This window comes from Parasphingomonas halimpatiens (genome assembly GCF_036663795.1).
Taxonomy (GTDB): Bacteria; Pseudomonadota; Alphaproteobacteria; order Sphingomonadales; family Sphingomonadaceae; genus Sphingomonas.
Window position 1 is genome coordinate 172,628 of sequence record NZ_JAXOJP010000002.1, and the last position, 56,662, is coordinate 229,289.

56 protein-coding genes (2 of these 56 cut by a window edge) are annotated in these 56,662 nt (G+C 64.6%); 18 read left to right on the forward strand and 38 right to left on the reverse strand.

Translation table 11 applies throughout. From position 1 onward, the window contains the following. The 3 genes in view from U1839_RS03245 to U1839_RS03255 are tightly spaced (each overlapping or abutting the next) and all read left to right on the forward strand, a layout consistent with a single transcriptional unit that may run on beyond the window. Nucleotides 1-542: the final stretch of a CaiB/BaiF CoA transferase family protein gene (locus U1839_RS03245; RefSeq protein ID WP_332802238.1), read on the forward strand. The gene continues 625 nt to the left of window position 1, outside the view; 542 of the gene's 1,167 nt are visible here — the last part of the coding sequence; the start codon falls outside the window, past its left edge; it ends in the stop codon at nt 540-542. Further along, entirely contained in the window at nt 535-1,407 is an 873-nt protein-coding gene (locus U1839_RS03250) for an SDR family NAD(P)-dependent oxidoreductase (RefSeq protein WP_332802239.1), read from the forward strand. The genes U1839_RS03245 and U1839_RS03250 overlap by 8 nt, the downstream gene beginning before the upstream one ends. After that, nucleotides 1,407-1,952, forward strand: coding sequence for a nuclear transport factor 2 family protein (locus U1839_RS03255; protein WP_332802240.1), 546 nt, complete (start codon nt 1,407-1,409; stop codon nt 1,950-1,952). The genes U1839_RS03250 and U1839_RS03255 overlap by 1 nt, the downstream gene beginning before the upstream one ends. A gap of 13 nt (nt 1,953-1,965) precedes the next feature. Here U1839_RS03255 and U1839_RS03260 read toward each other — a convergent pair whose 3' ends face one another. Continuing rightward, a complete protein-coding gene (locus U1839_RS03260) occupies nt 1,966-2,490 on the reverse strand; it encodes a nuclear transport factor 2 family protein (RefSeq protein WP_332802241.1) in 525 nt (174 codons plus the stop codon). A gap of 168 nt (nt 2,491-2,658) precedes the next feature. On the opposite strand from U1839_RS03260, the gene U1839_RS03265 reads away from it, so the two are divergent. Then, nucleotides 2,659-4,056 carry an aromatic ring-hydroxylating oxygenase subunit alpha gene (locus tag U1839_RS03265; RefSeq protein ID WP_332802242.1) on the forward strand — a complete coding sequence of 466 codons (1,398 nt, stop codon included), beginning with the start codon at nt 2,659-2,661 and terminating at the stop codon, nt 4,054-4,056. A gap of 259 nt (nt 4,057-4,315) precedes the next feature. Next, nucleotides 4,316-5,671 (forward strand): methyl-accepting chemotaxis protein, encoded by a 1,356-nt coding sequence (locus U1839_RS03270; protein ID WP_332802243.1) that lies wholly within the window; start codon nt 4,316-4,318, stop codon nt 5,669-5,671. A gap of 33 nt (nt 5,672-5,704) precedes the next feature. Here U1839_RS03270 and U1839_RS03275 read toward each other — a convergent pair whose 3' ends face one another. Further along, nucleotides 5,705-6,619 (reverse strand): acyl-CoA dehydrogenase family protein, encoded by a 915-nt coding sequence (locus U1839_RS03275; protein WP_332802244.1) that lies wholly within the window; start codon nt 6,617-6,619, stop codon nt 5,705-5,707. Further along, the gene (locus U1839_RS03280; RefSeq protein WP_332802245.1) at nt 6,619-7,764 is read right to left on the reverse strand and encodes an acyl-CoA dehydrogenase family protein; all 1,146 of its coding nucleotides are present in this window, start codon (nt 7,762-7,764) and stop codon (nt 6,619-6,621) included. Before U1839_RS03280 ends, U1839_RS03275 begins: the two co-directional genes overlap by 1 nt. Before the next feature lie 135 nt (nt 7,765-7,899). On the opposite strand from U1839_RS03280, the gene U1839_RS03285 reads away from it, so the two are divergent. Genes U1839_RS03285 through U1839_RS03300 form a run of 4 tightly spaced genes read left to right on the forward strand, consistent with a single transcriptional unit; the run spans nt 7,900 to nt 12,599 of the window. Further along, nucleotides 7,900-8,214 (forward strand): Rieske (2Fe-2S) protein, encoded by a 315-nt coding sequence (locus U1839_RS03285; RefSeq protein ID WP_332802246.1) that lies wholly within the window; start codon nt 7,900-7,902, stop codon nt 8,212-8,214. Nucleotides 8,215-8,271: 57 nt separating this feature from the next. After that, nucleotides 8,272-9,495 carry an acyl-CoA dehydrogenase family protein gene (locus U1839_RS03290; RefSeq protein ID WP_332802247.1) on the forward strand — a complete coding sequence of 408 codons (1,224 nt, stop codon included), beginning with the start codon at nt 8,272-8,274 and terminating at the stop codon, nt 9,493-9,495. Then, nucleotides 9,492-10,457, forward strand: coding sequence for an acyl-CoA dehydrogenase family protein (locus tag U1839_RS03295; RefSeq protein ID WP_332802248.1), 966 nt, complete (start codon nt 9,492-9,494; stop codon nt 10,455-10,457). Before U1839_RS03290 ends, U1839_RS03295 begins: the two co-directional genes overlap by 4 nt. A 21-nt stretch (nt 10,458-10,478) precedes the next feature. Next, nucleotides 10,479-12,599, forward strand: a complete 2,121-nt coding sequence (locus U1839_RS03300; protein WP_332802249.1) for a hypothetical protein — start codon at nt 10,479-10,481, stop codon at nt 12,597-12,599. Between the two features lie 55 nt (nt 12,600-12,654). Here U1839_RS03300 and U1839_RS03305 read toward each other — a convergent pair whose 3' ends face one another. The 4 genes from U1839_RS03305 to U1839_RS03320 form a co-directional block, all read right to left on the reverse strand. Next, the gene (locus U1839_RS03305) at nt 12,655-13,635 is read right to left on the reverse strand and encodes an alpha-ketoacid dehydrogenase subunit beta (protein WP_332802359.1); all 981 of its coding nucleotides are present in this window, start codon (nt 13,633-13,635) and stop codon (nt 12,655-12,657) included. Between the two features lie 5 nt (nt 13,636-13,640). Next, nucleotides 13,641-14,636: a thiamine pyrophosphate-dependent dehydrogenase E1 component subunit alpha gene (locus U1839_RS03310; RefSeq protein WP_332802250.1), complete on the reverse strand. Its 996-nt coding sequence runs from the start codon at nt 14,634-14,636 to the stop codon at nt 13,641-13,643. A 204-nt stretch (nt 14,637-14,840) separates the two neighbouring features. After that, a complete protein-coding gene (locus U1839_RS03315) occupies nt 14,841-15,287 on the reverse strand; it encodes a PaaI family thioesterase (protein WP_332802251.1) in 447 nt (148 codons plus the stop codon). Then, nucleotides 15,284-16,954 (reverse strand): FAD-dependent oxidoreductase, encoded by a 1,671-nt coding sequence (locus U1839_RS03320; protein WP_332802252.1) that lies wholly within the window; start codon nt 16,952-16,954, stop codon nt 15,284-15,286. Before U1839_RS03320 ends, U1839_RS03315 begins: the two co-directional genes overlap by 4 nt. Before the next feature lie 124 nt (nt 16,955-17,078). On the opposite strand from U1839_RS03320, the gene U1839_RS03325 reads away from it, so the two are divergent. Then, nucleotides 17,079-17,873 carry an enoyl-CoA hydratase/isomerase family protein gene (locus U1839_RS03325; RefSeq protein ID WP_332802253.1) on the forward strand — a complete coding sequence of 265 codons (795 nt, stop codon included), beginning with the start codon at nt 17,079-17,081 and terminating at the stop codon, nt 17,871-17,873. On the opposite strand, the gene U1839_RS03330 is transcribed toward U1839_RS03325, so the two are convergent. The 8 genes from U1839_RS03330 to U1839_RS03365 all read right to left on the reverse strand — a co-directional run bounded on the left by U1839_RS03330 (nt 17,860) and on the right by U1839_RS03365 (nt 25,658). Continuing rightward, nucleotides 17,860-18,801, reverse strand: a complete 942-nt coding sequence (locus U1839_RS03330; RefSeq protein WP_332802254.1) for an alpha/beta hydrolase — start codon at nt 18,799-18,801, stop codon at nt 17,860-17,862. The two genes, U1839_RS03325 and U1839_RS03330, sit on opposite strands and share 14 nt — an antisense overlap. A gap of 12 nt (nt 18,802-18,813) precedes the next feature. Beyond that, the gene (locus U1839_RS03335; protein WP_332802255.1) at nt 18,814-19,917 is read right to left on the reverse strand and encodes a Gfo/Idh/MocA family protein; all 1,104 of its coding nucleotides are present in this window, start codon (nt 19,915-19,917) and stop codon (nt 18,814-18,816) included. Nucleotides 19,918-19,921: 4 nt separating this feature from the next. After that, nucleotides 19,922-20,152 (reverse strand): biotin/lipoyl-containing protein, encoded by a 231-nt coding sequence (locus tag U1839_RS03340; RefSeq protein WP_332802256.1) that lies wholly within the window; start codon nt 20,150-20,152, stop codon nt 19,922-19,924. Nucleotides 20,153-20,266: 114 nt separating this feature from the next. Beyond that, complete coding sequence (locus U1839_RS03345) at nt 20,267-20,923, reverse strand: carboxymuconolactone decarboxylase family protein (RefSeq protein ID WP_332802257.1); 657 nt, start codon at nt 20,921-20,923, stop codon at nt 20,267-20,269. A 35-nt stretch (nt 20,924-20,958) separates the two neighbouring features. After that, nucleotides 20,959-21,786: an acid phosphatase gene (locus U1839_RS03350; RefSeq protein WP_332802258.1), complete on the reverse strand. Its 828-nt coding sequence runs from the start codon at nt 21,784-21,786 to the stop codon at nt 20,959-20,961. Between the two features lie 16 nt (nt 21,787-21,802). After that, complete coding sequence (locus tag U1839_RS03355; protein ID WP_332802259.1) at nt 21,803-23,140, reverse strand: spinster family MFS transporter; 1,338 nt, start codon at nt 23,138-23,140, stop codon at nt 21,803-21,805. A gap of 59 nt (nt 23,141-23,199) precedes the next feature. Then, entirely contained in the window at nt 23,200-23,955 is a 756-nt protein-coding gene (locus U1839_RS03360) for an SDR family oxidoreductase (RefSeq protein WP_332802260.1), read from the reverse strand. Between the two features lie 32 nt (nt 23,956-23,987). Next, nucleotides 23,988-25,658, reverse strand: a complete 1,671-nt coding sequence (locus U1839_RS03365) for an MFS transporter (protein ID WP_332802261.1) — start codon at nt 25,656-25,658, stop codon at nt 23,988-23,990. A gap of 184 nt (nt 25,659-25,842) precedes the next feature. On the opposite strand from U1839_RS03365, the gene U1839_RS03370 reads away from it, so the two are divergent. Then, nucleotides 25,843-27,099, forward strand: a complete 1,257-nt coding sequence (locus tag U1839_RS03370) for an acetyl-CoA C-acetyltransferase (protein ID WP_332802262.1) — start codon at nt 25,843-25,845, stop codon at nt 27,097-27,099. Nucleotides 27,100-27,172: 73 nt separating this feature from the next. Beyond that, nucleotides 27,173-27,571: a MarR family winged helix-turn-helix transcriptional regulator gene (locus U1839_RS03375; RefSeq protein ID WP_332802263.1), complete on the forward strand. Its 399-nt coding sequence runs from the start codon at nt 27,173-27,175 to the stop codon at nt 27,569-27,571. Between the two features lie 57 nt (nt 27,572-27,628). On the opposite strand, the gene U1839_RS03380 is transcribed toward U1839_RS03375, so the two are convergent. After that, nucleotides 27,629-28,417, reverse strand: a complete 789-nt coding sequence (locus U1839_RS03380) for an SDR family oxidoreductase (protein WP_332802264.1) — start codon at nt 28,415-28,417, stop codon at nt 27,629-27,631. A gap of 207 nt (nt 28,418-28,624) precedes the next feature. On the opposite strand from U1839_RS03380, the gene U1839_RS03385 reads away from it, so the two are divergent. Continuing rightward, on the forward strand, nt 28,625-29,851 hold the full coding sequence (locus tag U1839_RS03385; protein ID WP_332802265.1) for a CaiB/BaiF CoA transferase family protein: 1,227 nt from the start codon (nt 28,625-28,627) through the stop codon (nt 29,849-29,851). Between the two features lie 371 nt (nt 29,852-30,222). Next, on the forward strand, nt 30,223-31,137 hold the full coding sequence (locus U1839_RS03390; RefSeq protein ID WP_332802266.1) for a helix-turn-helix domain-containing protein: 915 nt from the start codon (nt 30,223-30,225) through the stop codon (nt 31,135-31,137). Between the two features lie 56 nt (nt 31,138-31,193). Here the strand turns inward: U1839_RS03390 and U1839_RS03395 are convergent, their stop codons facing one another. Genes U1839_RS03395 through U1839_RS03410 form a run of 4 tightly spaced genes read right to left on the reverse strand, consistent with a single transcriptional unit; the run spans nt 31,194 to nt 34,644 of the window. Then, nucleotides 31,194-31,898 (reverse strand): DUF2889 domain-containing protein, encoded by a 705-nt coding sequence (locus U1839_RS03395; RefSeq protein ID WP_332802267.1) that lies wholly within the window; start codon nt 31,896-31,898, stop codon nt 31,194-31,196. Nucleotides 31,899-31,903: 5 nt separating this feature from the next. Next, on the reverse strand, nt 31,904-33,031 hold the full coding sequence (locus tag U1839_RS03400; RefSeq protein ID WP_332802360.1) for a thiolase family protein: 1,128 nt from the start codon (nt 33,029-33,031) through the stop codon (nt 31,904-31,906). A 26-nt stretch (nt 33,032-33,057) separates the two neighbouring features. Then, complete coding sequence (locus tag U1839_RS03405) at nt 33,058-33,462, reverse strand: Zn-ribbon domain-containing OB-fold protein (protein ID WP_332802268.1); 405 nt, start codon at nt 33,460-33,462, stop codon at nt 33,058-33,060. Nucleotides 33,463-33,465: 3 nt separating this feature from the next. Further along, complete coding sequence (locus tag U1839_RS03410) at nt 33,466-34,644, reverse strand: cytochrome P450 (RefSeq protein ID WP_332802269.1); 1,179 nt, start codon at nt 34,642-34,644, stop codon at nt 33,466-33,468. 266 nt (nt 34,645-34,910) lie between these two features. On the opposite strand from U1839_RS03410, the gene U1839_RS03415 reads away from it, so the two are divergent. Genes U1839_RS03415 through U1839_RS03430 form a run of 4 tightly spaced genes read left to right on the forward strand, consistent with a single transcriptional unit; the run spans nt 34,911 to nt 39,024 of the window. Then, on the forward strand, nt 34,911-35,141 hold the full coding sequence (locus tag U1839_RS03415) for a ferredoxin (RefSeq protein WP_332802270.1): 231 nt from the start codon (nt 34,911-34,913) through the stop codon (nt 35,139-35,141). Between the two features lie 23 nt (nt 35,142-35,164). Beyond that, nucleotides 35,165-35,995 carry a coniferyl-alcohol dehydrogenase gene (locus U1839_RS03420; protein ID WP_332802271.1) on the forward strand — a complete coding sequence of 277 codons (831 nt, stop codon included), beginning with the start codon at nt 35,165-35,167 and terminating at the stop codon, nt 35,993-35,995. Nucleotides 35,996-36,005: 10 nt separating this feature from the next. Beyond that, a complete protein-coding gene (locus tag U1839_RS03425; RefSeq protein ID WP_332802272.1) occupies nt 36,006-38,207 on the forward strand; it encodes an acyl-CoA dehydrogenase family protein in 2,202 nt (733 codons plus the stop codon). A gap of 10 nt (nt 38,208-38,217) precedes the next feature. Further along, complete coding sequence (locus U1839_RS03430) at nt 38,218-39,024, forward strand: enoyl-CoA hydratase/isomerase family protein (protein ID WP_332802273.1); 807 nt, start codon at nt 38,218-38,220, stop codon at nt 39,022-39,024. 9 nt (nt 39,025-39,033) lie between these two features. Here U1839_RS03430 and U1839_RS03435 read toward each other — a convergent pair whose 3' ends face one another. From U1839_RS03435 to U1839_RS03520, 18 genes are all read right to left on the reverse strand, one after another. After that, on the reverse strand, nt 39,034-39,768 hold the full coding sequence (locus tag U1839_RS03435) for a TetR/AcrR family transcriptional regulator (RefSeq protein WP_443030560.1): 735 nt from the start codon (nt 39,766-39,768) through the stop codon (nt 39,034-39,036). A gap of 13 nt (nt 39,769-39,781) precedes the next feature. Then, the gene (locus tag U1839_RS03440) at nt 39,782-41,251 is read right to left on the reverse strand and encodes an aldehyde dehydrogenase family protein (protein WP_332802275.1); all 1,470 of its coding nucleotides are present in this window, start codon (nt 41,249-41,251) and stop codon (nt 39,782-39,784) included. Between the two features lie 33 nt (nt 41,252-41,284). Further along, complete coding sequence (locus U1839_RS03445; protein WP_332802276.1) at nt 41,285-42,022, reverse strand: SDR family oxidoreductase; 738 nt, start codon at nt 42,020-42,022, stop codon at nt 41,285-41,287. Nucleotides 42,023-42,117: 95 nt separating this feature from the next. Further along, a complete protein-coding gene (locus U1839_RS03450; protein ID WP_332802277.1) occupies nt 42,118-42,900 on the reverse strand; it encodes a hypothetical protein in 783 nt (260 codons plus the stop codon). A gap of 16 nt (nt 42,901-42,916) precedes the next feature. Next, a complete protein-coding gene (locus U1839_RS03455; RefSeq protein WP_332802278.1) occupies nt 42,917-43,333 on the reverse strand; it encodes a nuclear transport factor 2 family protein in 417 nt (138 codons plus the stop codon). Next, nucleotides 43,330-44,088: an SDR family NAD(P)-dependent oxidoreductase gene (locus U1839_RS03460; protein ID WP_332802279.1), complete on the reverse strand. Its 759-nt coding sequence runs from the start codon at nt 44,086-44,088 to the stop codon at nt 43,330-43,332. Before U1839_RS03460 ends, U1839_RS03455 begins: the two co-directional genes overlap by 4 nt. Next, nucleotides 44,088-45,260 carry an FAS1-like dehydratase domain-containing protein gene (locus tag U1839_RS03465; RefSeq protein WP_332802280.1) on the reverse strand — a complete coding sequence of 391 codons (1,173 nt, stop codon included), beginning with the start codon at nt 45,258-45,260 and terminating at the stop codon, nt 44,088-44,090. Before U1839_RS03465 ends, U1839_RS03460 begins: the two co-directional genes overlap by 1 nt. A 98-nt stretch (nt 45,261-45,358) precedes the next feature. Beyond that, nucleotides 45,359-45,769, reverse strand: a complete 411-nt coding sequence (locus U1839_RS03470; RefSeq protein ID WP_332802281.1) for a nuclear transport factor 2 family protein — start codon at nt 45,767-45,769, stop codon at nt 45,359-45,361. Beyond that, nucleotides 45,766-47,430 carry a class I adenylate-forming enzyme family protein gene (locus U1839_RS03475; protein WP_332802282.1) on the reverse strand — a complete coding sequence of 555 codons (1,665 nt, stop codon included), beginning with the start codon at nt 47,428-47,430 and terminating at the stop codon, nt 45,766-45,768. Before U1839_RS03475 ends, U1839_RS03470 begins: the two co-directional genes overlap by 4 nt. 13 nt (nt 47,431-47,443) lie before the next feature. Next, nucleotides 47,444-48,427 carry an acrylyl-CoA reductase (NADPH) gene (gene acuI, locus U1839_RS03480; protein ID WP_332802283.1) on the reverse strand — a complete coding sequence of 328 codons (984 nt, stop codon included), beginning with the start codon at nt 48,425-48,427 and terminating at the stop codon, nt 47,444-47,446. A 99-nt stretch (nt 48,428-48,526) separates the two neighbouring features. Beyond that, entirely contained in the window at nt 48,527-49,216 is a 690-nt protein-coding gene (locus tag U1839_RS03485) for a TetR/AcrR family transcriptional regulator (protein WP_332802284.1), read from the reverse strand. A gap of 357 nt (nt 49,217-49,573) precedes the next feature. After that, complete coding sequence (locus tag U1839_RS03490; RefSeq protein ID WP_332802285.1) at nt 49,574-52,297, reverse strand: TonB-dependent receptor domain-containing protein; 2,724 nt, start codon at nt 52,295-52,297, stop codon at nt 49,574-49,576. A 466-nt stretch (nt 52,298-52,763) separates the two neighbouring features. Beyond that, complete coding sequence (locus tag U1839_RS03495) at nt 52,764-53,141, reverse strand: VOC family protein (protein ID WP_332802286.1); 378 nt, start codon at nt 53,139-53,141, stop codon at nt 52,764-52,766. Then, nucleotides 53,141-53,971 (reverse strand): sugar phosphate isomerase/epimerase family protein, encoded by an 831-nt coding sequence (locus tag U1839_RS03500; RefSeq protein ID WP_332802287.1) that lies wholly within the window; start codon nt 53,969-53,971, stop codon nt 53,141-53,143. Before U1839_RS03500 ends, U1839_RS03495 begins: the two co-directional genes overlap by 1 nt. Continuing rightward, complete coding sequence (locus tag U1839_RS03505; RefSeq protein ID WP_332802288.1) at nt 53,971-55,005, reverse strand: zinc-binding dehydrogenase; 1,035 nt, start codon at nt 55,003-55,005, stop codon at nt 53,971-53,973. Before U1839_RS03505 ends, U1839_RS03500 begins: the two co-directional genes overlap by 1 nt. A gap of 1 nt (nt 55,006) precedes the next feature. Next, nucleotides 55,007-55,519, reverse strand: a complete 513-nt coding sequence (locus U1839_RS03510; protein WP_332802289.1) for a nuclear transport factor 2 family protein — start codon at nt 55,517-55,519, stop codon at nt 55,007-55,009. After that, nucleotides 55,506-56,309 (reverse strand): SDR family NAD(P)-dependent oxidoreductase, encoded by an 804-nt coding sequence (locus tag U1839_RS03515; protein WP_332802290.1) that lies wholly within the window; start codon nt 56,307-56,309, stop codon nt 55,506-55,508. Before U1839_RS03515 ends, U1839_RS03510 begins: the two co-directional genes overlap by 14 nt. After that, nucleotides 56,306-56,662, reverse strand: the 3' portion of a protein-coding gene (locus U1839_RS03520; RefSeq protein WP_332802291.1) for a VOC family protein. It continues 111 nt past the right edge of the window; the window shows 357 of its 468 coding nt (coding positions 112-468); the start codon falls outside the window, past its right edge — the gene reads right to left on this strand; it ends in the stop codon at nt 56,306-56,308. Before U1839_RS03520 ends, U1839_RS03515 begins: the two co-directional genes overlap by 4 nt.

Consider the following 56,662-nt stretch of genomic DNA (forward strand, 5'->3'; position numbering starts at 1 on the left):
CCTCGTTCATGCTGGTCGAACATGCCAATGGCGCGATGTTCGAGCCGAAACTCGGCCCCGCCATCTATCCGCGCGTGGTCGCGCCCGGCCGGCGGCCATACAAGACCAGCGACGGCTACATTTCGGCGCTGGTTTACAATGACCGGCACTGGAACGCCTTCGTCGATGCGGTGAAACCCACCTGGGCCGGCCCCGACATGGCGACGCTGGCGCAGCGCGCGAAGCAGATCGACCGGATGTACGGCCTGCTGGGCGAAACGTTCCTCTCGCGGACGACGCAGCAATGGCTGGACCTGTTGCGCGCGATCGGCGTGCCGGCGGCCCCGCTACGAACTCCCGACGAATTGTTCGACAATGAACATCTGAACGCAGTCGGCTTTTTCGAGACGGTCGACAGCGCACAAGGTCCGGTGCGATTTCCCGGCATTCCGGCGACCTTCTCCAAAACGCCAGGCAGGATCGCCGGCCCCGCACCGCTGCTCGGCGCGGATACCGACGCGATACTGGCAGAACTTTCGACGGGAGCACGACAGGATGGGTGAACTTACCGGCAAGGTCGCGGTCGTTACCGGCGCCAGTCGCGGGATCGGCAAGGGAGTCGCCATCGCTCTCGCGGAGGCCGGCGCGACGGTCTACGTCACCGGCCGCACAGTGAGCGCGGGCGCGCACCCGCTGCCCGGCACGGTTGGCGAAACGGCGGCGGAATGCGACCGGCGCGGCGGCAAGGGAATTGCCGTACAGGTTGATCATGCCGAGGATCATCAGGTCGCCGCCTTGTTCGAACAGGTCGCCCGCGAACAGGGCCGGCTCGACATCCTCGTCAACAACGCCTTCGCCCTGCCCGAGGACCTTACCGAGCCCGGCAGCTTCTGGGAGAAGCCGTTGTCCAACTGGGAAATGGTCGATGTCGGCGTGCGATCGAACTTCGTCGCGGCATGGCATGCAGCGAAGATCATGACGCCGCAGAAATCGGGCCTGATCGTCGTCATCTCGGGCTATGTCGGCGTCACCTACACCTATGGCGTCGTGTTCGGCACCTGCAAGGCGGCGGTCGATCGCATGGCGCGCGACATGGCGATCGAGCTTTTGCCTCACAATGTCGGTTCGATCTCGCTGTGGCAGGGCCTGACCTTCACCGAGCGCGCCGAACGCAACATCGCCAACAATCCGGCGATGAAGGCGAGCATCGTGACCAACCCGCTGATCGGCTGCTCGCCCGAATTTCCCGGTCGCGTGATCGCCGCGTTGGCGAGCGACGAGACGATGATGCGGCATTCGGGCGGCACCTTCATCACCGCCGAACTGGCGCAGCAATATGGCGTCACCGATATCGACGGTAAGATCATCCCGTCGCTGCGCGAACAGCGCGGTTCGCCGATCTGGCGTCCCATTCAGGAGACCGTGTGATGACCGCCAATAATGCCCGCCTCGGCGAATTGCTCGATCGCCAGGATATTCTCGACGCGCTCACCCGCTTCGCCCGCGGCATGGACCGGTTCGATCGCGACGCCTTCCTGTCCGCCTTCCACCCCGACGCCGAGATCGCCGCCGGCCCGTTCGTCGGCCAGCCCGCAGCGCTCTACGACTGGGCCCGCGAACTGCACGACCATGGCCAGTCAGCGACGCATCATGTGCTGCTTAACCACAGCTGCGATCTCGACGGCGACACCGCGCACACCGAGACCTATTATCTTTTCGCCGCGCGCAATCGCGACGACAGCAACTGGCTCGCAGGCGGGCGCTATATCGACCGCTTCGAGCGCCGCGATGGCCAATGGAAGGTCGCTGTGCGCAGCACGGTGATCGAATATTCGGGCCTGCTGCCGACCATGCCGATCCCGTTCGGCGACATAGCCGGCATCGACCTCAACGGCATTGCCACGCGGGACGAATCCGATCTGTCCTATCGCCGCCCTCTAACCAATTTGCGGCCACCCAACGTTCCGAGTTGATTGGCCGCCGGCCTCAGCCGAAGAATATCTCGCTCATGTCACCATGCGCGGCGCCGACCGGCTTGCCGCGAAGGAACGGCATGCCCAACAGCCCCTGCGACCAGTCGACCGACACGCCGAGATCGCGCGTCCAGTCATAGACCATCGTGCGCTTGGCGATGCGCCAACTACCGTCGCGCTGCTCCATCTGGTCGAGGTAGCGCCCGACCAGGATCACATCATGCTCGGCCTCGCCGACGTCGATGCGGTGATAGGCGGTGACGTGGGTTTCCACCGTCGCCGACGCCCCGCGCAGCTGGATCAGGCTCTGCCCCAGCGTATGCAGCGTGACCGGAATACTGTCTGCGCCGGGCACGACCCATGCCAGATACTCGTCGAACGATCCGACGAAGATGCCGAAATTGACCCCCGCATCCGGCCAGAAGCAGTTGGTGATGATCGCCGCGTCACGCCGATCCTCGCCACGGGCGAGTGCAACGATGCAATGACGGATGTGGTGATGGGCGACGATCTCGGCCATCGCGTCGGTATCGGTCATCGGGATGCTCCTCGCCCTGCTGCGGAGCAACGATAGGGGCGGGGCGGGCCGATCTCCAATCGGGTTCGGCGTATCGGTGCGGCGATATCGCGGGGGCGTTCGACTGTTCGCTTGTCTGAGTCGGCGGGGCACTTATCATCCGCGCAAAGCTGAAACGAGAGGTGCGCGATGGGTATCATGGACACGGAGCGACCCGTTCCGTTCGCAGTCGAGAATCCCGAGCGGATCTCGACCCCGCGTTATTTCGATGCGGAATTCTACGCGCTGGAGACCGAACGGCTCTGGCCGCACGTCTGGCAGATGGCGTGCCGGCTGGAACAGATCGCCGAGATTGGCGATTGGGTGGAATATACCAATCTGGGCAGGTCGGTGATCGTCGTGCGCACGAAGGACGGCGTGAAGGCGTTTCACAATGCCTGCCGCCATCGCGGCGTGCCGTTCGTCAACGAAGGCGGCCATGGCAATTGCAACACGCCGGGATTCATCTGCCCCTTCCATGGCTGGCGTTGGAACATCGAGGGAAAGAACACCTTCGTCTATGGTCGGCACATGTTCAGCGAGGATCAGCTCGATCCCGCCGACCTTGCGCTCAGGGCCTGTCGGGTCGAGACTTGGGGCGGTTGCGCGTTCATCAACCTCGATGACGACGCGCCGTCCTTTCGCGATACGATCGGCCCGGTCGCCGACCGGCTCGAAGCGCATGGCGTCGGCAATCTGCGCGCCGAATGGTGGTACCAAACGGTGCTGCCAGCCAACTGGAAGGTCGCGATGGAAGCCTTCATGGAGGGCTATCACGTGATGCGTACGCATCCTCAGCTGCAACAGGCCGCACCGATGCTCTACAATGCGATGTACGGCATGGACACCGGCGGGATCGGCGTCCCGATCAATCCGAACCTCAGCGTGCGCGACAATATCAAGGCGCAGATCAAGCATCTCGGGCTGCTCAGCGAAGGCATGTCGGGGATGGTCCACGAAAAGGAAGTCGAGATCGCGCGGCAACTCGCCGATGTCGAGCTGCCCGAGGATCCGCAACAGGCGGTGATGATGTGGTACGGCATCCTCAACCACCAGATCACCGAGCAATTGCGCGCGCGCGGCGAAAACGTGCCGGACCTCAACGCCGTCGCGGTCTCAGATCCGGTCAACGCGGTCGAATTCCTGTTCCCCAACACGTTCCTGCTGCCGATGTTCTCCAGCGTCTCCGCCTACCGCATTCGCCCGCTCGGCCCGGAAAGCTGCATGTTCGAATTATGGTCGCTGACGCACGTCGCGGAAGGAGCCGCGCACGAAACGGTGATGGAACCGAAGGTCCTCCCCTATGACAGCCAGGATTTTCCCCCGATCCCGCGCCAGGATTATGCCAACATCCCGATCCAGCAAAAAGGACTGCACGCCGTAGGCTTCGATTTCATGCGCCTGTCGAAGGATATCGAGGGGCTGATCAGCAACTATAACCGGATCATCGACGGCCATCTGAAGGGTGTCGCGCCCGAGAAACTGGCGGCCGCGACGAACCTGCTCGGCGGCAATTTCGACGGCAAGATCCTCGACCTCGGCTTCTGACGGAGCCGGGGCGCGGGCAAGGCCTGCGTTATTCCCGGTCGGCCCACCCGTTAGCTGATGTGGCTCGCACGCGAAGGCAAATCTGCCAGGTAGCGCGACTATGCCTCGCGGGGCGCGGCTCCGCGCATGCAGCCCCACAACGAAAGGGGAATCGCCTGGGCGATGTTCCACTGTCGTTCCGCGCAGGAAGTCAGTGCGGCGTTGCAGGGGGGAACATTGCGTGAAAGAAAATAAGAAAATAGTCGGAGAGTGAGCTGCTATGGCTGATACTTCGCTTCAGCTCGTTGTGGGCATGCCGCGAGAAGAGGTGGATATCCGCCTCAAGATTTACGATCGCGGTGGCGCATTCTCCCGCAATCTGATCGAGCTTTGGCAGCACGCTGGTCCGATCATCATCGAAAGCATGCGCGATTTCATCGCGACAGTGCCGCAACGCATGAACCAGGATCCGATCCAGCAACCGGAGCAGAACGACCGGATGATCGCCGATGCGCTGGAGCACGCCCGCCGCAAGTTCAGCAGCGCGCTCTCGCCGCAATGGATCGACGCGATCTGCCAACGCGCGCGCATGATTTCAGAACATGGTGTTTCGGTCGCAATGATCGTCGCTGGCACCAACGAGATATCACGCCGCGTCACCAAGCGGATCGCGGTCACGCTCGACCTTCCCGATGAGGACATTTCACGACTGTGCGATACAGTGCGGGAGGCTTCATCATACGAGATCGAAATATTGCTGTGGCAGATCGGAGAATTACGGCGTCAGGTAGCCGCGCTCGATCGCACGTCCCGCGCTGAGAACTTTCAACAGCTTGTTTCACGATCGGTCGAGCACGCTCTGGCCAATGCGCAATTGCTGTCCGAGGAGACCGATCAGACGATCAAGGGCTCGCAAGTGATGCTGGGTGACGTCGCGGAGGTTGCCAACGCTGCGCAACAATCCGCAAATGCAATGCGCGATGCAGCCCAAATCGCCGCCGGGCTCAGCGAAACGATCGATACCGTCGCATCCCGAATGGTAATCGTGCTCGCCATAGAGCAGCGGGCAAGTGTCGATGCCGATGCCGCCCGCACGGCCGCCGATGATCTTTCCCGTGAAATCGGCGCTATCGCCTCGGTACTGGACATGATCCGCAACATCGCAGGGCAAACCAACCTGCTGGCGCTCAATGCCACGATCGAGGCCGCCCGTGCCGGAGACGCCGGGCGCGGGTTCGCGATCGTGGCACAGGAAGTTAAGTCGCTTGCAGGGCAGACCGCGCACGCCACCGATCAGATCGCAGCGCGCATCGCAGCCATCCAGAATGCTAATAAAAACTCAGCGGCGAAAAATGAAGACGGGCGGATCACGATGGTCGAGGCGCGCGAGGCGATCCATGAAATGATGGACATGATGAAGTCGCAGGTCGAGCGGGTAACCTCAATCGCCGCCGCAATCGACGAGACGGCGACCGCGGCGCACAGCGTGAGCGACCTGGCGAGTCACGTGAACGAGCGCACCCACAAGGTCACAGACAATCTGGCACGGCTGAGCGAAATCTTCACGCAGGTCGCAACGGATCTGGAACGTCTTAAGACCAGTACGGACGACTTCATCGAAACCATAGGCGCATGAAGAAATAGCCGACGCGCGGGAACAGCTACCCCACTACCAGACCGCGTCCGCTGCGGCAGCACCCTGCACTCCGCGTCCGCCCAACTCGCCGATCAGCGCCTTGAGGCGATAGGTCCACAGGTGCAGCGGATGCTCCAATGTCATCCCCATCGCGCCCAGAAATTGGTGGAAGTCATAGACGCAGGCCCGCGCACTTTCTTGCGCATGCAACAAGGCTAGCGCGGCATCGCCCGCTTCAAGCGTGGCAGCTGCCTTCATCGCCAACCAATAGGTACCGTTCGTGCGTACCTGAGCTTCGGATAGCCGGTGACGCAGCGCCTGGAACGTCGCGAGCGGGCGACCGAACTGATGGCGGTCGGTCACGTAGCTCGTCACACTTTGCAGCGCCGCGGCGAGCAAGCCCGCCGCCTCTGCCGCAATCGCAATTCGCCAGCGTGTCTTTACCTCGCCTGCAGACAGGTCATGCGGTGCCATGACTACCGTCGTGGGATCGACCAGCAACGTCGCCATCGGATAGGCGAAAAGAGTTTCCTCTTTGCGTACCTGATCCGCGCTGGCGACGAAGCTGGACACGGAATCCCTACCCACCACGACCACCGTCGCGCCTGGTTTCAAAAAGCGTATCGGACGCGTCGTGCCAAGCGCTTCGACGAGGCAGAGCGGCCGTGGCATCTCCGCCGCGAACAGCGGGCGCACGAGCGCGCTTACTGCCGCCTCGGTCGCAAAGGGCAATCGCGCCAGTCGCTCGACCACCAAAGCGGCGGTGAGCGCCCCCAGATCGGGATCGAACGCGACATCGAGAAATCCGCCATCGGCAAGCTCCCGATCCAGCGTATCGCTGACCAGCGCGAGGCCGGTGTCGTGCAGCGGCGGGCTTGCATATGGCTTGGCGAGCGATTCAACCGCGTCAAGGATCGCGATCTGGTCGGATGTTAGCGAGAGATCCATCAGCGCGGCTCCCGTGGCAAACAGAGCACATCGCTGGCGATAATGTTCAGCTGAATCTCCGCCGCGCCTGCCGCGATCCCCGCGACGATCCCACGCTGATGATGCATCTTCAGATAGGGATGCGCGTAGGCAAGCGCTTCAGGCAGATATTCGACGACGAACTCCGCCACGCGCCGCTCGGCCATCACTGTTGCGAAGCGCGCCGAGGCGGATTCCGGGCCGATCGCTTCACCGTGCGCGCGTTTGCTGACGATCGCATAGCTTGCCATCCGCGCGGCCTCACACAACGCAAGACACTGCGCTGCCTCAATCTTCACACCCTCGCCAACAAACTCGTCCCGCCCTTTCAGCACCGCCACCGCCCGATCGAGCGCGGCCCGCGCCAGCGCGTAGCGCGGGATGCCGAGCCGTTCGTTGGTCAGCGAATAGGCGATGATCGACCATGCCTCGCCTTCCTCGCCCAGCCGCGCGGTTATCGGCACGACCATGTCGTCGAAGAACACCTCATGGATATCGCCCTCGCCGATCAGTGAGGGGATTTGCCGAACGGTGATGCCCGGCGTGTCCATCGGCACGAGCAGGATCGAGATGCCGCGCTTGCGGTCGTCGCTGGTGCGGCACACCAGGAAACAGGTGTCGGCAAGGCCGGCGTAGCTGGTCCAGATCTTCTGCCCGGTGACACGATAATTGTCGCCGTGGAGCACGGCCCGCGTGCGCAGCGACGCAAGGTCCGACCCTGCTCCCGGCTCCGAAAACCCTTGGCACCACAGCGCCCGCCCTTCGACGATCGGCGGCAGATATTGTTCGCGTTGCGCGGGCGAGCCATAGCGGATCAGCGTCGGGCCAATCCAGTTGACGTTCATATATTGCCCGCCGCGCGGCTCGCCGGCGACCCACATTTCCTCGGCGAGGATCGTCTGGTGCCACGGATCAAGCCCGTCGCCGCCAATCTCTTTGGGCCAGTGCGGCGTCAGCATCCCTTCGCGTGCGAGCGTGCCGCAGAAATCGCGCGCATATTCGGTCAGCGCCGGCGATGCCGGGCCATGCTGCGAGAAGCGCTCCCAATCGTCGGGCAAGGTCGCGGCGAGAAAGGCGCGCAGCTTTTCGCGGAAGGCGACTTCCTCGTCGGTCCATTCAAAATGCATGCGGCTGCTCGTATCCCTGCGACGGAGCGTAACGGCTAATCCACAATACAGGGGGCGAACAGGCCGCCCCGCAAAAGAACGCCGTGGTGATATGCTGCGCGTATCCGCGCGGGTGAAATCGCGGCACAATGGTTCATGGCCGAACGCATCTTCACACCCGTCGCCGCCGTCGCCGATGTCGCGCCCGACACCACCCGAACCGTGACGGTCGGCAACCGATCGATCATGATCGTCCATCATGCGGGGCGGCTGTTCGCGGTCGAGAATCGTTGTTCGCACGCGGAGCAGCCACTCGAATGCGGCCGCGTCCGCTATGGCTGGATCGCCTGCCCCGCCCATGGTGCGAAGTTCGATCTCGCAACCGGCGAGGCGCTCAGCCAGCCGGCGACCGATCCGATCGCCACATTCGAAGTGCGCATCGTCGGCGAGACGATCGAAATCGCCGTGTAAGCCACGCATCGCCGCGCCGATATGTGGCGGCACGCCTTGCGGGCCGCGCCCGAAATAATGCCTAGCTTCGGGATCGTTTGGAGGCCGGGATTGACCGACGCGCTTGAAACATTTCGGCAGGAGGTGCGCACCTGGCTCGATGCCTCGGTGCCGAGGGATTGGCGCGCCGTCTGTGCGACGCATGCCGGCTTCCTCGCCGTGCAGCGCAGCTGGTTCGCCACGCTCGCCGCGGGCGGCTATGCGGTGCCGCATTGGCCGGCGCAGTGGCCCGGCGGTGGGCGCAGCCTCGCCGAGCAGAAGGTAATCTACGAGGAGCTTGCCCGCGCCGATACGCCGCGCCTGCTGCTGTCGTTCATGTCGACCTATCACGCCGCCAGCACGCTGTTCGAATGGGGCAGCGCCGAGCAGCAGGCGCGCTATATCCCGCGCATCCTCGAGGGCGAAATCTGGTGCCAGGGCTTCTCCGAGCCCAATGCCGGCTCCGATCTCGCCAACGTCCGCACCCGTGCCGAGCGGCGCGGCGACGTCTATGTCGTCAACGGGCAGAAGCTGTGGTCGACGATGGGCCAGTTCGCCGACCAGTGCCTGTTGCTGGTACGCACCAGCAACGAAGGTGCGAAGCAGGCCGGGCTGACCTATCTGCTGCTCGACCTCAAGACGAAGGGCGTCACCGCGCGCCCGATCCACCAGATCCACGGCGACGAGGAATTTGCCGAGCTGTTTCTCGACGATGTCGAGGTGCCGGTCGGCAACAGGCTCGGCGACGAGGGCCAGGGCTGGGCCGTCGCGCAATCGACCTTGTCCTCCGAACGCGGGCTGACGCTGCTCGAATTGGGCGCGCGGATGCGCGGGGCCTTGTGGCGCATCGCCGGCCTGATCCGCGCCAACGGACGAGACGGCGATGTCGGCCTGCTGCGCGATGTCGGCCGGCTGGCGACCAGGATCGACGCGACCTGCGCGCTGGCGGACCAATTCCTCGCCAACCGCATCGCCGGTGAAGAGCGTGTCGGCGACGCTTCACTGGTCAAGCTGTCTTACTCGCGAACGCTGCGCGAGTTCACCGCGCTCGGGCTGCGGATCGGTGGCCTGGAGGCGCAATTTCATGAGCCGATCATCTTCGGCGGCGGCATGGAAACGGGCAACTGGATGGCCGATTTCATGAACAGCTATGCCTGGACGATCGCCGGCGGCAGCGACGAGGTACAGCGCAACATCATCTCCGAGCGCCTGCTCGGCATGCCGCGTGAGCCGAAAAGCTGGGTAACGGAGGCGCGGCCATGACGATGACCCGCGCCGAGCTTCAGGGTGCCGCGCGCCGGGCCTTTGGCGAGGGCGGTCTTACCCCCGACGCCGAGAAGAGCTGGAGCCTGATCGCCGAGATGGGCTGGCTGATGATGGCCGTGCCCGAGGCGCAGGGCGGCCTGGGACTCGGGCGCGAGGCGATGGGGGTCATCCATACCGAATTGGGCCGCGCCCTCGTCCCCGGCCCGGCGGTCGCGCAGATGCTGGTGATCGAAGCGCTGAGCGCCGTCAGCGACAGCCCCGGGTGCGACGACCTGCTCGCCCGCGCGATGGGCGGCGAGATCATGACCGCATCGCTGTCGCCGGGGGGCAACCTCGGCTGCGTGCCCGACGCCGATCGTGCCAGCCATGTTCTGGTCTTGGCAGCGGATAGCGTTGCGCTCGTGCCACTTGACGGCGCGACCGTCACCCCGCGCGACACATGGGACAAGACGCGGCGCCTGTTCGATGTCGAAATTACCGGAGACGGCGTGACGCTGGCGACCGGCGATGCCGCAGTGGCGCTGGGCCGACGGATCCAAACACTCCTGCTATTCGCGCTGGCAGGTGACTCGCTTGGCGGCGCCGATGCCATCCTCGAACTCACCGTCGACTATCTCAAGACGCGTCGCCAGTTCGATCGTCCGCTCGCATTGTTCCAGGCGCTCAAGCACCGCGTCGCCGATATGAAGACCTGGCTGTCGGCGGCGGAAGCGCTGTTCTGGAACCGCGCGCTCGATACCGATGCGACGCTCGACGAGATCGGCGCACTGAAGGCGCATGCGACGAGCGTCTATCGCGCGATCGCCGAGGACGCGGTCCAGCTCCACGGCGGCATCGGCCTGACCATGGAACATCAGTGCCACCTCTTCCTGAAGCGCGCGACACTCAACGCGGTGCTGGGTGGCGACGCTGACTATTGGGAAGAACAAGCGGGACGGCAGCTGCTTCAGGCTGGCTGAACCCGGATCAGGAGAGCGTCGATGAGAATTCTGACGATGGCATGTTGCCTGGCCACGACCGCGCTTGTCGCGACGATGCCGTCCATGGCCCAGCAACAACCGGCAGCCGCACCGGGCGCCGAGGACGCCATGTTCCGCGAGCCCTATATCGATGTCGACGAATGGCGCGATGCCCCGGTGCGCCACCGCTATGTCCATGGCGGCTTCAAGGGCACCGATACACGCTTCTCCTTCTATTTCCCCGACAAGGCGCGCTATCGCGGCGACTTCTTCCAGCACTTTACACCCGTGCCCGATGATGAGAATCTCGCACAGAAAATGCCCATGGGCGAAGAGAACCAGATCGGATTTTCGATCGCCTCAGGTGCCTATTTCGTCGAAACCAATGGCGGCGGACGCGACCTGGTCGGCAAGCCGGGCAGCGCGGTCGATTTCACTATTGCCGCCTATCGCGCCAATGCCGCGGCGGCGCGCTATTCGCGTGTCGTCGCGCTGGCGATGTACGGCGGCAAGCGTCCTTTTGGCTATGCCTATGGCGGCAGCGGCGGCGCCTTCCGCACGATCGGCTCGATTGAGAATACGCAAGGCGTGTGGGATGGCGTCGTGCCCTACGTCCTCGGCTCGCCGATGGCGCCGCCCAACATGTTCACGGTGCGGCTGCGTGCGATGCGCATCCTCAACGACAAATTCCCGCAGATCCTCGACGCGGTCGAGCCGGGCGGCAGCGGCGATCCCTATGCGGGGCTCAGCGCCGAGCAGGCATCGGTGCTGCGCGAAGTGACCAAGATGGGTTTCCCGACGCCGTCATGGTTCGGATATCGGACGATGGGCATCCACGGCTTTGCCGCGCTCTATGGCGGGATGCTGCAGGCGGATCCCAAATATTTCACCGATTTCTGGACCAAGCCCGGCTATCTCGGCTTCGACGATCCCAAGTCGTTCGACGGCTATCGAATGCAGCATGATGCCGCCGTCACGGCGCCGATCACCGCGCTGGAAGCCGCGCGGCTCAAGCTCGACACGCGGGTCACCAACGGCACCGCCAATGTCGACAACGCGTTCGAAGCGCTGAACGGCGCGGCCGGGCAACGTGTGGTCGCTTTCCGCCTCTCCAGTGTGCCGCCCAAGGTCTTCTTCCTCGGCGGCGACCTGATCGTGAATTCCGGCGCGGCCTCGGACCAGCGGCTGACCGTCGCGCGGATCGTCGGCGACGTGGTCGTGCTCGGCGTGGTCGATGACGCGGTGGCGGCCAGGATCAAGGCCGGTGACGGCGTGCGGGTCGACAATTCCAACTTCCTCGCCGCCGAGACCTATCACTGGCACCAGGTACCGCCGGCCGATGCGGGCTATCCCGAATGGAACCAGTTCCGCGGGAGCGACGGCAAGCCGCTCTACCCGCAGCGCGCCTTCCTGCTCGGGCCGCTATTCACCGCGGCAACCACGGGCAGACCGTTCGGCCAGCCGCCGATGATCGGCAAGTTCAAGGGCAAGATGATCCTGGTCGAGAACCTGTGGGATCGCGAGGCGATGCCATGGCAGGGCGATTGGTACCGTCGTCGTGTCGAGGCAAATCTGGGCGCCGCTACCGATGCGAACTTCCGCATCTGGTACACCGACCACGCGCTTCACGGCGACAGCGCCCGGCAGGAAGATCCGACCCGCACCGTCAGCTATCTCGGCGTGCTGCAACAGGCGTTGCGTGATCTGTCACTATGGGTGGAAAAGGGCGTCGCACCGCCGGCGAGCACGGCCTACAAAATCGACAATGGCCAGGTCATCGTCCCCGCCACCGCCGCAGCGCGCAGGGGCATCCAGCCGGTTGTGACCGTCATGGCCAACGGCCATGCCAGGGCGGTGGCCAAGCCAGGCCAGTCGGTGACCTTCACCGCGATCATCGCCGCACCGCCGGGCACGGGCCGGATCGTCTCGGCGGAATGGGATTTCGACGGTCGCGGCACGTTCCCGGTGAAAGCGCAGCTCGCGGCGCCCAAGGTCCGCCTGACGCTGACCCAAAGCTATCGCTTTACCAAGGCCGACACCTATTTCCCGGCCCTGCGCGTCGCCTCGCAACGAAGCGGCGATGTCAAAACGCCTTACGCCCGCATCCAGAATCTGGGACGCGTACGGGTCGTCGTACGATGAGACGCGATAGCTGATGTTCGGGAGAGGCGAGCGCGCTCGCCTCTCCCCCGTCCCTTCACCCCATCAACGCCTTGACCGTCGCCACGACCGTTTCGGGCGACACGAGGAACGCGTCCTCGAGCGGCTTGGAGAAGGGCACCGGCGAATACGGCCCGCCGAGCCGGCGCACCGGCGCCTTCAACTGGCCGAACAGTTCCTCGTTGATGGTCGCGGCGATTTCGGCACCTGGTCCGAAATTGCGCACCGCTTCATGTGCGATCACCACCCGGCCGGTCTTGGCGGCCGAGGCGAGCACGGTTTCCCTGTCCCAGGGCGAGATCGTGCGAAGGTCGATCAGCTCGGCCGAGATGCCCGCCTCGGCGATACCCGCCAGCGCCATCTGGCAACGCAGCATCATCGTCGAATAGCTGATGATCGTGACGTCGGTGCCTTCCTGCACGACGCGCGCCTTGCCCAGCGGGATCGGCCCCTGGTCGACCGCGACCTCGCCCGGCACGAACAGCGTGCCGCCGGTCTCGACGAACAGGCACGGGTCGGGATCCTGGATGCACGACAACAGCAGGCCCTTGTAGTCCGCCGGGTTCGAAGGGCACACGACCTTGATGCCCGCAGCATGGGCGAACCAGCCTTCGAGATGGTCGGCGTGTTGGCCCGCGGTCTGCCAGCCGGCGCCGGTCAAGGTGCGGATCACCATCGGCACGCTGGTCTGCCCGCCCGACATGAAGCGCAACTTGGCGGCATGGTTGAAGATCATGTCCATCGCGACGGTGGTGAAGTTCATCAGCATGATCTCGGCGACCGGCTTGTAGCCGTTGATCGCCGCGCCGATCGCCGCACCGATGATCGCCTGTTCCGAGATCGGCGTCGTGCAGACGCGGTGATCGCCGAATTTTGTCGAAAGCCCACGCATCGTGCCGGTCACGCCGCCGCCTTCGCGGTCGGCGATGTCTTCGCCCAGCACGAGCACCTTGGGATCGGCTTCCATCGCCTCGAACATCGCGGCGTTGATGGCCTGCAGGCCGTTCATTTTGACCATCTCGCTCACGCGGGGATCTCCTCGGCAAAGATGTCGCGACGCAGTTCGTCGGCCGACGGATAGGGGCTGGCCATGCCGAATTCCTGGGCGTCCAGAATCTCGGCCTCGATATCGGCCTGCAGCTTGGCGAGCTGCTCCTCGCTCGCATGGCCCTGTTCGATCAGCCTGGCGCGGAATTTGGGCAGCGGATCGTCCGCCATCGCCGCGGCCTTTTCTTCCTTGGTCATGTAGAAATCGTCGTCGCCAAGGACATGGCCCATGAACCGGTAGGTGATGCATTCGAGCAGGGTCGGCCCCTCCCCGTCGCGCGCGCGCGTGATGGCCGTATGTGCCGCGGCGTACATCGCCTCGGGGTCGTTGCCATCGACGGTATAGCCCGGCATGCCGTAACCGGCCGCGCGCTTGGATATCTGGTCGACCGAGGTCGCGTTCTCATAGCGGGTGTGCTCGGCGAAGCCGTTATTGGCGCAGACGAAGACCACCGGCAGCTTCCACACCGAGGCCAGGTTCAGGCTCTCATGGAACGCGCCGATGTTCGACGCGCCGTCGCCGAAATAGGCGATCGCTACGCGCTTGCTGCCGTCGAGCTTTGCCGCCCAGGCCAAGCCGTTGGCGATCGGCATGGACGAACCGACCACGCCGGTCGTCACCATCACGCCGCTCTCGGGATGGGTCAGGTGCATCGGGCCGCCCTTGCCCTTGCAGGTGCCGTCGACCCGGCCGGCGATCTCGGCCCATAACGGGCGCAGCGGCATATCCTTGGCGACCATGTCCTGGATGCCGCGGTAGATCGTGCAGATCTGGTCGTCCTTTTGGAGCAATGCCGAAATCGCCGACGGGATCACTTCCTGACCGCGCGCCGAATAATAGGGCATGGTCAACCGCCCGAGGCGGACGGCCTTGCGGATCGCATCGTCGTTGCGCTCGATCCGGAGCATCCGCCGATAGATATCAACCAGCGTGTCGGCGCTCGGCACCGGACTGTTGCTGAGGTCTGCCATGGGTTTCCCGCCTCGAAAATGAATACCCCGATCTCTTCGGTCGGGGCCGATGCGAGGTCAACCACGCCCCGGCGATATGTGCCGGGCGGGCGCTCGGCACGCGCTTCCCAGGCTCGAAAACGCCGCTGTTGGCGCCTCCACCCGACCCAATCCGCTACTGACAAAATTACCCCGTCGCACCCTGTATAATTATGTCAGGGGTCGTCAGCGGATCGCGGCCAGCTTCTCCGGCCCGAGCAGCTTCCAGATGCCATCCGCCGCGGCAACGGTACGGTCGCCTGTCATGATCAACCCGCGCATGAAAACGACTTGCGACGTGCGGCGCACGAGCTCGGGCCGGCAGGTGAGGAAGCTTCCGATCGGCGCGGTGGCGGCGAACTGCATCTGGAGCTGCAGCGTCACGCAGTCCCGGGTGTCGGCGGCGTCGACCACGCCCATGCCGAGCGCGATGTCGGCAAAGGTGGTCAATACGCCACCATGAATCGTCCCGACATAGCCGTTGCCATGCCGCTCTTGCCCCAGTAGCCCGACGATGCGCTGGCCGCTCTCGTGGCGCACCCAGTAAGGCCCCGCGGCCTCGTGGAAATGGGTGCCCGACAGCAATGTCCAACCGTCCGCTTCAAGCTGCGCGGCATCGAACCCGGTAGTCATAGCTGGTTATCAAGCCCCGCCGCGTGCTTGGCGGCAACGTAGCCGAAGGTCAGCGAGGGACCGATGCTCGCCCCGGCACCCGGATACACGCCGCCCATCACCGACGCGGTCGACACGCCCGTCGCGTAGAGCCCCGCGATCGGCGCGCCATGGGCGTTCACGACCCGGCCGTGGACGTCGGTGACCACGCCGCCATAGGTGCTGACATCGCCTGGCACGACCGGGACCGCATAGAAGGGGCCCCTCTCGATCGTGCCCAGGGCCCGGATCGGCGCGTGATAAGGGTCACCCAGCCACTGGTCATAGACGCGCTCGCCGCGATGAAAATCTTCGTCGCGACCGTTGCGGACAAAGCCGTTCCAACGCTCGACCGTCGCCTTCAAGGTCGCCGCGTCGACGCCGATACTCGCCGCCAGAGCCTCGATCGTATCACCGCTGTGGAGATACCCCGCGTCCCAGCCTTGCGGTACCTTCTTGTCGATCCATTTGCCGGCGACCTGATACTGTTCGACATATTGCCGATCGAGGATCGCCCAGCTGGGAACGGCGGGAACCGACTTGTTCCGCTCCAGCATGGTCTGGCAATAAAGTTCGTAGGAACCGCCCTCGTTCATGTAGCGCACGCCCGATCGATCGACGAGGATCGCATGGGGCTTACCGGTCAGGCTCTGCGCCGGCGGGCTGATATAGGCGTCCTCCCAACCGGGCGACAGCGTGGTCTGATATCCGACCATCTGGTCCATCTGCGCGAGCACTCCGCCGACCCGCGCCATCTCCTGGAACAGGTCGCCCGTGTCGCCCTCGTTGGTCTGCGACCATGCCGCCTGCGTACCCGGCATATATTCGTCACGCATCGCCTGATTTTGCGCAAAACCACCGGCGTTGACGAGCACGCCCAGCTTCGCGCCGATCCGCCGCGGAGCGCCGTCGATCATCGCGATCACGCCCGACACCGCGCCGTCCTCCACCACCAGCTCCGACACCGGTGCCTCGGTGCGGAACTCGACCCCGGCAGCGACCGCCACCTTGAGCATGCGCCCCTGCAATGCCGCGCCGGCGGTGACGAAATGCTTGCCGGTCAGCCGCGTCCAGATCGTCTTGAAGATGAGGTTGCGTTGCACCTTCTTGAGGGCCGGATCCTTGCGGACATAAGCAAGCTTCATCCCGTCATCGAGCCGCACGGGCACTTCGAGGAATCCCTTGCGCAGCTTCTTCGCCCACGGTCCGAGCTCCTTCTTGTCGAAAGGCTTGGCCACGACGGTCCGGCTGGTCTTGCAGCCGCCCGGAAGCTCGTCATAATAATCCGGCCAGAATTTCGACCCGCGTTCCAGCTCGACACCCTGGTCGACGAGAAAATCGATCATGCGATACGCCTGATTGGCGTAGGCCAGTCGCTTTTCGTGCCCCGAGCCAGGCAGATCGGCGCACGCCGCATCGAGATAGGTGATGCCCGCCTCGACGCTGTCCTGCTCGCCATCGGCCTTGAGGAAGCGATTGTTGGGGACCCAGATGACGCCGCCGGACTTGGCCGTCGTACCGCCGATGAACGCCGATTTCTCGAGGATCAGAACCGACTTTCCCGCTTTGCGCATGACCAGGGCCGAGGCCATCGATCCTGCCCCGCTGCCGACCACCACCCAGTCAAACGTCTCGTCGAACGCGCTCATCAAATCTCTCCTCGGCGCGAAATAGACCTGCGGTGTGGGCGTCGTACAAGAGCTATCGCCGGGGCGGCGTTCTCATATCGCCCCCGCGTGGTATGCGCTTTCCAAGCACAAGGAGACGCTCCCGATGGACCTGCCCGAGTTCAAGACCATTCTGCTCGAACGCCGTGGTCGCCTGCTGGCAGTGACGCTGAACCGCCCCGAGGCGCTGAATGCGGTGAACCTGGACCTGCATGATGAACTGCCCGGCGCGCTCGCCTTCGCGGGTGCCGATGCGGGGTCGGACGTGGTGCTGCTGACCGGCAGCGGCAAGGCGTTTTCGGCCGGCGGCGACATCGCGCATATGGAGCATAACGCCGCCAACCCGCAGCTGTTCGACCATGAGGCGCGGCAGGCCAAGCGCATCGTCTTCGCGTTGCTCGATATCGAAAAGCCGGTGGTGTGCCGCATGAACGGCCATGCCATCGGGCTCGGTGCCAGTATCGCACTGCTGTGCGACGTGATCTTCGCGTCGGAAGGCGCGAAGATCGGTGATCCCCATGTCGGCATCGGCCTGGTCGCGGGCGATGGCGGTGCGGTCATCTGGGCGCAGCGCATCGGGCTGACCCGCGCGAAGGAATATCTGCTGACCGGCGATCCGCTGACCGCACGACAGGCCGCGGATATCGGCCTGATCAACCATTGCCTGCCCGCCGACCAGCTCGACGATGCGGTCGATGCCTTTTGCCATCGCCTGCTTGACGGCGCGACCAATGCGATCCGCTGGACCAAGGTCCTGACCAACATGGAGCTGAAGCGCATTGCCGGCGCGGTGATGGAGGCGGGGATCGCCTATGAATCGCTCAGCGTGCGCAGCGCCGACCACCGCGAGGGCATTGCGGCGTTGAAGGAGCGGCGCAAGCCGAGCTTCACCGGGCGCTGAGCATCGCCTTCGCAAGGCCGAGAAAAGCATCGACATCCGCCTGTGCGGACGGGATCGCGCGGCGGTAGCCGGCAAAGCCGTGGATCGTACCGACCGCTTCGTGGAACACCGTCGGCACTCCGGAAAGCGCGGTCGCGGACGCATAGGCCCGGCCTTCGTCACGCAACGGATCGAGCGCCGCCGTGACGACCACCGTCGGCGGCATGCCGTGCTGATCGGCGAGCAGCGGCGAGTTGCGCTGGTGGCTCTTGTCGGCGGCATAATGCTGGTCGAACAACGCCATGTCGGCACCATCCAGCCCATAGCCGACCGAAAAGGCGGTGCCCGAGGGATAGGTGCGGCTATGGTCCACCGCCGGATAGATCGCCAGTTGCAGGATCACCGGCAGCGCCGCCGGCGCGTCGCGCAGCGCCAGCGCGGTGACGATCGCCAGATTGCCGCCCGCGCTATCGCCGCACAGGATCAGGCCGGTAAAGTCGCGCGCGAACGCGGCGCCGTTTTCCGCGATCCAGCGCGCCGCCGCCTCCCCGTCATCGGGCGCCGCTGGCCAGGGGTTTTCAGGCGCGAGACGATATTCGACCGACACCACGGGCAGGTCGAGTTGCCGCGCAATCTCCGCCGCCAGTCCGGCGTGTGAATCGATGCTCCCCGCGGCATAGCCACCGCCGTGATAGAAGATGACGACGGGCCCCGCATGACGCTCGGCCCGCGGATCGAACAGCCGCAGTGCGATATCGCCGCCCGGCCCGGGCATCACGAGGTCACGAATCTCGCCCAGATCGCCGACCGGCTTGTCCGCCGACATTTCCGGCGTCATCTTCAGACCCCGGATCGAGGCGAGGAATTCGGCAGTGAAGGCGGGCCGTGGATTGGCCGCCATCATGTCGAGAAAGGCGCGAACGTCGGGCCGGACATAGGGTTCGGTCATGGCAGAAGCTCCTCAGATAATCTGGGCGATAGTGATCCAGCGGCGCTCGGCACTCGACTGGCGGATCGCCTCCTGAATGCGCTCGACCTCGAGCGCGCGGGCGAAATCGGGCGACGGTGGTGGGCCACCGTGGATCGCCTCCACCATGCGCTGCATCGACAGCGCCATGGGAAAGCTCGGTTGGGGATCGCTCTGCCAGTCCAGCGCAATGCCGGGCGCGTGGTTGAATTCGTCGGCAACCGCGATCGGCGCGAGACCGCCGCCGAGCTGCCCGCCATGCAGCGTGCAATCGCGCGACGTCGGGAAGGTCGGCGACGCGGCGACCAGCCGCCCCTTGTCGCCGAACACATCGATCGACCAGCCGTCGTGCAGCGTCATGCTCCAGCTGATCTGCATCTGCAGCGTCAGCCCGTTTTCAAAGCGCAGGATGACATTGGCGAAGTCGGTCGTCGCGGGGTTGAGGCGGTCGCCATCCTCGAACACCCATTCGCGCAGTATCTGGCTGTCGTCCGCGACGAGTTCGGCCACCGGACCGAACAGGTGCAGCAGCATGTAGAGCGCATGGCTGCCATTGTTGCGCACGGCGTTCACGCCCTGCCCGGCCTGGCCGAACCAGTTATAGGGGAAGCTTTTCGACGGGCGGTTGAACAGCGAAATGTTGAAATGGCAGGTGCCGCCGAGCGGACGCCCGAGATAGCCTTGCTCGACCATCGCACTCATCTGACGATGCGCAGGAATCCACTGCGAGAAGGCATCGACCACGCCAACGCTGCCGGCCGCGCGCCACGCCGCGTCGATCTCCAGCGCGCCCTGCCAGTCGGGGGCGTGCGGGCTGGCATTGTAGACATGCTTGCCATGAGCCAGGGCCGCCAGCACCATCGCCTTGCGCAGCGACGGGCGCGTGCCGCAATCGACGATGTCGATCTCCGGGTCCGCGCACATCGCGGCGGCATCCCAGAACGGTCGCGCGATGCCCAGCCGGTCGGCCGCAGCGCGGGCCGTGTCCTCATGCGCGGTGCAGATCGCGGTCACTTCGACGCCGGGGATGGCACGCCAGGCGGGCAAATGCGCGAACGCGCCCCAGCCCGCGCTGATGATCCCGACGCGCAACGTCATGTCGCTATTCGATGCGACCGAGCACGGTCCCGACTTCGTAGGTCTCGCCGACTTCCGCGATGATCCGCAGCGTACCGGATGCCGGCGCTTCGACCTCGTTGGTCGATTTGTCCGCCTCAAGTAGGTACAGCGGATCGCCTTCGCTCACTTCCGCGCCATCGGCGACGAGCCATTCGGCGATCTGGGCCTCGGTCATCGAAAAGCCGAGCTTGGGAAGCAGGATGTCGGTAGCCATGATCTCTTGTCCTCGACTGGCGCGGATGGTTCAGCCCGATGCGTAGCGCCCGCGCCGGGCCGGACAATCGGGAAAAGCGGATGGCGCCGCCCGATATCGTCGGCACGATACCCCTCAATAGCCGCGTGTGTCGGTCCAGTTCTCTGCTTCGCCCGGCTTGTAGGACTTGCCCGGGATATTGCCTGATCTGGTCCTCAGGTCGAAGCCGATCCGGTCCGCCCCGCCCTCGATCTCGACACCGAAAGACGAAAGCGCCCAGCTGGTCATGACATAATGTCCGATCGAGAAGACCAGATCCATCAGCTGCTGTTTGTTCAGAAAGCCGCTGAGCGCATTCCATGTCGCGTCGCTGAGCGTGCCGTTGTCGATCAATTCGCTGACGGAGCCTAGGATGATGGTATCCTCGGCGGTCCACTCGCCGCCTTCGGGAAAGGTGCGGATGGCAGCGATCTGTTCGAGCGTCAGGCCGGCATTGAGACCGTAGCCGACATGGTTGTGCCATTCATAGGCCGACTTCACGAGCCAGGCCACGCGCAGGATGATCAGCTCCAGCTGGTGCGTCGACAGCGTGTTCGACATCAACAGATGCTTGCCCCAGACGTTGAATGCCTTTCCCAGGTCCGGGTGGTTGCCCATGACCATGATGACGTTGGTCTTGGACCCTTCCTCCCACGAATTGGGCTCGCCCCAGAAGGCGAAGACTTCGCGCGCGTCGTCCGTCCATTCGGCGCGCGGCAAAGGATGGATACGTGGTACAATGTCATCACTCATGGTGGCGTGAACTCCAGTAAGACTTTCGAGCGGGTTTAGCGGACGAGAGCAAGCGCGCCTGCCTCCGCCTCGCACCCGTGCGGCAGGGCATGAACGGTCCGCAATTCCGCGCGGGCCGTGTCCAGATCGGCAAGGAAGGCAGGATCGGCATTGAGCCGCGCGACCGTCATTGCCGCCGTCACGCGCCCTTCTTCGACATCGCTCAGCCAATGGACGTTGCAGACACGGCGGCTGTCGCCGAAAGCGCGCCCGCGGGCGACCAGCGCCGCCGCGCGATCGGGCAGCAATTGGGCGAGGATCAGCGCCCAGCCATAACCGATCGCGCTGTGACCCGACGGATAGGAGCCGTCCTTGCGCAACAATGGCTCCCAATCGGGTGTGCAGGTGGCTTCGCCATTGACCATGAAGGGCCGCGGGCGCTTGTAGCTGCGCTTGATCGCTGAACCCGACAGCGCGAGATCGGTCATCGTCCGGTGCAGCAGCGCGTCGAGCCTGGGCGTCGTTGCCGGGCCGATATCGACCTGTGCAGCACAGGACAGAGCGCCAGTGATGCGCGGGCCGAACACGTCGGCGTCCGCCGTCGCGAGTACCCAACGGGGCGTTGCCCGCAGCGTCAGCGCCGCACGCGATGCCTCCACATCGCGCGCTTCCGCCGCGGAGCCCGGCGCAGGCGGCGGTGGCGCGATGACCAGGCTATCGGCGGTCGGCAGGGTAAGATAGCCTTTGGCCAGCGCATGTGCCGGCGCTTGCGCCATCGGCGCTGCCTGCTGCGCCAGCACCGCGACGCCGGCGAGAACGGCAACCAAGGCCGCAATCGCCAGCTTCGCTTCGCGCCATCGCGCCATGCTGATCAACCGAACCACGCATCCGCTCCTGTCATCAATGCGCCAGCGCGCCGCGGGCCGGCGCCCCGCCCCAGCCACCGGCGGCCGCAAAGTCATGCCGGCAGGTGCGGCTCGCCATCCATGCCAGGATGGTGCTCGGGACACCGGCCAGCAACACCCAGCGCATCGCCATGCCGAGCGACGCCTCGCCATAATAAGGATGCAGCACATCGCTCAGCCATCCGACGAACGCCGGCCCGCCGCCCAGCCCGACGACCTGGATCGTTACCATCAGCAACGCGACCGCGGTGCCGCGCGACCGCGGCGGGGCAAGCCCGGTGATCATCGCCATTAATGGCGATGCCGACAGACCACCGCTCAACAGCGTCAGCCCGAACAGCGGAAATACCGATGCGCTCGGGCCGGTCAGGATGAACCAGCCGATCGAAGCGGACACCGCGCCGCCCAGCATGATGATCCAGGGATACCAGCGCAGGTCTCGCCGGCCGAGGAAATCCGCCAGTGGTCCGCCGAGCGTATGGCCGACCGCCGACCCGACCAGCAATGCGAGGCCAAGCTGCAGTCCGGCGACGTTCGCCGGGACGCCGTGCGACCGTTCCATGAACGCCGCTGCCCAACTGACCAGGCCGAGCGTGAGCAGCGCGTTCAGTGCCGCGGCGACGATCAGCGGCGGCAATGTCTTGATGGCGAGCAATTCGCGAATTGTCGGCCAGAACGGCAGCGCGACGCCCTTTGTCGCAGCAATGCCATCGGCCAGGCCCGGGCGTGGATCGCGCAGCGTGAACCACACCAGCGGAGCCAGGATGAAGCCGGGGATGCTCGCGCACAGCAACGCGGTACGCCAGCCATATACATGCGTTGCCCAGCCGCCCAGCGCGGGGCCGAGGAAGGTGCCGATCGAGGTCCCCAGCAGGAAGATCGACAGTGCGGTACCACGCTGCTTGATCGGGAACAGGTCGGCGATCCACGACTGTGACGGCGGCGTGAAAGCCCCCTCGCCCAGCCCGATCCCGGCGCGACCGATCAGCAACATCCAGAAGCCCTTGGCCGTACCGCACAGCAAGACGGCGCTGCTCCAGATGACGGCGGAGATCGCGACGATCTTGCGCTTCGAGCCGCGGTCAGCGAGCCGGCCGACGGGAATGACGGCAAGCAGATAGACGACGGTGATCGCCAGATCCTTGATCATCGAGATCGAGAAGTCGCTGAGGTTGAATTCGCGGCGGATCGGCTCGACCATGACGACCAGCATGTAGCGCTCGCCAATCTCCGACGCGGACAGGAGCAGCATCATGAGCAGAAAATAGGATCGATACCCGAGGCCAGGGAGCGATTCGGGCGGCTCGGGCGGCGTCGGCTCCGGATCGGTCAATGCGCTGTTCCTCACCTTTGGGTCGCACGCTTGTTGCGCGCTGTCCGATCATCGCCGCTTCACATCGCAGCAGTGTCGATGGTCGGCCGTATCAGTATCTGCGACACGTTCACACGCGGCGGAAGCGAGGCGATGAAAACGATCGCGCTCGCGATGTCGCAGGGCAGCATGGCGCCGTCCTTGGCGACATGCTGGCTCATCGCCGCGCGCATCGCCGGGTCGCTGATCCCACTCGCCACCTCGGTTGCCGTCGCGCCCGGTTCGACGATGCTCACACGGATGCCGGCCCCGCCGACTTCCTGCCGCAGCCCCTCGGTAAAGCCGGTCAGCCCGAATTTGCTGGTCGAATAGGGGCCGAACAGGCCCGCCGCGCGGCGCCCTGCGGTCGAGGAGATGTTGATGATGTCGCCCGAACCCTGCGCCTTCATCGGGCCGATCGCTGCCTTGCAGGTATAGAGCGTACCCATGAGATTGATATCGATGACGCGGCGCCATTCGTCGGTCGACAGGCTCTCGACACCGCCCGATTGAATGACACCGGCGGAATTGACGAGAATGTCGATATGCCCGAATTGCGTCGCCGTTTCCTCGACCGCGCGCCGCGCCTCACGCTCGATCGAGACATCGCCGGGCAGCGCCAGGGCGATGCCTCCTGCGGACTCGATCCGCGCGACGAGATCGCGCAACCGATCGGCACGCCGCGCCGACAGTGCGACCGTCGCGCCCGCTTGGGCCAGGGCAAGCGCCGCCGCTTCCCCGATTCCGGACGACGCGCCGGTGACCAGCGCGACCTTGCCCGACAAGAGACCGACCATATCCTATCCTCTTCGATGCTCGTTGTGGCGGGCTATGGCCCGAGATAACCGATCGTGCCCTGCTGGGGATCGGGCGAATCGGCCCGCCAGCGCACCGATCCGAAGGGCCGTTCCAGCCGCCGGCGCACGCGTTTGATGACGCCAGCGATAATGAAGGAATCCGCTGCCGCCTGCGCGTCGAGATCGGCCTGGGTGAAGCGTTCGCGGGTGCGCAGATAGTCGCTCCAGGTCGGGAACTGGTATCGCTCGGTCCACAAATCGGGATCGGCGATATCGCGGGACAGCGACCAGTTGAACGCGCCGTTGCGCATGCGCGAGCGCTGCACCTTGCGCATCGCATCGTAAAACGGTCGCGCCAGATCGGCACCGACGCGGTAGTCGACCTCGATCACCACCGGACCGGAGCGCATCGTCAGCGCCATCGCGACTTCCGGCTCGTGATTGAGTTCGACCGCTTCCGCGCCGGTCAGTACGCTGTGCGGCAAGGGAAACAGGAACGCCAGCAAGGGCGTCGCGCACAGTGCCGCCGCCGACGCCAGCACCGCGACATCGACCGCCCATCTGCTCGCAACGACACCCCATACGACCGATCCGATCGCGATGCCGCCGGTCAGCGCGGACGAGAACAGCGACAGAGACCGCGCCGTCACCCAGCGCGGTGCGGCGAGTTGTACCGCGATGTTGAAGGAGGCGATGGTGATGATATTCGCCGCACCCGCGACGAACAGCCCGACACAGGTGAGCGGCACCGAACGGCTGAGCCCCACCAGCAACAGCGCAGCGCCCCCGACAAGCGCCGTCACGCGGCAGACCCTTTCGTTGCTCATGCGATGGCTGATCCAGCCGACCGCCAGCGCCCCGGTGACCGCGCCGACACCGCTCGACCCGAGCAGGAGGCCATAGATGCTGGCGTTGCCGCCCAGCATGTTCTTGGCGATCAACGGCGCCAGCGCGGAAGCCGAGGCACCCGCCAGCCCGAACATGAACGCGCGCACCAGGACGGTGCGAACAGACCCTGAATGCAGGGCATAACGGGCGCCCGTGATGATCGCGCGATCGATCCGCTCGGGCGGCAGCCGTGACGGCACGTGCCGCCGGTTCCAGAGATAGAAGGCAACGAGCAACGGCAGATAGCACAGGGCATTGATCGCAAACGCCGACTTCGCGCCGGCCGCCAGCACGATGAGCCCGCCCACCGCGGGCCCGAAACTGCGCGCAACATTGTAGCTGATGGAACCCAGCGCGATCGCCGCGGGGAGTTGCTGCGGCGGCACCTGTTCGCTGATCGAGGACTGCCAGGATGGGCTGTACAGCGCGACCCCCGCCCCGATCAGCGAACAGAAGGCGAGCAAGACCCAAGGCGTGGTGAGACCGAGCCAGGCGAGTGTCGTCAGCAGTGCGCCGCATGTGGCCGAGAAGGCCAGGCCGGTCATCGCGATACGCCGACGGTCGAACATATCAGCGACGGCGCCTGCCGGCACCGCGACCAGCATCAAAGGCAGCATCAACGCGGTCTGCACGAGCGCGACGAGGCTCGGTGATGAGGTCAGCCGCGTCATCTCCCATGCCGCCCCGACGCCAAGGATCAGCTGCCCGAAATTGGACAGCACGCTGGCCAGCCAGATGCGACGAAAAACCGTCTCGCGCAGCGGTTCAAACGCGCCGCCGCGCTGCGCCTGTTTCGTCCCGTCCGCCTTGTCCACGCGCGCTGCCCCCCCATGCTTGCCGTGGTGGTATCGGTGAAGCTGCCGAGTGGGAACCGCGCGGCCGCGCCATCGCAGCATAGATCGCCGTCACGATTGGCGAAGTCTGGCGCGGGCGATTTCCGTACGATATCCGTGACCGGAGAATGGGCTGTGCCATATTCAAAAGAAGAGGATCACGATCATGGCGGACGCCTATATCATCGACGCCGTTCGCACCCCGCGCGGGGTCGGCAAGGCCGGTAAGGGCGCACTTGCCGCGATGCATCCGCAGCACCTCGCCGCGACCGTGCTGGCGGCGCTCAAGGAGCGCAACCACCTCAAGACCGAGGATGTCGACGACATCATCTGGGGCACCAGCGCGCAGATAGGGCTGCAGGGCGGCGATATGGGCCGGATGGCGGCGCTCGACGCCGGCTATGATATCCGTGCCAGCGGCGTGACGCTCGACCGCTTCTGCGGTTCTGGCATCACCGCCACGAGCCTCGCAGCGGCGCAGATCATGTCCGGGATGGAAGATCTCGTCATCGCCGGCGGTACCGAGATGATGAGCCATGTCGTCGAATATGGCATGAAGTTGCGCGAGGCCAAGGTGAACGCGGCGAGCGGCCTCGGCACCGGCAATGCGCGCCTGCAGGAAAAGCATCCGCAGACCAATCAGGGCGTCGCTGCCGACGCGATCGCGGCGATGGAGGGCATCAGCCGCGCCGATCTCGAGGCGTTCGGGGTCGAGAGCCAGCGCCGCGCGGCGCAGGCGATCGCCGAGGGGCGTTTCAACCGGTCGACGATCACGGTCAGCGATGACGATGGCCAGGTCATCCTGGATCATGAAGAATATCCCCGCCCCGGCACCACCGCCGAGAGCCTGGCCGCGCTCAAGCCGGCGTTCGGGATGTTCTACGACATCCCGTCGAGCCAGGGCGGCCCCACGTTCAAGCAGCTGATCAACCAGCGTTATCCCGATCTCGACTTCGAACCCGTCCACCATGTCGGGACATCGTCGGGCGTGGTAGACGGCGCGGCGGCGATCCTGCTCGCCTCGAAGGACTATGCCGAAAAGCAGGGCTGGACGCCGCGGGCGCGGATCGTCGCCACCGCCAATGTCGGCGATGACCCGACCTTGATGCTCAACGGCCCCGTGCCGGCAGCGCGCAAGGTGCTGGCCAAGGCGGGATTGACCAAGGACGATATCGACGTGTTCGAGGTCAACGAGGCCTTTGCGGTCGTGGTGGAGAAGTTCATCCGCGACCTCGATCTCGATCGTGCCAAGGTCAACCCCAATGGCGGATCGATCGCGCTCGGCCATCCGATCGGCGCGACGGGCGCGGTGTTGATCGGGACGGCGCTGGACGAACTGGAACGCACCGGCGGCCGCTACGGGCTGATCACGATGTGCGCCGCCGGCGGCATGGCCCCTGCCATCATCATCGAGCGCCTTTGACTTGAAAGCCGATCCAACCCGGAAAACAGGCAAGGGCGGCACGATCGCCAGCAAACGCGCGATCTCGCAGAAAATGACGGTTACCGCGCGGCAGATGCACAAGCGCTTCGATCAGAGCGTGGCCGCGATCGGCATCACGCGGTCGCAATGGACGCTGGTCGTCGTCGTCTCGCGCCGCCCGGGCGTTACGCAACGCGAAGCGGCGGAGGTACTGGAAATGTCGCAGGCGGCGGTCGGTCGCCTGATCGACCGACTGTGCAATGACGGCCTGCTTTATCGCCAGCCCAAAGAGGATGACGGCCGCGCCTATTGCATTCACCTCACCGAGGCGGCGGGCGCGCTGCTGGAACGGATTTCGGGCGTTGCCGCCATTCACGAGGAAGCGATCTTCGCCGGCTTCGAGCCCGACGAACTTGTGCGGCTGGAATCCTATCTCGACAGGATCGCCGTCAATATTGCCGGCATGCGCTAGGGTAGATCGCCAATCGGCTTTAGCACGGCCCGCAGATTCCCCTCGTGATCGACCGCCTTATCGCGGCGGCATCCGGATCGCCCCGTCGAGCCGGATCGCCTGCCCGTTGAAATAGATGTTGCGCACCAGTTCCAACACCAGGCTGGCAAACTCGTCCGGTTTGCCTAGGCGCTTGGGAAAGGGAACGGACTGGTTCAGCCCCTCCCACATGGCGGGGTTCATGTCCTTGAAGCGCAGCATCGGCGGCGTGGCGAAGATGCCGGGCATGATTGCATTCACCCTTATACCGAGGTCCATCAAGTCGCGCGCCATCGGCAGGACCAGACCGTTCACCCCGGCCTTGCCCGAACCATAGCAGACCTGACCCACCTGGCCATCCTGCGCCGCCGCGCTCGAGGTCAGGATGATCGTGCCGCGTTCGCCATCCTCCAACGGATCGAGCGCCGCCATGCCGAGTGCTGCAATCGACGCCATCCGATAGCTCGCCACGAGGATTCCCTGTGCCGACAGCGCAAAATCCTCGGTCGAAAGGCGTTTGAACCCGCCCGTTGCCTTGTCCTTGCTCACCGTCTTGCCGCCCTTGGCGACCATTGCGCAGTGGATCAGGATGCGCTCCTGCCCGTTCACCGCGCGCGCCGCGTCGAACCCGGCGAGCGCGCTTTCTTCCGACATGATATCGACCTTGCAGAAGGTCGCACCGATATCGGCAGCGATCTGCTCCCCCGCCTCGGCAATGTCGAAGATCGCCACCTTCACGCCTGCCGCCACCAGCGCCTGTGCGGTGGCGAGGCCGAGACCCGATGCGCCGCCGGTGACGATGGCAGATAGCGACGAATCGATCTTCATGATTTCTCTCCCGGCACAGCCTGACATTCGGCTATCGGCACGCCCGCCAGCTTCAGCAACGTGGTCGCGCCGGATATCGCCGTGGCGTTGGCACCCGCCGGCGCATCGTGGCGGCGATGGCGGACGTGCCCCGCCTTGCCGCCGCCGCGCCAGCTTCTAGGTTTCGTGACGATTGCGTCGTCCTGTCCCGGCGCTTGGGGGTAAGCGATGACTCACGTGATGAAGGGTGTCCGCGTACTGGAAGTAGCCCAGTTCACCTTCGTGCCGGCGGCCGGTGGCATCCTGGCCGATTGGGGCGCCGACGTGATCAAGATTGAGCACCCGGTACGCGGCGACACGCAGCGCGGCTTCCTCAACATGGGCGGCGTGACGCTCGACCCGCAGCGCCATACCCTGTTCGAGCACCCCAATCGCGGCAAGCGCAGCGTCGGCATCGACGTCTCCACGCCCGAGGGGCAGGAAATTCTCTACGAGCTGGCCAAGACCTGCGACGTCTTCCTGACCAATTACCTTCCCCAGGTGCGCCAGAAGAACAAGTTCGACGTCGAGCACATCCGCGCGGTCAACCCCAACATCATCTATGCGCGCGGCAGTGCGCTGGGCAACAAGGGCCCGGAACGCGAGATTGGCGGGTTCGACGGCACCTGTTTCTGGTCGCGCAGCGGTGTCGCCTATTCGATGACCCCGGCCGAACTGGAGGGGCCCCTGACCCAGGGAATCCCGGCGTTCGGCGATTCGATCGGCGGCATGTTCATCGCCGGCGGGATCGCCGCGGCACTCTACAACCGCGAGAAGACCGGTGAAGGCGCCGAACTCGACGTGTCATTGCTCAGCACAGCATGGTGGGCCTCGGGGGCACTGGTCTCGCAGGTGATGGAGACCGGCATCGTCACACGCAATCCGATGCCGAGCTCGGGCGGATCGGTGCGCAATCCCTTCATGGGCAATTTCCGTACCTCCGACGGCGGCACGATCAACCTGTGCATGGTCAGCCCGACCGGCCTGATCGCCGATACCTTTGCGCATGTCGGCGTGCCCGAAGCGGCGAACGATCCGCGCTTCGCCGATGTGAAACTCCTGATCGAGAATGCCGGTGCGGCCAGCGACATCCTGGTCAAGGCGTTCGCCGCGCAGCCCTTCGCCTATTGGCGGCAGCATCTGAAGACGATGAAGGGTCAATGGGCGCCGATCCAGAGCTTCGAGGATTTGCTGACCGACGAACAGTCGATCGCCAACGACATGATCATCGAGGTCGAGGGCGGCGACGGCGGCGCGCCGCTCAGGCTGGTGCGCGGACCGGTGCAGTTCGACGGCAAGCCGGTCGAAACCACACGCTCGCCCCAGGCCTCGGAGCATACCGAACTGGTACTGATGGAGCTCGGCGTCGACTGGGACCGGATCGAAGAACTGAAGGCCAAGGGCGCGATCGCCTGATTCTCGCCTCATCCGAACGGGCGTTAGCGAACATCCACGAATTCGCTCTGATTTGAGCAGATTTTGCCGCGCCCGCTGCGCAAAAGGCGGGTGATTGACGCGCATCGTCCGTCGATTGCCCCGCTTTGGCGCATCGGGAAAAAATATTTTGGCTGCGAAATCGCGCGAATGCTGCATTGCAATAAATGAGAGGCGCACAGTTTTTTGCTGTGTCGCGCCTTTGCGTTACGGCCCGGCGGGGCATCCTCTCACCGACCCGGGAAGCCAAAAAATATCGCGCCGCACAAAAAACGGAGAGGCTCTCGGTTTTATTGACAAGCCGACGCGCCTAGTGAACAACTCTGTCTATTATAAAAGACAGGAGAGCGGACATGGTTTCATCGAACCCAACCGGATCGAACAAGGCGAAGATCGCCAAGCGCGTGATCGAGGTGCTCGAATACTTCGACGAATCGCATCCGCAGGCGACCGTGATGGACATTGTCCGCCGCTTCGATCGCCCGCAGTCGAGCACGTCGGAGCTGCTCTCCAGCCTGGTCGACGTCGGCCTGCTCTACAAGGACCCGCAGTCGCGCTCCTATTCGCCGACGCCGCGCGCCGCGATGCTCGGCTGCGCTGCCCAGCCGAGCGTGGTGCGCGACGGGCGCCTGACCGGGCTGATCGATCGTCTCGCCGCGCAGACCGGCCTCGCCGTCGCGGTGTTCGGCATGGTTGGCCTCAAGGTGCAGGTCTATACGTGGCGCGAAGGTCAGCGCCCGTTGCGCACGCCGAACCCGTTTGCGATCAGCGGCGGACAGAAGGAGCACCTGACCGACTCCGCCGCGGGCCGCCTGCTGCTCTCCACCATTCCCCAGGCACGTCGCGAAAGCATGCTGCGCCGCCTCAACGCAGAAGCCTGTGACGAGCGCAAATTCCCCTTCGCCGAGATGGCAGGCAAGCTGCAGCAATGCCATGTCGACGGCCAGATCGCAGGCGCGGCCGGCTTCGGTACCAATGCGCAAGTCGCGACGGTCCTATTCCCCGACCAGCCAGCTAGTCAGCCGCTCGCGATCGGCTTCGTTTACGATGCCAGCGAGCAGGTAGATCCGGCAGCATTGCTCGAGACGCTGAACGACGCGGTTGTCCGCTGCTTCTATGCAGAGAATGCGACGCCCGCGATCGTCCAGCCGCTCGCGGAATCGACCGGCCTGGCGTCAGCGGTGACTAGCCGCCGGCCGGAGTGGATGCCGACACCGATGATCGCCAACCGCCGTCCCGGGATGCCGGGCGAGCGAGCTTATGGCTGAGCGCTAAAAGGCAGTGAAATGCGAAGGGTCCGGCAGCGATGTCGGGCCCTTTTTGTTTACCGGGCGGCGGAACGGCCCCGGTTCTCAAGCGGCGTCCGACCTTCAGAAAAGTCTATGATCCGCCCCACGCGCACTGCCCGTTCCTTTCGCCCTTCCTGAAAGGTGAAGCAGTTGGCGGGCATCCGCGTGGCGTCCGATTGCCGCTCCAGCGGTATCGCCCGGCCATGCGCGATGATCGCGCCCCAGCGTAGCAGGCGCGCCACCTCGCGCCCCGCCGCATCGAGCGAGGCGATCCACTCGCCGAGCTGGAACAGGCTTTTGCCCACCACCGCGTTCGGCTCGGCAAGCAGCTTGTCGCGCTCGACGAAACGCAACGCCGACACGCCATCGCGTGCGATCTCGGCCACCCTCACGCCATCCACCGCGTCGCTGACCGTGATCGTATAAAGCGTGGTTGCCGTGTCATGGGCATGCGCGGAAGCGATCACCGCCATGTCATGCAGATGTGTGCAGTTGAGCGTCTTCTCGCCTCGTGCCGCCGCCTCATCGAGCGCGGCGCCCGTAAACGTCGCCGCCAGTTGCGTCACCGCGCCGGGACATGTCGACCATGGCGCCCGCAGCATCTCCGCATCGACGCGCGCGATCGTCGCGCCATCGTGATGCAGCGTCACGCCCATGTGATGGTAATCGTCCTCGACCCAGGCGCTGACTGTCCCCGCGCCCGGCGTGATCAGCACGTGCCGGTGGAAGGCCGGCACCATCCGTTTCAATCCTTCGCCAGCAGCAACGCCGCCGCCATCGGGCCGCCGCCCGACGTCGCAACCGCCACGCGGGGATCGCCACCGATCTGCCGCGCACCGCCCTCACCGCGCAGCTGCACCACCGATTCATAGGCGAAGCCGAAGCCGTGCAGACGCCCCCAGCCGAGCTGCCCGCCGCCGGTGTTCATCGGCAATGCGCCGTCGCGTGCGATACGCATGCCGCCCTCCAGAAAGCTTCCGCCCTCGCCCACGTCGCAAAAGCCCAGCCCTTCCAGCCAGGTGATTGGCTGAAAAGCGAAGCCATCGTACAGCTGGACGGTATCCACGTCTTTCACGGTATAGTCGGTGTTCTTCCACAGATCCCGTCCGGTCGGATAGGCGCTTGCCCATTCGGCCTGATCCCAGCTGTAGCGCTCGACCGACCCGGCCGACGCGGCGATGCGGATCGGTGTCGTCTTCACCTCGTCCAGCGCGTCGCCAGCCGATACGATCACCACTGTTGAACAATCGGTGAAGCGGTCGCAATCATACAGGCAGAACGGCGTCGAGATCATCCGCGCGGCCATATAGGTGTCCAGCGTCAGCGGTTGCTTGACGATCGCGCGCGGGTTGAGCGCGGCATTGGCGTGATCGTTGATCGCCACCTGGGCGAGTTGTTCGCGGGTCAGGCCGTAGCGCTTCATGTGCCGCATCGCGAATTGCGCGGTCCAGTTGGCGGCGGAGAAGGCCCCGAACGGCGACACCCATTGCGAATTGCCGGTGACGTCCTTGCGGCGCTCCAGCGGCGGGAATTCGTCGGGCCGTGCCATCGCAGCCGCCTCATAGACGGTGCGAAAACAGAGCACGTGGCGCGCCAGCCCCGCCTTTACCGCTGCCGCCGCCTCGGCGATCGCGCCGAGCTGCGCGGTCATCTCGGCAGCGCCGATATGCCAGCGCGTCTTCAACCCGAAGGCCTCGATCACATCGTCCGACCCGATCGGCGAGAAGCCCAGATAGGTTTGCATCTTGCCGGGGTAGGTCGCGACGCCATCGATCTGGTCGAGCGTCAGCCCGGCATCGGCGATCGCCTCGCGTACCGCATCCAGCGTCAATCCTAGCGGCGATCGAGTCAGCCGCACCCCGACCTCCGACATGCCGATCCCGGTGATATAGGCCTCGGTCACGCGATCTTCTCGAACAGCGGGTACCAGATGCCGTCCTGCTCCTCGAAGACCACGCGCACTGCATCGTCGAACTCGACCGTATCGACCGGACAATTGACGATGTTGGTCGTCAGATACACGCCCGGCGCATCGTCCAGTTTCACGCGCGCGATGACGAAGGGCACTTCCATATCCTTCGCCCAGGCCTGATGATTGACCGTATAGGTATCAACCACACCCGTTCCAGCCACTGCGAACGGCGCCACATTCTCCGACAAACAATGTCGGCAAATCTCACGCGGCGGGTGAATGAAGCCGCCGCAATCGCCGCACCGGGCAATCTTGAGCTTGCCCTCCGCGCCCCCGGTCCAGAATGCGCGGTTATCCTTGTCGAGCCGCACGCGGGAACGCTGCCACACCACGCGTCAGACGTCCCACACCAGATGCATTTCCTCGATGCCCATCACATGGCCGCCGTGAAATACCGGCGGGCGATCGGGATCGAGCCGGAACTCGGGCAACCGCGCCAGCATCTCCTCGTACAGCACCTGCAATTCGACACGCGCGAGATGCGAACCGAGGCAGCGGTGCGGGCCGACGCCGAACGCGATGTGCACGTTGTTCTCGCGCTTCAGGTCGTACTTGTCGGGATGCGGATATTCCGCTGCATCCAGATCGGCGGCAGGCAGCAGCAGCTTGACAATCTCGCCCGGCATCAGTGTCGCGCCGGCCAGTTCAGCCTGCTTTTTTATGATACGCACCGGCACGGTGAAGGTAAAGCGCCGGAGCATCTCCTCCGATGCCTCGGCGATCAGATTGGGCGCGGCCCGCAACTGCGCCTGCAATGCGGGATCGAGCGCAAGGCCGCGCATCGCCAGCCCCATGCCGTTCATCACGGTATCGAGTCCCGCGATGAACAACAGCACGCCGTAATTCTCCATATCAGCAAGCGTTGTCGGCTTCCCGTCAATCTCGATCTGCCACAGCATCGACAGGATATCGTCGCGCGGGTTGTCCTTGCGTTCGAGTACAGTAGGTCGCATCGCCGCGGCGATCCGCTGCAACCGGCGCATCGATCCCTCGCGATCAGAATCAATTGCTGCCATGTGTTCCTTCACGATCGTGCGATACTCTTCCTGCCGGTCGAGCGGGAGGCCCAACATCTTGAGGAATACCTGCACCGGGAGCGGCTCGGCGATGGCCGACATGAACTCGCAATGGCCGTCGTTCTTGACGGCATCAATCAGGTCGCCGGCCAGTTCTTTGATGCTCTCACGCAGCGCACCAATCGTTTTGGGCGAAAACACCTTCTGCAAGGGTTGCCGATACTTGGTATGTTCGGGCGGATCGAGCGTGATCGGCACCGCCTGCGGGATATGCGGTGCGCCAGGCGGCAGCGACGCAAGCAGCGCGTCCATCTGAGACTTTGGCATGAATTCGCTCGAAAACGATTCGGTATCACGCGAGGCGGCATAATTTGCGGCATGGCTCACGATTACCCAGCCGCCGCCGTTTCGCGGCGTCCAGAACAACGGTGGCGCGTTGCGGGCCATGTCGAGCAGACGAGCAGGCAGATCAGCCAGCAACGCCGGATCGGCATGCACGTCGAAATCATAGACCAGCGCATCGGGCACGTGATCGGGCTTGGGGACAGTCGAGCTAAGCTGTGCGTGTGCCATGGGGCCTCCGGTAACATCGCTTGTCGCGCAGCGGGTCAAATCCGGCGCGATATCGCTCGCTGTGTCGCGCGCACCCTCGGCAAAGGCAATGCCGTCGTTCCCGGCATCGCGGCAGCGATGAGGCGCTGGAGCGGTTGATCGCACGGCCATTCTCCTTTCTAGGATCACGCATCAAACGTGGGAGAGGCGGGATGAAAATCCGGATCGAGAAGTCGGCCTGTGTCGGCAATGCGCGCTGCGCCGCAGTTTCGGAGGCACTCTTCCCGCTCGACGACGACGGCTATATCGCGATCGAGAAATTCGACGTTCCAGAAGGTCAGGAAAAGGCCGCGAGGAATGGAGCGCGGGCATGTCCCGAACGCATCATCTTTGTCACCGAAGACGACGGTACGATCTCCTGGCCGCCCGAGAAGCGCGCCTGACCCGAACCCCCGTGGAGCAATCAATGACAGATATTCTTGGCTATCGCGGCAAGCGCGTCATCGTCACCGGGTGTTTTTCCGGCATGGGCGAGGCGACCGCCAGACTATTGCTCGAATTAGGCGCCGAAGTGCACGGGCTCGACTACAAGCAGTCGACGTTGCCGCTCGCCAGTTTCAACAGCGTCGACTTGCGCGATCCCGCTTCGATCGAAGCAGGAGTCGCCGCGATCGGGGGGAAGGTCGATTCCCTGTTCAACTGTGCGGGCCTGCCGCAATCCTTTCCTGCAATGGACGTGATGAAGGTCAATTTCATCGGCCTGCGGCATTTGACCGAACAGGTCGTGCCGCTGATGGGCCCTGGTGGCGCTATCGTCAGCATCGCCTCGACCGGCGGCATGGGCTGGAGCCGCCGCATTCCGACCAACATGGAATTCGTCACGACCAAGGGTTTCCAGGGCGCGATCGACTGGTGCGAGGCGCATCTGGAGGACACGATCCGGGAAGGCTACAGCTTCTCCAAGGAGAATGTGATCGTCTGGACGCAATATATGGGCGCCCATCTGATCAAGCAGGGCATCCGCATCAACTGCACCCTGCCCTCACCCACGCAAACCCCGATGATGGCCGCATTTCATGCGACATCCGGCAAGGAGGTGGTCGATGCTGCCGCCGAACCGATGGGCCGCTATTCCACGCCCGAGGAACAGGCTGGCGGCCTCGTCCTGCTCAACGGTGCGCTGGCCAGCATCGTCAACGGCGTGGTGCTCCCGGTCGATGGCGGGTTCATGGGCGGCGTCGCGACCGGTCAGGTCGATCTCAGCGTGATGATGCGCCGCGCGAAGCCGCAGGAATAAGGCATTTCCCATGAACTTCGACCTGACCGACGACCAGGAGATGATGCGCGACATGTTCGCGCGCTTTCTCGACGAACACAGTTCGACCGCGCGCGTCCGCGCCGCCGCACCGTCTGGGTTCGATGCGGCACTGTGGAAGGGGCTGGCCGAACAGGGCGCGCTGTCGATCCGCGTGGCGGAGGAATCGGGCGGTCTCGGCCTGGGCCTGATCGATGCTGCCATCCTGATGGAGGAAGCCGGTCGCACGCTCGCCTCCGGCCCGCTTGCGGAAGCGCTGGTCGCGGCGCGACTGATCGCGCAGCTTGGCGGCGATACCGACTTGCTGGAACGCGCGCTGTCGGGCGACGCGGTGGTCACCCTCGCCTTCCACGACATTGTCGGGCAACCCCGCCAGTGGGTCGCCGGCGGATTGGTCGCCGAGGCCGTGATCGCGCGCGCCGGCGACGATGTCGTCCTCGTCGCAGTACCCGAAAGCGCGCGCGTCGCGGAAGCTACCCTTGCCGACACCCCGCTCGCCGAAATCGATCTGGGCGCCCACCCCCGTACCGTTCTCGCCTCGGGAGATATTGCGCTCACTGCCTTCGGAGCAGGCATCGAGGAATGGAAACTCCTCATCTCTTCCGCCCTTGCCGGCCTCGGCCGTGAGGCGCTGAAACTCGCCGCCGCCTATGCCAGCGAGCGCAAGCAGTTCGGCCAGTTCATCGGCCAGTTCCAGGCGATCTCGCACCCGCTCGCCGACCTGATCTGCGAAGTCGATGGCGGCAAGTTCCTGGTGTGGAAGGCGATCCGCGATCTGGCCGATGGCGACGACAAGGCCGGGGCGGCGATCTCGCTCGCCGCGTGGTGGAACGCCGATGCCGCCGCGCGCGCCGTCGCACAGGCGCTGCACACCTTCGGCGGCTATGGCCTGACCACCGAATATGACATTTTCCTGTTCAACCTGCGCGCCAAGGCCTGGCCGCTCGTGCTCGGCGACCCGCAGCGGCTGCTGGATGAGGCAGGTCGTCGTCTCTATGCCGGCGAAGCCGCATCGCTGCCGGACGCCGGCGAGAGCCCGATAAACTTCGACCTGGGAGAAGACGCCAACGCGATCGCCAGCGAAATCCACGACTTCTTCGCCGCCAACGTCACGCCCGAGATGCGCGAGAAATTCCATTACAGTTGGGAAGGGTATAACCCCGAGTTGAACCGGAAGCTCGCCGCCGAAAACCTGCTATTTCTCGGCCTGCCCAAGGATGTCGGCGGCCGCGGCCTCTCGCCCTATGCCAAGATTGCCGCGATGGATACGTTCGAACTGGAGGGATACAACAATCCTGCCGCCGGCGTGTCGCAGATGGTCGCGCTCATCATCCAGCGTTTCGGTACCGACGAACTTAAGCAGGATGTCTTGCCGCAGATCATGTCGGGCGAAGCGATTTGCAGCCTCGGTTATTCCGAACCCGGCTCCGGGTCCGATGTGTTCGCCGCGCAATGCCGCGCGACGCCCGACGGGAATGGCTGGCGGATCGACGGTACCAAGATGTTCACCAGCGGCGCCAACCTCGCGAGCTACGTCCTGATGCTGGCGCGTACCAATACCGAGGTTGCCAAGCACAAGGGGCTGACGATGTTCATCGTCCCCCTGAAAACCGAGGGCGTAACGATCCAGCCGGTCTACACCTTCCAGGACGAGCGGACCAACATCACCTTTTACGACAATGTGAAGATCCCGGACAGTTGGCGGCTCGGCGAGGTCGATGGGGGCGTGAAGACGATGAGCGCCAGCCTCGAACTCGAACATGGCGGCGGCTTCGCCAAATATCAGCGCGCCATGCTCGACGCGGGCGAGCGGTTGTGTCGCGAGATCATCTACCAGGGCAAGACGCTGATCGAGGATCCGTCCGCGCAACGCCGGCTCGCGCGCACCCATGCCAATGTCCGGGTTTCTGAACTGCTGACGTTCCGCGCGACCTGGGTCATGGCCGAGAAGAAGACCAACCTCGCCTATGGCCCGATGGCCAAGATGTATTCGTCGGAGAAGTTCCTCAGCGACGCACGCGACCTGCTCGACCTCACCGCGCCGACCTCGCTATCGAAGCGCAAGGGCGCAGCCGAGGAAATCAACATCTTCTATCGCCACGCACAGGGCGCGACCATTTACGGCGGCACCAGCGAAGTGCATCGCTCGATGATCGCCGAACGCGGCCTTGGCCTGCCGCGCACCCGCGCCTGAGAGGACTGCCATGTCGGACGCACCGCATCTGTTGACGGAGGAGGAGGACGGTATCCTGATCGCCACGCTCAACCGGCCCGAAAAGCTCAACGCTCTGTCGCGCGAGACGATGGCGCTGTTCGAGACAGCGCTGCACCGTTTCCGCGACACGCCCGCATTGAAGGTGATGCTGGTCCGCGCCAATGGCCGCTTCTTCAGCGCCGGGGCCGATCTGCACGGCGGATCGTCACGTCCCCGCCCGACCACCGCGTCGGAAATCCGCGAGAATCACCGGCTCGGCCTCCACGGCATGCACCGCATCTATGATGAGATGGAGCATATTGAGAAGCCGATCGTCTGCGCGATCCACGCGACCTGCGTTGGCGGTGGGCTGGAGCTCGCGCTGTCCTGCGATTTCCGGCTCGCCGCGAAATCCGCCGCATTCGCCTTTCCGGAAGGGCTGTTCGGCGTCCTGCCCGCCTCCAACGGCGTCAGTCGCCTGACGCGGATCTGCGGCGCCCATTGGGCGCGCTGGCTGATCATGGGTAACCAGAAGGCCGACGCGGATCGCGCGCTGATCATGGGCCTCGTCCATGACGTGCTGCCCGATGAAGGCTTCGGGGAGGCCACGCTGGGCTTCTGTCGGCACCTGACCAAATCGAGCGGCGAACAGATGGGCGCGGCCAAGATCGCGATCGAAATGGCGAGCGAACTGGGACCGGAAATGGGCCGCCATGTCGAGCGCATGGCAAACAGCGCGCTGATGCTCAATCCTGCCTATCTCGAGGGGATCGAGCGCTACATCAAAAAGCTGGGGACCGGCGGCAAGGACGACTGACGCGTCTTCCTACAGCGCGACGACCCGCTTCGACGCCCGAAACTCGCGTATCCCCAATTCCAGCAAACGTGCCTCGGCGCGCAGGAAGTTGCGCACATTGGGCGCAAATGCGCCCGGCAGCAGGGTCGGCAGGATGCGGTCGGTCGCGACCGTCACGACGCGGTCGATCCCCGTGTAGAGCACCGTCGCCATACCCGCGGCCAGCGTGTCGGGGACGGCCGGATCCTGGTCCATCTGCGCCACCAGCATCAGGATGACGGGCTGCGCCGCGCGCACACGCTGCTCCATCATGCGCTTGTCGCGCTGATCCGCCATGCTGTTGCGGAGATGGAGGATCGTCGAATTGCGGTGCCAGAAGCCGTGGATCGCGGTAACGAATTCCAGACAATGCGCGTTAAGGTTGTCGTCGGGCCAGCGCTCGCGCAAATGCCGCAGATATGATTCCTCAGCGTCCGCCGTCAGCGGCTCAAGCAGTGCGAGCAGCAACTCCGTCAGATCGGTAAAGTACTGATAGATCGACGTCATGCCGAGCGACGCCTGCCGCGCCACCGCGCTCAGCGAGATCGGCGTGTCGATAGGGCCGGCGAGCAATTCGTTCGTCGCCGCCAGGATGCGCGCACGCGTGTCACGCCCCTTGCGACCCAGCCGCTGGCCGTTGAGATTGTGGCTGAGCGCCTTGGGCGTCGCAGCCGCCCGCTTCGGCTTTACCGTTTCCGTCGACTGATCAGCGTCCACGCTTCGCATCCCAGTTCCGGCCTCAGGCGGCCCGCCACGCGATCAATTTGGTCTCGAGGAACTCCTCGATTCCCTCAAGCCCCCATTCGCGGCCCATACCAGAGGCCTTGTAACCGCCAAACGGTATATCGCCGGCGATGCTCATGCCGCCATTGACGCTCATCGTGCCGGTGCGGACGCGCTTGGCGATCTTCATCGCGCGCTCGAGATCGCCCGACGCCACACCGCCGCCAAGCCCGTAATCGCTCGCATTGGCGATACGGATCGCATCCTCGTCGTCCTCGAACGGGATAACGACCAGGACGGGGCCGAAGATCTCCTCCTGGGCGATGCGCATGTCGTTAGTGACGTCGACGAAGCAGGTCGGTTCAATGAAATAGCCGCCGCCCTTGTCGGGCCGCGCCTTGCCGCCGGCGATCAGCGTCGCGCCCTCCTGCTGGCCGAGCTCGATATAGGACATCACCCGGTCCATCTGCCGCTTCGACACGACCGGGCCCATGATATGCCCGGGTGCATCGAACACACCCCAATTGTCGCCGAACGCGGCATAGGCATGCTTGAGGATCGCCTTGGCTTCCTCGTAACGGCTGCGCGGCACCAGGAGCCGCGACTGCACGGCACAGCCTTGCCCGGCATGGAAGACGAGCATCGTCGAGGCGACCTCGCGCGCGAAATCGGGCGCGTCCTCCAGCACGATCTTGGCCGATTTGCCGCCCAGTTCGAGGAACACCCGCTTCAGCGTGTCGGCGCCTTGTTGCATGATGCGCTTGCCGACACCCGTCGACCCGGTGAACGAGATCAGATCGACGCGCGGATCCTTGACCAGCAGCTCACCTGCCAGTGCCGGATCGGCACCGAACACGACGTTGATGACGCCCTTGGGAAAGCCCGCCTGCGCTGCCAGTTCGCCGAAGATCGCACCCATGCCCGGCGTGTCCGGCGCGGGCTTCAGGATCACGGTGCAGCCCGCCAGCAGCGCCGCCACAACCTTGCCGACATTGACGTATAGCGGCACGTTCCACGGCGTGATCGCGGCGACCACGCCGATCGGCTCGTACACCGCCTTGCGCAGCGTCTCGAAACCATAGGCCATGCGGCCGCCATAATCCCGTTCCCACGTCACCTGCGGGAACACGGCGAGATAATCGTCCCACCCCTCCATCGCCATGTCGACATGGGCACGCCCGACCGCACCCATCGCAGCGCCGGCTTCGTGCCGCGCCAGATCGGACAGCCGCTCCTTGTTGGCGAGGAACAGATCGCGCAGCTTCGTCACCAGCGCCACGCGCTGCGCCACATTCCTAGACCAGTCGGTATCGTCGAACGCCCGTCGCGCGGCAGCGATCGCCGCCTCGACGTCCGCCGCGGATGCGTCCGCAGCCTTGCCCACCACCTCACCGGTCCATGGGCTGATCACGTCGAAGGTCTTGCCACCCTCGGCATCGCGGAGTTCGCCATCGATGAACAGCTTGGCGTCGGGCAGGGTCGTCATGACGGCACTCTTTCTTTCGGAAATCTGCAAAAATCAGCGCCGGCTGCCGCTCAGCGTCACCAGCCCGACATGCAGATCGGCCGGCATGTCGAGTACGGCGCGGAACGCATCCGTGACCGAATTGTAATGCGAGATCGGCCGCTCGCGCAGGTTGATGCCGATCTTTGCGTTTTCTCCCGCGAACTTCATCGCGACGTCCATTGGCCAGCCGCTGCCGGTCTTGGTCTCGTCCATCATCATGCCCGCGCGCACCACGGTGACGCGCACGCCGTCCGCCTCGAGCTCGCGGCTCCACATGTCGGAGACCAGTTCCAGCCCGGTCTTGGCGCCGGCATACATCCAGAGCATCGGCATCTTCAGGGCGACCGATTCACTCGTCACGTTGACGATGTGGCCGCCGCCCTTGAGCAGCGGCAAGGCCGAGCGCGCGCAGAAGATCGGGCCGGCGAGGTTGATCGTCATCTGGTTCAGTATCTGATCGTCGCGCGCATCGGCCAGCGTGAAGGGTTCGTAGACCCCGGCATTGTTGATGAGGACGTCGATCTTCGGGTGCGCCTCGGCGATCGTCGCGAAGGCGGCGCGCACCGAATCCGGATTCGCCACGTCGCATTCGATCGCGACGTGCGGCGCGCCGATCTCGTCGGCCACCGCCTGCACCTTGGACAGGGTCCGGCCGAGCAAGATCACCGTCTCGCCATCAGCGGCGAAGCGGCGGGCCAGCGCGCGGCCCAGGCCATCGCCCGCCCCGGTAATCACGATCGTCTTGCCCACTGCCCGCTCCGTCCATTTGTGCTTTGACGTTAAGTGCGCTCGCCAGACGGCCGATCACAAGGGGCGGCGCATCGCGATAGCGATGGTTGCCTGCCTCAACCCGCCGGGCGCGCGAAATCAGCCGGATAGACCGAAAGATCGCCATCATAAGCCACGCCGCCCGGCCAGAAGGCGCTGCCGCTGATCTTGCGAAAATAATGCACCGTGCGCGCAATCGACCCCGCCAAGGAGCGCGGCTGCATCGCGATCCCGCTCGGCGAAACACCCCGCGCCCGCGCGCTGAAATCCTTGACCGTGAAGAGCAGGTCGTCGGTCTGCAGCGCGCAGAAGACGAGGTCGCTGCCCGGGCAATATCGCCGCGGCTCGACTTGCAGCGGCGACAACCGCCCGCGCTTCATCGCCACCTTGCCGGGCACGCGCGTCACTTCGGGGCCGTGCACCTCATTATACCATTTGTGGTATTCCGCCTCCCGACCGGCGACGAAATTGGCCAGGATGATGCTGACGCCCGACAGTGGCTTGTCGGTCTGGTGGTTGGGGCTCGACACCCAGTCCGAATACATCGCGTAGCTGTGGATACGCTCGCTCTCGTCGCTATCATCGACCAGCCCCGCGTCACGCGCCTCCGCCAGCAAGGGGCCAAGCGCCGGGAGATCGATCCCGGGGCTGGGATAATCGAATTCATAGACGCTCAGGAAGCGCCATGGCTGCGGGATATCGGGCATGACCTGTTCGCGCGTCACTTCGTAGCGATCGGCAGAGACAAACCCGCGCAGGGCCTTCACGGCGTCGTGATGGGGGCCATCGAACCACGCAGCATAGTCGTCCTCGCGACCGGTCGGGACATTGTGGAGGTGGAGCGTCGTGTACAGGCTCATTGGAGCTTCCCTTGCCTCAAGTCGCGGCGCGCATATCGACATACAGTCGCGTCAGTCGCGACTCAGCGATTTGCCACGCGCCGTCCCGCCGCTCGTAGCGCTCATGATAATGCCCCGCGCCATTGAGGACCCGTCCGTTCGGCCAGGTCAGTCGATCCTGCATCGCCCAGATCGCGCGCGCCTCATCGCCGTCGATGGTGATCTCCGGCGAATGCACATGATGCACCGTCACCGCGCCCTCCAGCGCTGCCTGGATCATCGCCAGCGCCGCGTCGCGCCCCTCGATCCGCGGCCCGCCCGACGCCGTGGTGTCGAGCACGACATCCGCGGCATATAGCTCACCGAAGCCCGACCAGTCCTTGGTATCGAGCAACCGGCAATATCGCGCCTTCACATTGGCGATCGCCAGCCAGTCGGCGAATCTCGCGCTCAAAAGCGGAATCCGCGCATCTGGTTGTTGCCATCGCAGATGATCGTCTGGTTGTTGATGAAGCTTCCTTCCTCGGACGCCAGGAACAAGCCGAGATTGGCGATATCTTCCGCCGTACCCTGACGTTTGACCGACTGCATACCCTTCAGCCGCTCCCACGTCTCATCAGCCACGCCGCCGCGTGCAGCCTCGGTCTGCATCAGCCCGGGCGCGATCCCGACGCAGCGGATTTCGTCCACGCCGAACTGCGCCGCCATCGCGTTGGTGAAGACGTTGAGCGCCGCCTTGGTGATACCATAGGCCGTCGCAGGCGTGTAGCTCGCCATCGACGACTTGTTGATGATCAACCCCTTGGCCCTGGCGAGCGCCGGTCGCAGCGCCTCGGCCAGCAACACCGGTCCGAACGTGTTGACCGCGAAGAAATGCTGCCACTTCGCCATGCCCAGCCCGAAGAAGCCGCGCTGAATTTCGCCCGCGTGCAAGCCGGCATTGTTGATCAGCACGTCGAGACTGTCATAGGCTGCCAGCACGTCGGCAGCGAAGGCCAGGATATCCGCCTCGACGCCCAGATCGACCCGGTGCACCGACGCCGTGCCGCCGGCCTCCTCGACCAGTTCTTTGCTCTCGCCCAGCCCATCGTGCTTGAGATCGGCGAGGATCAGGTGCGCGCCCTCGCGCGCGAAGGCGAGCGCATAGGCGCGCCCCAGCCCGCCAGCGGAGCCGGTGACCAGCACGGTTTTGCCAAAGAATTTTCCCATCAGGCCGGCCGTTTGGCCAATTCGACTTCGGCCTTCGCCGTCGCCAATGTCGCGCCCGTCTGGTTCTGCATCTTCGTCTCGATCGCGACCATATGGCGACCTTCCTCATCGATGTAGACGGCGGTGATGGTGCCGGTCTGGATCGTGATGTCGCCGGTCAGCGCGGGGCTGCGGTAGTTGCAGGCGCTATGGCGCACCATGCCCCATTCGCCCGCCCAGCCGGCGAGATAATCGGTGATCCACGCGCCCATCGACGCGCCATAACCATAGCCGCGCGGCATGCCGATGAAGCGCGCCCAGCGCGGGAAAAGATGGCCGCGCGACGGGCCGATATAGGCACCGTCGGTATTCTCGGGATTCCTTGCTTCTTCCTTGGGGTCTTGTTCCGGACCCGCCATCGGACCGACAAAGCCCAATTGCTCCATGTCGAGATCGGTGCGGCGGTGCATGCTGCCCCATTGTGTGAAGGTGTAGGAGCGCCACTCGGTGGTGAAGCTGACGATCGAATGCGGCCCGAACACGCGCTCGGGCAGCACGTCGCCGACTTTCACGCTATCCCAATAGCGGGGCGAATGGCCGAGATCGTGGAGCATCTCGATCCACTTGAACTTGCGATCCTCCAGCGCCTCCAGCTCGTCATCGCCCCACACCGGATCGTCCTGGTTGTCGGTTGGCGTGTTCGACTGGCCCGCCGCCTGCCCGTAACGGATCGAAGTCGAGCGCTGCTTGGCGACCAGGTCGCCATGCTGGTTGTAGTAGAAATTGTCGCCGCGCTGGAAACAGGTCGGGCCACCGAACTTGGTGTTCTTGACGGAGTAATCGAACGGAATGCGCTCGTTCCAGATCCGGTCGCCGGCCACCACGCGCGGGCCGTAGAACCACCACTCGTCGCCGCCGAATAGCATGTGCGAATTGGGGATCGAGCCGATGCACGACGGTGCGGAGCCGTGCCCGTCGTCCATCGTCACCGGAAAGGATTGCGGCGCGATCAGCTGGCCGAAGCGGCTCTGCATCGCATACATCGCGTCATAGTGCAGGCGGTTCGGGTAATGCATCGCCTGGACCCAGCGGCGGATGTCGTTGTTGGCGAACGGATCGACCATCCGAGCCGGCTGCATCGGCTTCCCCATATAACTGTCGAGATCGGACGTATCGAGAATGGGGGTGCTCATGGCCTGCTCCTGGGAATGCGCGGGTCGCTTGTTGTTCCCGCTGTCCGGGGACGGATGGCAAAACGCAAGATCGCAGCGCCACTCATCGCGGGAGCGTTTCAGGCGGGCCGCCAGAACGTGATGCGCGCGATGCGCCAGCCGTCCGGCGTCAGGCGAAAGACGTCCGAATAGCGACCGAGCACGACCGAAAGTTCATCGCTGCCGCGCCGGCGAGAATGGGCCAGCACGGTCCAGTCACCCGTCGCGTGCGAGCCGTCGATCTCGATCCGCGGCGAGTGCAGCATGTGGATCATCCACAGGCTGCCGCGCGCGATGGCGTCGCACAGGAAGTCGGTAATTGCGCCTGGCCCGGCCAGTGGGCCGTAACCATAGTCACCGACGAAATCGTCCGTGAAGATATCGGCGAACATCGCCCGCGCCGCATCGACATCGTCCGAAGCGGTATCGGCGGCGCGGCAATAGCGCGCCTTCAGATTGGCGATCGCCAGCGCATGGTCCGCATCGCTCATGCCAGCCGCCTGACGACCAGCGCCTTGAGATCGGCCGTCTTGATCTTCGCGCTACCGGTCATTTCGAGTTCGTCCGCGCCGAAGAACAGGACACGGCGTGGCACCTTGTAGCTGGCGAGACTTTCCTTCGCGAACGAGCGCACACCCTCCTCGTCGAGCGTCACGCCCTCATGCGGCACGATACAGGTGACCACCAGTTCGCCGAGCGTATCATGCGGCACGCCCACCGTCTGCGTCACCTTCACGCCGGCCATCGCCTTGAGCACGGTATCGATCTCTATCGGAGAGACGTTCGCCCCGCCGGTCTTGATGATGTCGTTGAGGCGCCCTTCCCAATGCAGCCGGCCCTCAGCGTCGAAATAGCCGCCGTCGCCGGTGTGGAAGAACCCCTCATCGTCGAGCGTTTCATCGAGCGGCACGCCGACATAGCCGAGCATCATCGTTGCGCCCTTGACGGCGAGCTCGCCACGCTCACCGAGCGGAACGACCGCGCCGGTCAGCGGATCGAGCACCTTGAACACATTGCCCGCCAGCGGAAAGCCGTGGCCGATAGCGGCACACGCTGCCGGCGTGCCCGAATCGTAGATCGCGCTGATCGTGAAGGTCTCGGTATTGCCATAGGCCGACCACGGCTCCTGCCAGTCGCTATGCACCGTCGGATGCTTGGCCAGCGCGACGTTGACATAGTGCAGGCTCGACAGATCGACCTCGCCCCAGTTCGCCGCACCTTCGAGCTGGGCATATTGATGCGGCCAGGCGAACGCCATGGTCGCTTTTTCGCGCTCCATCAGCGCCAGCGCTTCCTCCGGGTTGAACGTCGCCTGCAGAATCAGGCTGCCGCCGCTCGACAGCGCTCCGCCGATCGCCATCGCGAAATTGCCCGACCAGAAAAAGCCGTTCGCCGACCATGCCCGCGCGTCGGGCCCGGCCTGGAGGAAGCGTTTCCAGCGCCACAATTGCAGGCTCGGCCCGCGGTGCGCGCTGAGAATGCCCTTGGGCTTCGAGGTCGATCCGGAAGAGAAGAACAGCACGCCGGGATCGGCCGGCGTGACCGTCGCGGCGGTCGCATCGACAAGCGCTTGCGTGACATCGTTGCCGCGCGAGAGAAACGCGTCCCAATCCTCGATCGCACCCGATCCCCCGCCAATCGACGCGATGTGGCGCAGAAACGGGAAACGCAGTGACATCAACTCGCCGGGAGCCACAGCGGCAACGTCCGGCTCCAGCGCGGCGAGCATCGCACCGAAGTCCTTCTTCAGCACCGTCCGTTCAAGCAGCAGCACCGAGCAGGCGGAGGATTGCAGCAGATGATCGAGTTCGGCCTGGGTGGAGAAGGTGGACAGCGTCGCCGCTACCCCTCCGGCCAGCGCGGTGCCGAAAACCGCCGAGAGAAATTCCGGCCGGTTGGTCATCAGCACACCGACCCGCGTGCCCTTCCCCACCCCGCACGCGATCAGCGCCCGCGCGACCTCGTTCGCCCGTTGCCACAGATCGTCATACGACCAGCGGATAGCGGTATCGCCTTCGTGCAGCACCAGCGCCTCGCTCGACCCGAAGCGCGCCGTTACCTCGCGCAGCCACCCGCCAAGCGTCAGCGCGCCGATGCCGGGCTCCTCCGCCAAAGGCGGCCCGGCCACGATCGAAAGGCGCCCCTCGGTCATGTGCGTCGTGCGATCAGCGATTCACGTCGACCAGCACGCGCCCGCGCACCTTGCCGTCGATCAGGTCGGACGCCGCCTGGATCGCTTCGCCCAGGCCGATCTCGGTAGCGATCGTCTCCAGCAACGCCGGATCGAGATCGCTCGCCAGCCGCTTCCACGCCGTCAGTCGCTTGGCCTTGGGCGCCATCACGCTGTCGATGCCGAGCAAGCTGACGCCGCGTAGGATGAACGGCATCACCGAAGACGGAAAATCCGCCCCTTGCGCCAATCCGCAGGCGGCAACCACGCCACCATATTTCGTCGCCGCGACGGCATTGGCCAGCGTGTGGCTTCCAACCGAATCGACCACGGCTGCCCAACGCTCCTTCTGGAACGGCTTGCCGGGGGCGGACAATTCCGAGCGATCGATCACCGAAGTTGCGCCGAGTTGCTTGAGATAATCGCCCTCCGACGCCTTGCCGGTCGCCGCCACGACGGTGAAGCCGAGTTTCGCCAGCAGCGCGACCGCGACACTCCCCACGCCGCCGGTCGCGCCGGTGACCAGCACCTCGCCCTTGTCCGGCGTCACGCCTGCCGCGACCAGCGCCTCGACGCACAGTGCGGCGGTATACCCCGCCGTCCCGATGGCCATCGCCTGCTTCGGCGTGAACGCGTCCGGCAACGGCACCAGCCACTCGCCCTTCAGCCGCGCGACCTGCGCCAGGCCACCCCAATGCGTCTCGCCCACGCCCCAGCCGTTAAGGACGACCGTGTCGCCGGCCTTCCAGTCCGGATGGCTCGAATCGCGCACCGTGCCGACCAGGTCGATACCCGGCACCATCGGGAACTTGCGCACCACCGGCCCCCTGCCGGTGATCGCAAGGCCGTCCTTATAGTTGAGCGTCGAATAGGCGACGTCGATCGTCACATCGCCCGCAGGCAGGCTGGCTTCGTCGATCTGGGAAACGGACACCGTTTGGCCCGCGTCGGTCTTGTCGATCAGAATGGCTGAAAACATCATGGCTCCCCAGGGGTCTGTACGAGCGCCACTCTTTTCAGATTGCGGCAGCGCATTGCCACCGAAATGATCAACCCTGCGCGATTCATCGCCCAGCCGCTATGCGGCGCGCAGGCCCGCCTTTGCAGCCGCCGTCACCGGGTCTCCCGCGATCAACTTTTCTATCTCGGGGAAGCATTCGGCGCGCATCGTGCCATGCATCGCCAATCGCAAGCTCTCGAGGGCGAAGCGACGCGCGAGCACGCGCCGTTCCGCGTCCGTCTTCTCATGCGTTTTGGTCCATACCGGCCACAGGAAATTACCTGCCAACATGAGCAGCGAAAACACGTCGCTGTCGATCCCCGGCTCGGCCAGATCGGTTTCGGTAAAGCGGCCCAACGACCCGGCATATTCGCGCCAGAAAGGATCTTGCGCCGGCTCGTCGGAGGCAAGGAGTTGCATGAACCAGATTCGGCACAGAGCCGGATTGTCGACTGCGAAATCGGCCAATGTCGTGGTCAGCAAAACGATGTCGACATCCTCGACACGACGGTCCTTCACCGTCGCAGGGTCGCCAAAGGCGGCGCGGAACAGCTGGTCCGACACCGACTGCGTGGTTGCGGCCACGAGTTGCTCGCGCGTCTCGAAATGCTGATAGGCGGTACCGCGGTTGATACCGGCCAGGGTCGCCACGGCCGACACGCTCATCCCGTCGGGGCCATCGCGCGCGAGCAGCGCACGGGCAGCCTCCAATATTACCTCGCGCGTCGCGACCGGATCGCGCGGGCGACGTTTACGGGCCGTCATCATGACATATTCCATCTGCTGGAAAGGCGCCCACCAACGGCCGTGATCGACGTCGTTCGCATGCGCGAGAGCGATAGGCTGAAACGGCACAGTCCTGCGATCATTGCGAGCCCCTCGACATCATCCTTCTTGCCCAATCACGCGACCAAGGAAAAGCCCTGAACTGCCGACATTGTTCCGGGCACCGCGACGCGCGCCCGGTCAGCACGCCCGCATACCAACTGCTGTTGAGCCGCTAACGGCTTCGCGGACCTGCACCCCGGCATTCGCTCCGCCCGCCTCGATCGCCGGCGACGATAAAAGTCCGGCCAGCATAACGAATACTGACCGGACTCTTTCAACCCAGGTTGAGACGATTGCTCAGAACTTCTTGCTGATGCCAAACTTGATCACACGGCCCAGCGTCCAGTTGTTGTAGGTCAGATTGTTGGTGTTGATCCGGCGGATCGTCTGTGGCTTCTCTTCGAACAGGTTGTCGACGGTCAGGCGGAGCGAGGTTCCGCTCAGCGGGCCACCCGAATTCTCGAAATTGTAGCCGAGGAACAGGTTGGTGACGACGAACGGATGGACGTCTTCGGACACGCCAAGATTGTTGGTGGCCACATCGTGGAACGCGCCGGTGTAGTTGACCGTGACCCGGGTCGAGAAAGGACCCTTGTTCCAGCCCACAAACGACGTGACGAAGAGCCGGGCGTTGCCGTGGCCGAGTTCGTTGGTCGCCACGCCGCCATTGGTCTGGAACGACCTGGTCTGCTCGGTGCCGCTGACACCGAATGCGAGGTGGCCGAAGTTGGTATCGGTATCGTAGAAGATATGGAAATCGACACCTTCGAACTTCGCGGCGTTCAGGTTCGACGTCCTGGTGTCAACGACGATGGCGATATTCGACGCGAGGGGTTGCTGACCACCGAGAGCAGTGCCGTTGGTAAGTTGCGCCAGGATCGCTTTGTAGCCGACATCCGTCACGTTGTAGGTGTAAAGGTTCGGGTTGGTCGTGTAGGTGGAGATGATTGAGGGGTTCAGCGTCCCGAGCGTGTTCCTCAAGTCGAGCGCATAGAATTCCGCGCCAAAGCGCAGGCCACGAACCGGATTGGCCTCGAAGCCGACCGCCCAGCTATGGGCCGTCTGCGGCTTCAACCCGGGGGACGAACCCTGCAGGACCATCGCGCAGGTGCCCTGTTTGCTGGTATCCCGAAGGAGCGGGTCGGTAGGCCGCTGGGCCGCAGTGCCCCCGACCACATATATGCCGCAGACGAAGCGACCCGTACCGATCGCCAGGCCATCGAGCGCCGTCGGCGCGTTGAACGACGTATTCCAGTGGCCGAAGAATTTGAGCCATGAGGTCGGCTTCAGCGTCAGGCCGATGTTGGGATTGGTGGTCGAACCAAAATCGCTGTAATTGTCATAGCGCACCGAGCCCGACACATCGACGAACGAGGCCAGTGGCAGCGAGATTTCGGCGAAGACCGACTTCGAATTACGCTCCGCCTTCATGTACGGCAGCGCCGCCAGCGATCCGACCGTACCAGACGTCAGCCTGCTATTGGCGCTGTTATCCTGATATTCCACACCCACGGCCAGTTTGGCATCGCCGCCCGGGAGCGCGAAAAGCGGACCGTCGGCGACCGTGCGGAAGATGAACAGCTGCTGTGTCGTGTCCTGGGCATTCTCGTAATTGGTGATGCCGTTGATCACCGCGGCGCTTGCCGCGGCGACATTCGACGGATTGAGCGCACCGGAATTGATATAACCCTGGGCCGCAATCGTGTTCACATCAGGGAAGCTCTGGAAGTTGGTCGAACGACCGAAGTGCAGGCTGTTGCGCACCTGCCAATTGCCGCCAAGCTTGATCGTCAGCTCGGGCGTGACCCCCCAGGTTTCGAAACCAAGCCGCGTCGGCGTGTTCACATAGGCCGCATTGGGACCAAAGGAGAAGCCGGTACCGGCCGGAACCGCGGTTAAACTACCCACGGCTGCACCCGGAAACGCAGCTCCGACGAGGGCCCCGGTCGTAAGCGGGCTGCCCGCCGAGGTAAATCCACGCGGATAGTCCACCAGCTCCGTGTTGCGCTTCGTCCAATAGCCCGTAACGCGCAGGTCGATATTGTCGGCGACCTGCTGCGACAGCACGGCAAACACGTTTGTGCGTGTCTGGTGAGGAAGATACGTTCGTGACGAAATCTGGTCGCAACCGGTGCCTAGCGCGAACGTGCCGGCACCAGGCGCTGCGGGATTGTTCGTAAAATTCGCAGCACCGGCGCCAAAGCGAAACCAGCGAGTCTCGGTGGGCTGGGGGGTGTTGCACTGAGTATAGGGGGTGCTGGCGACACCGGCGGCATTGTAGACGATGCCGTTCGCCCAGCTGGTCTGGCCGTTGATGATGCCGTCGCGGTCGGAATGGCCTGCGGAAATATAGGCGTTGCCGCTCGACCAGCTATGGCCGGCCGTGATCGACCCGTCCCACTGGGAAAAACCCTTGATCGTCGTGCCGAAACCAAAGTTGCCGTCAACCTTGAGCCCCTCGAATTTCCGCATCGTGCGGAAGTTGAGAACGCCGGTGACCGCGTCCGCGCCGTAAAGCGACGAACCGCCATCGGTCACTGCGTCCACACCCTCGATGACGGCGGCCGGGATGATATCGACATCGACCGAGGCCTGGTTAACGCCAACCGGCGTCAGGCGCATACCGTCCATCAGAACCAGGGTGAGCGCACCAGATGTCGTGTTGGCCGACGGAAGGTTGCGCAGGTTCGGGCGGTTGACCGAAATGCCGGCCGAGACACCGCGGGGATCGCCTTCGAAACGACCGTTGAACGAACTCGCTATTTGCGGGATCAGGCCGAGAAGTTCGTTCGTCGACGTCGCACCCTGAGCGGTGATCGCCTTTGAATCGACGCTGATAGTCTGTGAGCCGACCGCGGTCGTACCACGGATCAGCGTGCCGACGACAACGACGTCGCTATTGTCTGCAGCCGGCTTTGCCGGAGCCGTGGGGGCAGGAGCAGCCTGCGCCAGCGCCTGCATCGGTGCGGCGAGCGCGATAAGGCTAACGCCCATCAGTGCATTCTTCGAAAGTGCTTTCACGATGACATCCTCCCCAGATCGCGCCTCGCACGTCACCGCTTTGTGCGCCAACATTACGAAGCACTCAGATTTAACTTGCTCCAGTTACCTCGACGGCGGGCAAAATGGCCTGACCACGATCGCCGACGCCACATATCGCCACTTCGCGTGAAGCAGTTCCACATGCCGGCATCAGCGAATTGTGCCGCCCTTTCCCACTCGGAACTTCACCCATCGAGGAAGCGCCCATATCAGCCCCACGCCACGCACATACGGGTGTGTGATGCATTGATACGATGCGACAGACCCTTCAGGAGTGGCCTTCCCGCTTCAGCTACTGAGGTCGATCTGCAAAACTAATCGACAATGGTGTTCATTGACGATGAGGAGCGATCGGGCAACGCAATATCGACGCGCACGCCCGATATCGCCACTCATATCGCCGCGGCGATTGGACCCTGCCGAGATGGCCGACTGTTTGTTGCGATCAAGGCGGCCCGAAGCGGAACACCGTCAGCTTGTTACCGTCGAGATCGCGGAAATAGGCACCATAATAGCCGTTCGGGTCTTCACCACGGACGCCGGGCGCGCCCTCGTCCTTGCCGCCCAGTTCGATCGCCCTGGCGTGGATGGCGTCGACATCGGCACGGGTCGCCGCCATGAAACCGGCTTGCGTCCCATTGCCAACCGTCGCCTCGCCCTCGAACGGCAGGCCGATCAGCATCATGGCACCGTCAGCGCCCTTATAGGCGATCATGTCGGGCCGGTCATATGCCATGCTCGCACCGACCATCGCGGCGATCGGATCGTAGAAGCTGCGCGCGCGCGCCACATCGCGCGTGCCGAACCGTGCCACCGTCAACATCATTCGTCTCCCATCTGGTTCAACAATGCCGCGGCGGCGGCGACCGCCGGAGGCAGCCGGTCGATCGGCGCTTCGCCCGCGGCGGCGCGCGCGAACATCGGCACTTCTAGCCCGATCGCGATGCCCGGCGGCAAGACGGCGACGAAGGCAGCGAGCGGCAAGCCCCCATCGCCCGGCGCACGCCGCTCGAAACTCGCCTCGCTCATATAATCGGGTATCTGCGCGACGAGCGGGACATCGCATAGCTGGGCATAGCCGATGAGTTTCGGGTCGATCGCTGCGAGCTGCGCCGCATCGCCGCCCGAGCGATACAAATGCATGGCATCGACCAGCACGCGGAAATTGGGCTGGCCGATCTCGCCCACCAAGGCGACCGCCTGATCCAGCGTCGCGATCGCGAGGCCGGGCGCGAATTCGATCGTCACCTGCAGGCCGCGCGCCGCCGCCAGCTCCACCAGGATTCCGATCTGCTCGGTCGAGCGCCCGATATCGGGCTCCATCCCCACAGCGCCGAGACACTGCGCGCCGAGCTCGGCCATCAGGTCCACATCGCCCGTGCGGTCGCGCATATCGACACCCGGGCGCACGCCAAAGCCCTCGCCCAGCGATATCGTCACATCCCGGTCGCGCATTGCGGCGATCATCTCGCGGCGCAGCGCCGGATCGTCCTTCAGCGTCCAGTTCGCATAGCCATGGGGATTGAAAGGCACCTGCGTCAGCCCGGTGGAAATATGGCCGCATCCCAGATCAGCGGCGAGCGTCACATGCGCGACCGGGTCGAGGCCGAAGACGCTGAGAAGTTCGATGCCGAGGCGGTCCACGCGTGTCATCATAACCTGCGGGGATCGATGACGGTCCGCACCGGTGCGCCCGGATCGGACATCCCGTCCAGCGCCAGGCTGGCGCCCGACAGTCCGATGCGCGCGCCGACCCAAGGCGCGATGTCTATCTTGCCGTCGGCGATCGAGCGCAGGGCGAGCTCCATGTCCTGCTGCTCCTCGCCGCCGGCGAAATGGACGGTCAGCCGCTTGTTCTGCGCGGCAAAGACATAGAGTTGCTCCGGCGCCATGCAGTAGCCACCCATCACGATCCGCCCGCCGAAGCCGACGGACTCGATGATCTGCTGCATCAGCCCGGGCAGGCCGACGCACTCATAGACCAGATTTACTTGCCGCCCGCCGAGGTCGGAGATCGGGGCATAGGGCGACAGCTCGCCGGGATCGACCGCGATGTCCGCGCCCATCCGCAGCGCCAGTTCGCGGCGGCCCGGAGAGAAATCCGCGGCGACGATCGGCGCGATTCCGGATAGTTTCAGGCCCGCAATCACGCCGAGCCCGATCGCGCCGCATCCGACGACGAGCGCGACATCGTCCTTCGTCGGCATGCCGCGGCGGGCATGTTCGAGGCCCACCGCGAGCGGCTCGGTCATCGCGGCGAGATCGTCATCAAGATCCCACGGCACTTCCATGATGCTGGCTTCGTCGAGCAGCATATATTCGCCCCACCCGCCCGGGCATTCGTGGCTGAACCCGATGACGGCGTGGCGCCCTGCCTGGCGCATGACGGGGACCGACGTCACCTTGCGCCCCGGCTTGATGGTGCGCTGGCTGCCCGGCCCATAGTCGATCACCTCGCCGACATATTCGTGACCCGGCACGAACGGGCGCGCCATATCGAGGCTGGCATAAGCGCCGCCGAACTTGCGCGAGAGATCGATGATGTGCTGCCCGCTGTGCAGGAAATGGGCTTCGGACGCGCACATGCCGCAGCTGTGGGTGCGGACCAGCACCTGGCCCGTATCCGGCACCGGATCGGGCATTTCCCCGACCTGCACCTTACCGTGCTGGATATAGGCGGCCCTCATGTCATCCGGCGCTTCGCGCCAGGTCGCGCAACACGGCATAGGACGGATCGCCCGGATCGCGGCGACCGGCAGTGACGCTTCCCAGCGGCGTGACCGGGCGGATATCGTCGAAGTCGCGGATCGTGATGCGGTGGTCGATCCCCCACCGCCCGTCCCGCTTCGACCAGCGATCGATATAGCGGCCGCGGACGGTAATCTCGTGCATCTGGCCGTCGCGCATGATCCGCAGCGCCGCGATATGATAGGCTTCGCTCGCCGCCCGATCGCCATCCAGCTCGAGGATGATGTTGGTCACCTGATGCGAATGACCCAGAGTCCGGCCATGCTGGCCGATGACGAAATCGATGAAGCCGCGACCGCTGCCCTGATATACCTCGACACCGTAATCGGCTGTGCCGTTGTCGTGCCAGACGGAATAGCCGAGCTCATAATCGAGTCGATCGACCGCACGGCAATAACGGTAGATCAGATCGGTGATGGCGTGCCGGTCGGCAGCCTGGTCATCTCTTGCCATAGATTGCCTGACTCGCCGCGGCGATCATCTCGACCCGCGCGCGGCGCTGCGCGGCCGATTGCGGCAACCGCCCGAGATCGTCGTCGTCTTGCCCCCAATTATGCACCGGGCCATGGGGCAGTCGCGCCAGCCCCTGTTCGGCCACTGCATCCGACGACGCGAGCCCGTCCGGTACGGGCAGACCCTTCTCGCTGAGAAAGCGGCGCAATTCCGGCGTGTCGGTGCGCCCGAGCGAGAGGTAGAGCACGTCCACGCCGCACGGCGCCAACTCCCCCCACAGCCCTTCGGCCAGACACAGTTCGAACGCCTTGGTCCCGGCATAGACCGCCATGTTGCTCGCGCCACCATAGCATGCCCCGGAACCGACCAGCAGCAGTCCACCCCGCCCGCGATCCCGCATCTGACCGGCGAAGTGGTGGCAGCAGCGCATCGTCGTCGTGACATTGCGCGCGATCAGCTCGGCCCAGGCGTCCACCGGACAGTCGAGGAACGGCGCGCCATTCGGGTCGCCTCCCGCATTGGCGACGAACAGGCCGATCTCACGACCCTCAGCTGCCGCCACGACAAGGTCGCATGCATCGGGCCTGGCAAGGTCGATTGCCGCGGTGACGCATTCGATTCCGTATTGCGTGCGCAGTTCGTCCGCCAGCGCGATGAGCGGCGCTTCGCGTCGCGCGATCAGGATACAGTCGAGCCCTGCCGCCGCCAGTTGTCGCGCAAACGCCTGCCCGGTACCCTCCGAGGCGCCGGCGATAATGGCCCAGGGGCCGTAACGCGCGAGCAGGCTCACCGCCCGCCCATGCCCGCCCAGCGTTCCGGCACCATCCAGACATATTCGGTATAATGGCCCAGCCACGGTCGCGTATCGGTATAGGCGAATTGCAACAGACCGGGGGTGCCGCCCTTCAGCACGATCGGGAATGGCTGCGCTGCGATCTTGGCCATCGCCGCGTCCCAGTCGTCGACGACGTGGCAGACATGGTGAAAGGCGAGCCCATCGTCCGCGGGCAGAGCATCGCGGTAGATGGCGAGGACGTCGCCCTCCTTGGGCTGGATCAGCTCGTAATTCAGATCCTCGACCCACACGAAGGCGAGCTTCTGCACGCCCGTCCCTTCCCCTTGCGGCGTCCACACCTGGACCGG

Coding starts and splice junctions, on each gene's coding strand:
- U1839_RS03320 (WP_332802252.1), bottom strand. CDS start 16,954: ATGAGCGCGTTCGACGAGACGTTTGACTGGGTGGTGGTCGGCAGCGGG.
- U1839_RS03290 (WP_332802247.1), top strand. CDS start 8,272: ATGCCTAGCTTCGGGATCGTTTGGAGGCCGGGATTGACCGACGCGCTT.
- U1839_RS03275 (WP_332802244.1), bottom strand. CDS start 6,619: ATGGATCTCTCGCTAACATCCGACCAGATCGCGATCCTTGACGCGGTT.
- U1839_RS03250 (WP_332802239.1), top strand. CDS start 535: ATGGGTGAACTTACCGGCAAGGTCGCGGTCGTTACCGGCGCCAGTCGC.
- U1839_RS03435 (WP_443030560.1), bottom strand. CDS start 39,768: ATGCGAAGCGTGGACGCTGATCAGTCGACGGAAACGGTAAAGCCGAAG.
- U1839_RS03375 (WP_332802263.1), top strand. CDS start 27,173: ATGACGGTTACCGCGCGGCAGATGCACAAGCGCTTCGATCAGAGCGTG.
- U1839_RS03495 (WP_332802286.1), bottom strand. CDS start 53,141: ATGTTGACGGTGGCACGGTTCGGCACGCGCGATGTGGCGCGCGCGCGC.
- U1839_RS03305 (WP_332802359.1), bottom strand. CDS start 13,635: ATGGTCAAAATGAACGGCCTGCAGGCCATCAACGCCGCGATGTTCGAG.
- U1839_RS03465 (WP_332802280.1), bottom strand. CDS start 45,260: ATGAGCACCCCCATTCTCGATACGTCCGATCTCGACAGTTATATGGGG.
- U1839_RS03440 (WP_332802275.1), bottom strand. CDS start 41,251: ATGACGACCCTGCCCGACGCCAAGCTGTTCATCGATGGCGAACTCCGC.
- U1839_RS03460 (WP_332802279.1), bottom strand. CDS start 44,088: ATGGGAAAATTCTTTGGCAAAACCGTGCTGGTCACCGGCTCCGCTGGC.
- U1839_RS03270 (WP_332802243.1), top strand. CDS start 4,316: ATGGCTGATACTTCGCTTCAGCTCGTTGTGGGCATGCCGCGAGAAGAG.
- U1839_RS03385 (WP_332802265.1), top strand. CDS start 28,625: ATGACTCACGTGATGAAGGGTGTCCGCGTACTGGAAGTAGCCCAGTTC.
- U1839_RS03280 (WP_332802245.1), bottom strand. CDS start 7,764: ATGCATTTTGAATGGACCGACGAGGAAGTCGCCTTCCGCGAAAAGCTG.
- U1839_RS03380 (WP_332802264.1), bottom strand. CDS start 28,417: ATGAAGATCGATTCGTCGCTATCTGCCATCGTCACCGGCGGCGCATCG.
- U1839_RS03395 (WP_332802267.1), bottom strand. CDS start 31,898: ATGGTGCCGGCCTTCCACCGGCACGTGCTGATCACGCCGGGCGCGGGG.
- U1839_RS03470 (WP_332802281.1), bottom strand. CDS start 45,769: ATGAGCGATGCGGACCATGCGCTGGCGATCGCCAATCTGAAGGCGCGC.
- U1839_RS03340 (WP_332802256.1), bottom strand. CDS start 20,152: ATGGCTACCGACATCCTGCTTCCCAAGCTCGGCTTTTCGATGACCGAG.
- U1839_RS03300 (WP_332802249.1), top strand. CDS start 10,479: ATGAGAATTCTGACGATGGCATGTTGCCTGGCCACGACCGCGCTTGTC.
- U1839_RS03510 (WP_332802289.1), bottom strand. CDS start 55,519: ATGGCAAGAGATGACCAGGCTGCCGACCGGCACGCCATCACCGATCTG.
- U1839_RS03285 (WP_332802246.1), top strand. CDS start 7,900: ATGGCCGAACGCATCTTCACACCCGTCGCCGCCGTCGCCGATGTCGCG.
- U1839_RS03315 (WP_332802251.1), bottom strand. CDS start 15,287: ATGACTACCGGGTTCGATGCCGCGCAGCTTGAAGCGGACGGTTGGACA.
- U1839_RS03345 (WP_332802257.1), bottom strand. CDS start 20,923: ATGAGTGATGACATTGTACCACGTATCCATCCTTTGCCGCGCGCCGAA.
- U1839_RS03505 (WP_332802288.1), bottom strand. CDS start 55,005: ATGAGGGCCGCCTATATCCAGCACGGTAAGGTGCAGGTCGGGGAAATG.
- U1839_RS03415 (WP_332802270.1), top strand. CDS start 34,911: ATGAAAATCCGGATCGAGAAGTCGGCCTGTGTCGGCAATGCGCGCTGC.
- U1839_RS03330 (WP_332802254.1), bottom strand. CDS start 18,801: ATGACCGAACCCTATGTCCGGCCCGACGTTCGCGCCTTTCTCGACATG.
- U1839_RS03420 (WP_332802271.1), top strand. CDS start 35,165: ATGACAGATATTCTTGGCTATCGCGGCAAGCGCGTCATCGTCACCGGG.
- acuI (WP_332802283.1), bottom strand. CDS start 48,427: ATGTTTTCAGCCATTCTGATCGACAAGACCGACGCGGGCCAAACGGTG.
- U1839_RS03255 (WP_332802240.1), top strand. CDS start 1,407: ATGACCGCCAATAATGCCCGCCTCGGCGAATTGCTCGATCGCCAGGAT.
- U1839_RS03475 (WP_332802282.1), bottom strand. CDS start 47,430: ATGACCGAGGGGCGCCTTTCGATCGTGGCCGGGCCGCCTTTGGCGGAG.
- U1839_RS03295 (WP_332802248.1), top strand. CDS start 9,492: ATGACGATGACCCGCGCCGAGCTTCAGGGTGCCGCGCGCCGGGCCTTT.
- U1839_RS03265 (WP_332802242.1), top strand. CDS start 2,659: ATGGGTATCATGGACACGGAGCGACCCGTTCCGTTCGCAGTCGAGAAT.
- U1839_RS03370 (WP_332802262.1), top strand. CDS start 25,843: ATGGCGGACGCCTATATCATCGACGCCGTTCGCACCCCGCGCGGGGTC.
- U1839_RS03310 (WP_332802250.1), bottom strand. CDS start 14,636: ATGGCAGACCTCAGCAACAGTCCGGTGCCGAGCGCCGACACGCTGGTT.
- U1839_RS03390 (WP_332802266.1), top strand. CDS start 30,223: ATGGTTTCATCGAACCCAACCGGATCGAACAAGGCGAAGATCGCCAAG.
- U1839_RS03360 (WP_332802260.1), bottom strand. CDS start 23,955: ATGGTCGGTCTCTTGTCGGGCAAGGTCGCGCTGGTCACCGGCGCGTCG.
- U1839_RS03400 (WP_332802360.1), bottom strand. CDS start 33,031: ATGTCGGAGGTCGGGGTGCGGCTGACTCGATCGCCGCTAGGATTGACG.
- U1839_RS03500 (WP_332802287.1), bottom strand. CDS start 53,971: ATGACACGCGTGGACCGCCTCGGCATCGAACTTCTCAGCGTCTTCGGC.
- U1839_RS03430 (WP_332802273.1), top strand. CDS start 38,218: ATGTCGGACGCACCGCATCTGTTGACGGAGGAGGAGGACGGTATCCTG.
- U1839_RS03425 (WP_332802272.1), top strand. CDS start 36,006: ATGAACTTCGACCTGACCGACGACCAGGAGATGATGCGCGACATGTTC.
- U1839_RS03450 (WP_332802277.1), bottom strand. CDS start 42,900: ATGAGCCTGTACACGACGCTCCACCTCCACAATGTCCCGACCGGTCGC.
- U1839_RS03325 (WP_332802253.1), top strand. CDS start 17,079: ATGGACCTGCCCGAGTTCAAGACCATTCTGCTCGAACGCCGTGGTCGC.
- U1839_RS03260 (WP_332802241.1), bottom strand. CDS start 2,490: ATGACCGATACCGACGCGATGGCCGAGATCGTCGCCCATCACCACATC.
- U1839_RS03485 (WP_332802284.1), bottom strand. CDS start 49,216: ATGATGACGGCCCGTAAACGTCGCCCGCGCGATCCGGTCGCGACGCGC.
- U1839_RS03335 (WP_332802255.1), bottom strand. CDS start 19,917: ATGACGTTGCGCGTCGGGATCATCAGCGCGGGCTGGGGCGCGTTCGCG.